This window comes from Spirulina sp. CCNP1310, assembly GCF_034932185.1.
Taxonomy (GTDB): domain Bacteria; phylum Cyanobacteriota; class Cyanobacteriia; order Cyanobacteriales; family Spirulinaceae; genus Spirulina.
Map to the genome: position 1 here is coordinate 114,885 of NZ_JAYGHW010000002.1, position 45,611 is coordinate 160,495.

A 45,611-nucleotide genomic window follows, 5' to 3' on the forward strand; every position below is an offset into this window, starting at 1 on the left:
TTTGACTTCTACCACCGGCTTGAGGGCTGCTCCATCGCGCACACAGGTAACGATCGCCCCCTGGACAGAAGGCCCTGTGCGGGCATGGAGGCAGCGGCCACTGGGGGTATCGACCATGGCCGCCTGGGCGGGGGCCATGGCGCTGATGGTGGTGACAATGACCCCAACGGCTAAGAGGTTTAACCAGAGGGCGCTGGGAGCCTTGGCCCATTCAAAAAAATCAACTTCGCTAAAATCGTACTCAATGCCCGTTGCTGCTTCATGGGCAGCATAGGAATGGGTGTAGGTGAGTGCGTCCACGGGGGTCTCCTTGCGTGATTGGCTTGGTCTTGTCTTGCAGTAATATCACTGTTTTAAGCCAAGATGCGCCAATTGAGGTACTGGATTTACAATATTTAGGAGTCTTGGCGGTTAAATTGCTCAGAACGGAGACGGCGATCGCCCTCATACACCTCAAGGCGATCGCCATAGACGCGATAGGTAAAACTGCCGTTACTCGCCTGATAACCATCCCGTTGATAAAAGGCCGGCAACCAAATCGAGCGGGTGGGATCATTTTTAGCCTGGCCAAAATACCAAATCTGCGCCCCCACCTGACAGATTTGCACCCGAAAATGGCGGGTCTGGGCGGCGATTAAGATCTCACCGGGACATTGCTCACCGGGGGGAACAGCGGGGGGAATTCGACCATTGACCAAGGGCGGGAGGTTAGTGAGGGGATCGCGGCTGTTGCCATCGGGGCCATAGTATTCAAAATGGAGATGGGGGCCGGTGGAGTTGCCGGTGCTGCCCATTTCGGCGATCGCCTGTCCCTGCATCACCCTTTCTCCCTCGTTGACATAGAGCAATTGGTTATGGCCGTAAACGGTGCGGCTACCGTCGTTGTGGAGAATTTCCACCGCGTAGCCCAAACCCCAATCATCCCAACCCGCAAGGATCACCTCCCCCGCCTGGGCCGCTAAAATCGGCGTGCCTACCGGCCCAGCAATATCGAGGCCCTCATGGTAACGGTGGAAACCTTGGGAAATATTGCCCGTTGTGGGCCAGATGAAATGCTGGTTTTGGGCCAAAGCCGTTGCATCGCTAGGAATCAGCGTTGCCGGGTCGCGAAACACCCCCTGCATCGGCACAGAGAGGGCCACGGTTCCCACCGCCGCCACACCTAAAAAACTGAACAGGAGCGATCGCGCCATGCCCCCCCAAGAAATGATCACACATCCCATTTTGACAAAATTTAAAGCAACCCTCTCGTTTTTCGGGGTCATCCCTCCCCATCGGGAGAATCTACCCCTTCCCCTCTGTCAAGAATATTCCCGATTCGCAAAAAAACCCTGGCACAACCCTGTAGGATGATCAGTAAGGCCCCTTAAGGTTTTCACCCCTCACCCGCCATGTTCGGTCACTACCAACAAACTTGTTTGCGGATTGAACTACACCCCCCGGTATCTTCAGCACCCCTCACCGCGAAGATTGCCGCGAGTCTCCAGGAACCTGACCAGTTTCGCCGCTGGCTCTTTCCACAGCAATTTGAGGTTAAGATTGCTTCCCCCCTGATTGCTGGGGCTACCTTTTCCGCTTGGATTGGCCCCGTCAAAATTGATCACTACGTTGAAGTTGCCACCCCCCAAAGTCTCCGCCTGATCCTCAGTGGAGGCATTGATGGGTTTCATGAATGGTATTGGGGCGAAGATTGGGTACAATCGCGCATTGAAGGGATTTCGCTATTACCGTTGCATTTGGGCCAGACTTTTGTCTTGATGCGCCTCCGCCAATTTCTCAGGGAATCGGGAAATTAGCCCGGCCAAGCTTTCGCCTCAATCCTTACAATCGCAATAAAATATTAAGAAATTGCAATAGTAAAATCGACAATCCGGTCAGTCATGGTATGATGCAGGCAAAATGGACTAAATTGGGTGATTAATTCATTTAATTACATCCATTGATTAATTGAAGTGTCCGTCAGTATTTCGATCTCATCTAAAGTGACAGGATAGGATCGGGAGGTGAATTTTTCATCTTGCGGTTTCCCCTGGAGCAAGATTAAAAAATAATATTGAATTTTCATGGCATCTACCATCTGGGAACAGGATAATGTCCAAGGATATGCTGATTTAGAGGGAAATTCTTCATCAAGTTTCTTTTTATCTGAAACACAGCAAATTCTGTGGCAAATTGATCAATTTTCACCCCACAATACGGCTGATCATCGATGCAGTGCCGTTAAAATTTACGCTGCTTTAGACCTAGAGCAATGGCGAACGGTTTGGTGCGAAATTATCCAACGCCATCCCAGTTTACGGACAACCTACAGCCTCAATCGGGCCGGTGTTCCTGTGCAAAAGATCAATCGGGAGATTCTCCGTTGGAAAGACTTCGCCAACGCCCTGCCCCTAGAAATCATCAATGCTCAAAATTGGTCACAAGATCACCTCAATCAGGAACTTTTAAAACGGGCCGAGATGCCCTTCAATCTCGAACAAGGCCCTCTGATCCGCCTCTCTTTATTTCAATGTCGCCCCTCAGAATTTATTCAATTGTTGGTCATTCATCAAATTGCCGCAGATCCCAAAAGTCACGATCTGCTCTGGCAAGAATTTGATCAACGCTATGCCGGTCATGAATTGAAACCGCCCCTAGCCTATCAAGACTTTGTGGATTGGGAAGCGGCGTTTTTAAACTCATCCCCCGGCCAAGCCTCGCGACAATATTGGCATCAACAACTAGGGGATGATCTGCCAATTTTAAATTTGCCCATCGATCAATCCAGACCCCCTGTTTTGTCGTTTCGGGGTGAAGCCTATTCAGTGCCACTTGACCGGGATCTGGTTGTGGGATTACAAGCTAAAATTGCTCCCTCAGATCGATTGCAGTTGGGATTAGCGGCGTTTTATAGCTTGCTCTATCGTTATTCGGGTCAGTGTGATCTATCAATCACCGTTCCCCTCGAAAATCGCCAAGGGCGGCCTGAATTTTTGCAGGGGATTGGTTGTTTTCAAAATGTGGGAATTTTTCGGGTTGAACTAGACCCGCAAGCCTCTTTTCAAGAGCTTCAGCAGACCGTCGCCGCCATCACCACCAGCGGTCATCAACATCAAGCCGTTAACGCCTTAACCCCAGCATGGCAACAACATTTTGAATTACAGCGGGGTTTGAGTCAAATGCCCCTCTCTTCAGTCCGGTTTAACTGGCAACTATGGGAAGGATCAACAAGCACAGATGCGCCGCCCTTGTTAACTGTTGAACCCTACCTTTTGGCTGAAAAATATGGTGCAGCTTACGATATAACCCTCACCTGGATGGAAGTGGGGGAGGCTATTCATCTAAATATTAATTACAATCCAGATCTCTGGACTGAAGCAACCATTCAGCGATTAGCGACCCATTATCAACAGATTTTGCAAGGGGCGATCGCCCATCCTGAAACCCCCATTGCCCGCCTACCTTTGCTCACAGACCCAGAGCGTCAGCAACTCCTAATCGAGTGGAATCAGACCGCTGCGGACTATCCTCAAAATTGCGGCATTCACCACTGTTTTGAGGCACAAGTGGCCCGAACGCCAGGGGCTACGGCGGTTGTTTTTGAGGGGCGATCGCTCACCTATCAAGACCTCAACCATCGCGCCAATCAACTCGCCCATTACCTCCAAACCTGCGGCGTTCAACGGGGAGATTTAGTCGGGATATATCTAGATCGTTCCCTAGAAATGCTCATCGGTTTACTGGGTATTCTCAAGGCCGGTGCTGCCTATGTGCCTCTCGATCCCAGCTATCCCCAAGAACGCATTGGATATATTTTATCCACCGCCGATGCTCCCTTTTTAGTTACATCTAGCGCAATGCAAGCCGCATTGCCTAGTCATCAAGCCCAGGTCATTTGTGTAGATATCGATGCCCCGCGCATTGCCCAAGCCGCCGCCGATAATCCCCAGCGTGATATAGATGAGCAAAATGCGCAAAATTTGTGTTATGTGATCTTCACATCAGGGTCCACGGGTCAGCCCAAGGGGGTCAAGATTAGCCATCAATCCTTGGTGAATTTCATGACAGCGATGGCATCAACACCTGGACTCACCGCAGAAGATTGTTTAGTAGCAGTCACAACCATTAGTTTTGATATTCACACCCTCGAACTTTATTTGCCGTTAACCGTGGGCGCGAAACTGGTGCTTGCCAGTCACGAAGTTGCCACCGATGGAGGCAGATTAGCCGAATTAATCACCACCCACCAAGCCACAGTTATGCAAGCCACCCCGGCAACTTGGCGGATGTTGTTAACGGCCCATTGGGACGGATCTGCGGATTTTAAAGCGATTTGTGGGGGGGAAGCCTTGCCGCGTTCCTTGGCGGATCAGTTATTAACAAAAGTGGGGACGCTGTGGAATCTTTACGGGCCGACGGAAACGACCGTGTGGTCTACCCGTTGCGAAATTAAGCGCGATCGCAGGGGCGATCGCCCCGACAATCCTGAACCGATTGGCCGTCCCATTGCGAACACCCAAACCTATATTTTAGACTCCACCCTTCAACCCGTTCCCATCGGTGTACCCGGCGAATTTTATATTGGTGGGGATGGCGTTGCCCAAGGCTATCTCCATCGGCCGGATTTAACCGCCGAACGCTTTCTTGCCAATCCCTTTCTCGCCCATGCCCGCCTCTATAAAACCGGAGATTTAGCCCGATATCGTCAAGATGGGACGATTGAATATTTAGGCCGGGTTGACAATCAGGTGAAAATTCGCGGGTTTCGCATTGAACTCGGAGAAATTGAAACCTTATTAACCCAACATCCCCATGTCGCCCAATGTGTCACCCTGGCCCGCCCCGATGACCAAGGTGATCCGCGATTAGTGGCCTATATTATTCCCGAACAAATTCCCCCCCATCAACCCACCGAGCCATCCCCCAGCCCCACAGCGACCCCTGCCTTTCCAGTAGCAGAAAACAACATTCTCCAAGAATGGCAATTAGCCTGGGATAATGCCTATGATCAAACCGAAAAAACCCAGGATTCAACCTTAAATATTTCCGGATGGGATAGTAGTTATACGGGTGAATTGATTCCAGCGGAAGAAATGCGGGAATGGGTGACGGGTATTGTTGATCGGATTAAAGAGCATCAGCCCCAACGGGTTTTAGAAATTGGATGTGGGACAGGCATGCTCTTGCTGCGGATCGCCCCCAGTTGTGCATTGTATTGGGGCGTTGATGCTGCCCAGCAGGGCTTGAATTATATTCACAAACAACTGCAAACATTGCCGGGAGATTGGTCACAGGTTCAACTTCGGCAACAACTTGCCCATGATTTTCAGGGGGTTGAGCCGCAATCCTTTGATGCGGTTGTGATTAACTCAGTGGTGCAATATTTTCCGAGTATTCGTTATTTAGTGACGGTGCTAGAGGGAGCAGTACAGGCCCTCGCGCCGGGTGGGTTTATTTTTGTGGGAGATGTGCGAAGTTTGCCATTATTATCGGCATTTCATAGTAGTGTGCAGCTTTATCAAGCGTCGGATGATTTGCCCTTGGCTCAACTGAAACAACTGGCCGATAAAGATCAGCAATTGGATCAAGAATTGGTGATTAGTCCGGAGTTTTTCACGGCATTGCAAGCATATTTACCGGCAATTACGCAGGTTAAAATTCAATTAAAACGGGGCATTGCTCATAATGAAATGACGAAGTTTCGCTATGATGTGGTGCTGTTTGTGGGTGGGGCGGGGCAGGAATTGCCGCAGATGGCATGGGATTGGCAGCAGGAGGGGTTGACGGTGGAGGCGGTGCTGGATAGGTTGCACCATGATCAACCGAAAACCCTTGTGGTGCGTCATGTTCCCAATGGGCGATTAAGGGCAGATCTCCAAGCGTTGGCCATGCTTGAAACAGATGATGAGCTTCAGACTGTTGGTGAATTACGGCATCGTCTCACCCAGGATCAATGGACGGGGATTGAGCCAGAAATTTGGTGGGGGTTGGAGATTCCCTATCGCGTGGAAATTAACTATAGTGTCGGCCGCTTGGATTGCTATGATCTATGGTTTGAGCAGCAGGGCGTTGGCGAAGCCTCTCCAACGGAGAATTGCCCTTTACCTGATGACACCCCAGCCATTCCATCGGTTTTGCCTCAGTCTCCACAGGATTGGCAAAGCTATGCGAATAATCCGGCCTTTGGACAGTTTGCGATGGGTTTGTCCCCCAAACTGCGGGATTATTTGCGGGATAAACTGCCGGATTATATGGTTCCGTCGGCGTTTGTGGCCCTGCCTCGGTTTCCCCTGACTCCGAATGGCAAAATTGACCGTCGGGCGTTGCCGAGTCCGGAGTTTTTCCCCATCGCTCAGGGGGCGGGTTTTGTTGCGCCTCGCAATGAGGTGGAGCAGCAGGTGGCGCAGATTTGGTCGGAGGTGTTGGGCATTTCACCGATGGGGGTGCATTACGATTTCATTCAGTTGGGGGGTCATTCGCTGCTGGCGATTCAGATTATGGTGCTGATCCAAACTCGCCTACAGGTGAAGTTACCCGTTCATCGGTTGTTTGACTGTCCGACGGTGGCGGCGTTGGCGGCGTTGGTGCGGGCGGAGGAGGGGGTGGATACGGGGGCAGATATTCAACCCACGGCACGCTCTGGATCGCTCCCCCTCTCTGTGGGTCAGGCGCAACTGTGGTTTTTACACCAACTCAACCCCGACGCTCCCACCTATAACGAAGATGTGACGATCATTTTTCAGGAAGCCCTCGATCTTCCGGCCCTAGAACAGAGTTTTACGGAACTGATCCGCCGTCACGAAATTCTCCGCACCACGTTCCCCTCGGTGGATGGCCAGCCGGTACAACGGATTCAGCCGCCGACGGCGTTTAAAATCGCCGTGGTGGATTTGCGATCGCACCCTGAAGCCGAACGCAGCGCCCAAGCGGAAGCGATATTGCTCCGCAAGGCTACCGCCATCGCCACCGCTCAACTCTGCATCCCCTTCAACCTCGCCCAAGGCCCTCTAATCCGCGCCACCGTCTGCCAACTGGGGGACACCCATTATCAACTCAATGTGGCCATGCACCACATCCTCTTCGATGGGGAATCGGGCAACGGCGTGCTATTCCCCGAACTGAAAACCCTGTACACCGCCTTCAGCCAAGGCCTGGCCTCCCCCCTGCCAGAACTGACACTTCAATATGCCGACTTCGCCGCCTGGCAACGGGACTGGCTCCAAGGCGACTACATCAGCCAGCAACTCGCCTATTGGCAAACCATGGCCGATGCCCCGCCCCTGCTGTTTCCCACCGATCGCCCCCGCACCCCCAAGACCACCGCCGCCGGTTCATGGCTCGCCGTTGAAATTGCCCCCGCCTTAACGGAAAAACTGAAAATTCTCAGCCGCAAAGCTGGGGTCACGCTCTATATGACCCTGGTGACGGCCCTGCAAATTTTGCTCCATCGCTATACTGAGCAAACCGATCTCATTTTAGGTACAGTCTCTTCTCAACATAACCGTTCCGAACTGCGGGGCATGATTGGCTACTTCTTGAATACCTTGGCACTCCGCAGTGATTTGTCAGGAAATCCGAGCTTTCAAGCATTGCTCAAACGGGTGCGTCAAACCATCCTTGAAGCCTATGCTAACCAAGATGTCCCCTTTCAAGATGTGGTGAATAGTTTCAGTTCAGATCGGCAGGTGAGTGAAAATCCGCTCTTTCAAATTGTCTTTGCTTTTCAGCCGCCTGTGGTGGAAGATCCCCAGAGTTGGACGATTCAACAATTTATGTTGGATAATGGCTGTTCTAAATTTGATATTTCGTTCCTATTGGAGGAGCGATCGCAGGGCATCACCAGTAAAATCGTCGGCAAAATTGAATACAAAACCGACCTGTTCGATCTCGCCACCATTGAACGCCTCCGGGGCCATTTCCTCACCCTGTTAGCGGGCATTGTCGCCGATCCAGAGCAAGCGTTGGCGAAGCCTCTCCAACGGAGAATCGCCCAACTGCCCCTGCTGACCGCCGCCGAACAGCAGCAAATCCTGATTGACTGGAACAACACCACCGTTCCCTATCCCCAGGATCAACGCCTCCATCAACGTTTTGAACAACGAGCGGCCCAAATCCCCGATCAGGTGGCTGTGGTTTGTGGCGATCGCCAACTCACCTATGGCGAACTCAACAGCCGCGCCAACCAACTCGCCCATTACCTGCAAAAACTAGGCGTAAAACCCAATACGCTTGTAGGAATTTCCGTCGAACGTTCCCTAGAAATGGTGATTGGTCTCTACGGCATTATCAAAGCCGGTGGGGCCTATTTACCCATTGATCCCACCTATCCCATCGAGCGGATCGACTATATGTTGAGCGATGCCAATGTGCCGATCCTGCTGACCCAGCAGCATTTACGGGGGAACTTTGATCATTTTGCGGGCCATGTGCTGAGTTTAGATGGCGATCGCGCCATTTTAGCCCTCGAACGTGAAGCAAACTTACCCACAATCGTCACCGGCAATGACCTGATCTACGTCATTTATACCTCCGGCTCCACAGGTAAACCCAAAGGCGCAGGCATTTATCATCGCAGTGTGAGTAATGTGGTGGATTGGTTTATTGACTACATTGGCATTACGGAGCGCGGTGGCGGTAGCCTTGCGGAGCAATATCGCCCCCTGATTGTCTCCTCCTTTAGCTTCGATATCACCCATAAAAACTTCTACGCTCCCCTGATTATGGGCGGCCAAATTCACCTCCTCCCCGGCGTTCGCTACGATCCTCAACTGGCCAGCCAACTGATCGAACAGCATCAAATTACCTGGGTAAACTGCACCCCCGGCGTTTTTTATCCCCTCACGGAACCCAAACAAGAACGCACCTATCAAAAACTCGCCTCCCTGCGCTTTGCCATCCTCGGCGGTGAACCCATTTCCATCTCCCAATTGTGGGATTGGTTAAGTTCCGACCATTGCCAAGCTACAATCCTCAACCACTACGGCCCCACGGAATGCACGGATTTATCTACGACCTATTGGGTCAAAGATCCCGCCCACTATCGAGAGCGATCGATGCCCTTGGGTCATCCCATTGCCAATGTGCAACATTTCATTTTGAATCGTCATCGGCAATTAGTGCCGGTAGGCGTGGCGGGCGAACTTTATATCGGTGGCATGGGCGTAGGTGCGGGGTATTTAAACCGCCCCGATTTGACCGCAGAGCGATTTATGGAGAACCCCTTTGATCCCGGTTCACGGATGTACAATACCGGCGATTTAGCGCGATACTTACCCGATGGCAATATTGAATATTTAGGCCGGATCGATCATCAGGTTAAAATTCGTGGGTTCCGGATTGAATTGGGGGAAGTGGAAACGGCGATCGAACAGCATCCGGAGGTGAATCGTACCGTTGTCATTCCACGGGAAGACACCCCAGGAGATCAGCGTTTAGTGGCCTATGTTGTGCCGCGTTTAGAATCCCAAGATCCAGATCCCGCAACGACAGGAGAATCCACAGGAACAACCCGGCCCCATGATGTCAATCGCGCCTTGACTGAATGGGAAAACGTCTTCAATAACATCTACGATCAAAGCGGCCAAGATTACGATTTAACCCTTGATTTAACCGGGTGGAATAGTAGTTATACGGGGGAACCAATCCCCGCTGCTGAGATGCGAGAATGGGTCAATGCCACGATCACCCGGATTCAAGCCCATCAACCCCAACGGGTGCTAGAAATTGGCTGTGGCACAGGCATGTTGTTGCTACAGTTAGCGCCCCACTGTTCCCATTACTGCGGCACAGAGTTATCCAAACGGGTGATTGATGACCTCCAAACCCGGATTAATCGGTTGCCGGGGGATTGGTCTCATGTGCAACTTAAACATCAACCGGCGCAAAATTTTGACGGTCTTGAGGATCAAGATTTTGACACGATCATTCTGAACTCAGTGGTGCAATATTTTCCCAGTATTGACTATCTCATCACGGTGTTAAAACAGGCGATCCAAACCCTTGGCCCGGCTGGGGGAACGGTGTTTGTGGGCGATGTCCGCAGTCTGCCATTATTAACGGCATTTCATGCCAGTATTCAACTCCATCAAGCTACCGATGAATTAAGTATTGAGCAATTCAAACGACGGGTAGAGCGTAAGGTGCAATTTGATAAAGAATTGGTGATTGATCCGGCGTTTTTTGCGGCATTGCCGACGCAGTTTCCCGAAATTACCCAGGTGAAGATCCAAACCAAGCGCGGCAATGCTCACCATGAAATGAATAAGTATCGCTATGATGTGGTGCTGCGGGTGGGCGATTCGCCACAACGCACTGATTCGTCCAATCCGCCACCGCCCATTACCCCTGAACAGCGGATCAACTGGCAGGCTGCAACCACCACCATCGGGGCGTTGGCGAAGTCTCTCCAAGGGAGAATCGCCACCCAATTGCAGACCCAACAGCCCCCCGTTTGCGTCGTTCAAAATGTACCCAATGCCCGCCTTGTTGCTGACTGCCATATTGTCGAATTACTCAAGCATCCCGATCCCGTAAAAACGGTGCAGGCGTTGCGGCAGCAGGTAAAAGCCGATGCGCCGCCAGGGATTGAGCCGGAAACTTGGTGGCATTTAGACCTGCCCTATGGGGTTGAGATTATGCCCTCAGCGGGGGCGATAGATTGTTATGACGTGGTTTTGACCCATCCCGATGCTGTGGGGGCTGTGGTGAACCGATCGCCGCAGGACTCACCCCCCAAACCCTGGGCCGACTACGCCAATAATCCCCTCTTTGCCCAAGCCGCGACCCGGTTAGCCCCCCAACTGCACGGCTACCTGGGGGAAAAATTGCCCGACTACATGATCCCGTCGGCCTTCGTCCTGATGGCAACCTTACCCCTCGCCCCCACCGGCAAAGTCGATCGCCGCGCCCTGCCCATTCCAGAACTGGGCCGCACCCAACTAAACACCGCCTACGTCCAACCTCAAAACGACATTGAAACGGCGATCGCCACCATTTGGCAACAACTTTTACGGGTAGACAAAGTAGGCATTTATGACAACTTTTTTGACCTCGGCGGCCATTCACTCTTAATTGTCAAAGCCAGTTACGAATTATCGGAGGCCCTAGGGCAGAAAATATCCGTCGTCGAACTGTTTCAATACCCAACGATCGCCACGTTGTCCCACTCCATCAAAGCACGCAGGAATCCCGATACCGTTGATGCTGTTGATCCCTTTGCCGAAACTCAAAAACTCGCCTCTAAACGTCGTCAGCGACAAGCCACCCGCGATCAACGCCGCAAAAAGCGCGGCCCGTCATAGCATCCCCATTGTCGAATTCATCCCCCTAGGGTTTTAGATTTGAGAATAATCACTCACTGCCCACTCCCCCACTAACCACACCCATGACACAGCCCAATCCCGAAGACGCGATGTTGCTCCGCAAGGCTAACGCCAACGCGCAACAGAATCTAGAGTCAATGGACGATAATCCGGATGCAGCCATGGGTTCCCGAATCGCAATTATCGGTATGGCCGGGCGATTTCCCGGCGCAAACAATATTGATGAACTGTGGCAAAATGTCAAAAATGGCGTAGAATCAATCACTTTTTTCTCAGATCAAGAACTCCTCGCCGCTGGCGTTTCGCCCCAGCTTCTCAATGATCCGAACTATGTCAAAGCTTCCCCGACCTTGCCGGATCTGGGAAAATTTGATGCGTTTTTCTTTGACTACAGTGCGAAAGAAGCCCTCTACATGGATCCTCAACAACGGGTTTTTCTTGAATGTGCCTGGGAAGCGTTAGAACAGGCGGGTTATGCGGCGGGGAGTTCGGACTATACGATTGGTATTTATGGCGGTTCATCGATTAGTTTATATTTACTAAATAATATTATTTACGACAATCATGTCTATGCTGGTCACATGACCAGTTCACGGGAATCGGCGGTTTTTGGCGGCAATGTGCCGGAGTCTTTAACCACCAGAGTGGCCTATAAACTCAATTTAACCGGCCCTGCGGTTCATCTTTCTACGGCCTGTTCGACGAGTTTGGTGGCGGTGCATAGTGCTTGTCAAAGTTTGCTCAATGGAGAATGTGAAATTGCTTTGGCGGGGGGGGTTTCCTATCTGGGTTCCCAAACCCAAGGCTATCTCTATGAAGAGGGTTTAGTGTTGTCTCCCGATGGCCATTGTCGGAGTTTTGATGCTCAGGGCAAGGGGACATTGTGGGCCAATGGGGTGGGGTTGGTGGTGCTGAAAATGTTGGATGAGGCGATCGCCGATGGAGATACGATCCATGGGGTGATTTGTGGATCGGCGGTGAATAATGACGGCAACGTCAAAGTCAGCCACAGTGCGCCCAGTGTGGAGGGTCAAGCGCGGGCCATTTATCAAGCCCAAGCAGTGGCGGAGATTGACCCGGAAACGATCACCTATATTGAGGCCCATGGCACAGCAACTGCTTTAGGTGATCCCATTGAAATTGCGGCCTTGACCCAAGCCTTTCGGGCGAAAACGGATCAAACGGGCTATTGTGCGGTGGGGTCTTTAAAAAGTAATCTTGGGCATCTCAGTGAAGCCTCTGGGGTGGCGGGATTAATCAAAACACTGTTGGCGTTGAAGCATCAACAAATTCCGCCGAGTTTGTATTTTGAAACCCCGAATCCGCAGATTGATTTTGAGAGTAGCCCGTTTTATGTGAATACTCGCTTGCGGCATTGGCAGAGCCAAGAGGGGAATCCGCGTCGGGCGGGGGTGAGTTCCTTTGGGATGGGGGGAACGAATGCCCATGTGGTGGTGGAGGAATGGAGGGGCGATTCTCCGTTGGAGAGGCTTCGCCAACAAAATCACACCCCTTCCCCTCAACTGCTGCTGTTATCGGCCAAAACCTCCACTGCCCTCGAAACGGCTACGAACAATCTGATTACCTACCTCGAAGCGCATCCCGATCTCCAGCTTGCTGATGTGGCCTATACCTTGGCGCGGGGTCGCAAGGCTTTTAAGCATCGCCGCATTGCTGTAGTGGATGGCCATACCCCGATCCGCGATCGGTTCGCCACCCAACGCACCCATCGTGGCGAACCGAAGCCCCGCAAGATTGTGTTTATGTGTTCCGGTCAGGGATCGCAATACGTCACGATGGCTCAGGAACTGTATGAGACAGAACCTCTGTTTCAGGACTGTGTGGATGATTGTTGCGAATATCTCAAGCCCTTGTTGGGTCTGGATTTGCGGGAGATTCTCTATCCGGCTCCGGAGCAGATCGCCCTCGCCACTGAGCAGTTGAAGCAAACGGCTTTGACGCAGCCCGCTTTATTTGTGATTGAATATGCGATCGCCCAACTCTGGATCTCCTGGGGCGTGCAACCGGCCGCCTTGATTGGCCATAGTGTGGGGGAATATGTGGCGGCTACGTTGGCGGGGGTGTTCAGTCGTGAGGATGCGTTAACCCTGGTGGCGAAACGGGGGGCCTTGATGCAGTCGATGCCACCGGGAGCGATGGTGGCTGTGCCTTTGCCGGAACATGAGGTTAAACCGCTATTGGTGGGTACGCCTTTGGAAATTGCGACGGTGAATAGTCCGGTGAATTGTGTGGTGTCGGGGCCTTGTGAGGCGATCGCCGCCTTTGCCGCTCAACTCACAGCCCAGGGGATTGAAGGACAAGTCTTGCAAACTTCCCACGCCTTCCACTCGGCTATGATGGAACCGATTTTGCAACCCTTCCGGGAGGCAGTGCGGGGGGTATCTCTGCATCGGCCCAAGATTCCCTTTGTGTCAAATCTAACGGGGACATGGATCACCCCAGAGGCGGCCATTGATCCGGATTATTATGTACAACAGTTGCGATCGCCCGTCCGGTTTGCCGCTGGGGTTCGCGCCTTTTTTGATGACCCGGATCAAATTTTGCTGGAAATTGGCCCCGGCCGCACCCTCAGCACCCTCGCCAAGCGCCACCCCGACAAACCTCGTGATCAATTAACCTGTACCTCCCTACGCCATCCCCAGGAAACCGAATCGGATCAGGCGTTTTTGCTCAAGTCCTTGGGGGAACTGTGGTTAGCGGGGGTTGAGATCGATTGGACGGCCTATTTTGGTGAAGAACCGCCGCGTCGCGTCCCCTTGCCCACCTATCCCTTTGAACGGCAGCGGTATTGGTTGGAGCCGAAACCGGCCCCGAAAACGGCAATCGCCTACGACGGGAAGAAATCCGATCCGGCCGAGTGGTTCTATCAACCCTCTTGGCAGCGGGTGAATTTACCCCAGCAGGGTCGCCAGCCGCTCCCTAGCCCGATTTTGGCCTTTGTGGCAGCGGACGATCTCCGTCAGCCGCTCCTAGAGAGTGATGCAATGGTGATCACCGTTGCCCTTGGGGACGCATTTCAGGCCCACGATCCCCACACCTACACCCTCAATCCTGCCGAACCCGACGACTACCGCCGCCTGCTCCAAACCCTCCAGGATCAAGACCTCACGCCCCAAGCGATTCTCCACCTTTGGAACGTCACCCCCCAAACGGCGCACCCCCTCAGCCTAGAGAGCGCCGAAACCGCCCAAACCCTGGGGTTTTATAGCCTCCTCTACCTGATTCAAGCCCTAGACGCTCACAACCTCACCCAAAACCTTGATCTTCTGGTTGGGGCGAGCCATCTCCACAGCGTCACGGGTAGCGAAGCCATTGCACCGGAGAAAGCGACGCTGATCGGCGCGGTGCGGGTGATCGGCCATGAGTATCCCAACATCCGCTGTCGTAGCGTCGATGTCGTGCCAGGATCGCGGGGAATTCAGCAGATCCTCCACGAACTCCAGCACCCTTGTACTGCGACCTTGATCGCCTATCGCGGCCCATCTCGCTGGGTGGAAACCTTTGAACCTACACCCCTCGCGCCGCCTAACTTTGACGCGCTGCCGTTCCGTCCCCATGGGGTTTATTTAATTACGGGGGGCATGGGCGGGATGGGTCTGGTGTTTGCGGAATATTTGGCGAAAACGGTACAAGCGAAATTGATTCTGGTGGGGCGATCGCCCCTCCCCGATCGCCCCACCTGGCCCGCTTGGCTGGCCACCCACACCGACACCGACCCCACCAGCCTTAAAATCCGCACAATCCAACGTCTCGAAACCTGGGGCGCAACGGTGTTGATCGTCAGCGCGGATGTGGCCAATCTTGACCAGATGCAAGGCGCGATCGCTCAGTCCCAATGCGGCGCGATCCATGGGGTCATCCATACCGCAGGGGTGGCCGGGGGCGGCGTGATTCCCCTCAAAACGAAGGCGATCGGCGATCGCGTCCTCGCGCCCAAAGTGGCCGGAACGATTATTCTTGACCAGTTGATCCCAGAAGAAGATTTAGATTTTCGGGTACTTTGTTCGTCGTTGGAATCCGTCCTCGGTACGGCGGGGCAACTGGACTACTGCGCCGCGAATAATTTCCTCGATGCCTACGCCCAGGCGAAAACGGCCCAAGGCGGCCCCCTCACCCTCAGCATTAATTGGGATGCTTGGCAGCAGGTGGGGATGGCGGTGAACACGGTGAAATACGGGTTTAATACGAAAATTCGCGAGATTAAAACTCTCAAGCACTATCTTTTTGAGCAGTGCATTGTAGAGGAGCATCGCGAAATTTATCAAGGCACACTTGATCCGGCTGTGCATTGGATGATTGGCGAACATGTGGTGTTAAATCTGCCCAGCTTGGTGGGGACAGCCTATTTAGAATTGGCGCGATCGGCCTATGAATGCCACAGCGGCGAGGCGACGGTAGAGTTACGCGATGTGTATTTCTTGCAGTTCCTGTTTGTCGAGGGCGATCGCAAAGAATTACGGGTGATTTTAAACGTGGGTGATGACCCCATTTCCTTCACCATTCAAACCCTCGATGATGATACAAATCTCTGGGTTGAACACGCCCAAGGAAAGATCATTACTACCCCCAACTCTGAACCCACCCGCTACGATCTTCCCGCCCTCGAAGCCCAGTGCAATCAAGAAATGATCGTACCGGATTTGCAGGCATTACCGGACTACACCCACTACGGCCCCCGGTGGCTCAATAACATTCAATGGCGCAAAGCCAGCGAAGATCATAACCTTGCCTTGATGCAACTGCCGACGGAATTTATTCACGATTTAGAGCAGTATAAATTTCACCCCTCCATGGTGGATACGGCGACCTATGTGGTGGCGGATGTATTGCCCAACGAACTCACCAGTAAACTCTCATTTTTCAAAGAAGACAGCACTTATTTACCCTACTTTTACGAGCGGGTTCAGATTAAAGGAGCCTTACCCCAAACCTTCTATTCCTACACATCGCGGGAACTGCGCGGCCGAGATTGGAGTATTAACCTCTCGTTTATGAATCCCGATGGGCTGGAATTGGTGGCGATTACCAACTACACATTGAAATATACCGATGCGGCCTACAGCATTAAGGAAAACCAAGATGCTCGCCAAGCGAAAAACCGAGCGACCCAAACAACAGAAATTCCCCTAGAGGTGGGGATTTTGCCAGCGGAAGGGGTGGAAAGTTTAACGCGCATTTTGCAGAGTCGGATGCCCCAAATCATCGTCTCAACAGTGGGGCTGAAATACCAACAAAGCCTGTTAAAACCATCCGATTCAGAGGACGACACCGCACCGGAAATGCTGTTTGAGCGGCCTCAGTTGAGCCAAGCTTACGCCGCCCCGACGACGGAAATAGAGAAGGCGATCGCCGCCATTTGGGAGCAGGTATTAGGCATCAAAGGCATCGGCATTTATGATAACTTCTTCGACCTCGGCGGCGACTCGTTAATCATCGTTCAGATCCTTCAAAAACTGCGCCAAACCCTCAGCAGCACCCTGACGATCAACGACTTGCTTAACGCTACTGCGATCGCCGAACTCGCCGCAATCATCGACCCCAACGCAAGCCAACCCTCGACGCAACAACCCCCCTGCCTCGTCAAATTCCGCGACGGTAGCCCCGACGTTGCCCCCCTGTTCATCGTCCACCCCATCGCCGGAACCACCCGCAACTACCTGAACCTGCCCACCTGTCTCCCCCCAGAGCAACCGATCTACGCGATCCAACACCCCAAATGGACAGCCGAAACCCGTCAATTTAGCAACATTCCCGAACTCGCCGCCTACTACCTCGCAGCGGTGCGCCAAGTCCAGCCCCACGGCCCCTATTTTCTTAGCGGCTACAGTGGCGGCGTTTACGCCACCTACGAAATGGCCCAACAGTTGAGGGCAGCGGGTGAAGCGGTCTCCTTCCTCGCCCTGATTGACAAACCCCACTGGGAAACCGCCGCCGATAAACCCAATTGGCAAAACCCCGACTTCGGCAGCGACCTGGAAACGATGGTCTATTACGCCGATCTTCGCACCCCCAAAGCCAACGGCGAAAGTCATCTCAAGGACTATCAAAAACTGAATGGTCTGGATGAACAATTGCCCTATTTTATTGCGCATTCGCCCTGGATTCAAGAGATGATGCCGCCTGATTCTACCCCGGATGAGTGGCGCATTTTTTGGGATGTGTTTGTGAATTTGCGGATCATGAATGTTAATTATGATTTGCAACCCTATGACGGCCCTGCACTCTATATTGCGGCGGAAATTCGGGATATTTATACGGAGCGATTCAATGAAAAACCGTGGTTTGAGTTAATTCCCAAACTTCAGTTTGTCGAAGTACCGGGCGATCATGTGACGATGTGGCATCAACCCCAAATTCAAGTCCTCGCCCAAACCATTGAAAAATACGCCCACACCCAAAACTATCAACCCCAAACGTCCCGCCCCGTCTCACTATCTCGCTCCGTTGAACTCAATGCTGCCCAACTGCTGGCAACAGCACAACAACGCGCTCAACTGGATAATTTTGGTGATGCTACTTTCCACACCGGACTAGAGAAGCTTGTCGAGGCGTTAAATACAGAGGCGGCATTGCATCCCATGGGACAAAATTTTATCCATGAATTGCTCGTACAGTTGTTGGTCAATCGTCTTGAAATTCAAGCAGAATTGCAACGCCATCCCGACATTCTTAACACCCCAATTCAACAACCACTGTTTATTTTTGGCCTCCCTCGGACGGGTTCCACCTATCTCCATAATTTGCTCTGCCAAGACCCGGAGGTGCGCTGGTTAAGGCTTTGGGAGGCCTATCGCCCCTATCCTGCCCCCGATCCTCAAACTTACGCCACTGATCCGCGCATTGCCCAAACCCAAGCCACGTTTAAAAACTACGAATTCTTCACCCCAGAATCCACGGCAATGCATAAGTATGATGCCACTGCACCGGAGGAGTGTGTGTGGTTGTTGCAGAATCATTTTGCCTGTACGAGTTTTAGTTTCTTGACGTGCATTCCATCCTATACGGCTTGGTTAAATGCTCAGGATATGCGGCCGGTGTATGGCTACTATCGTCAGCAGTTACAGCTTTTAGATTGGCGGTTTAACTCCAATCGCTGGGTGCTGAAAAATCCGTTCCATTTGGCAGATTTGGCGGCTCTGAATGCGACGTTCCCCGATGCCCATTTGATCCAAACCCATCGCGATCCGCAGCGGGTGGTTGCGTCTTACTGTCGCTTGATTAAAAATTTACGGCCGGTCTATGGCAATCCTGGTGATGTAGGGGCGATCGCCCAAGAAATTCTGGACATTTTAGCCCATCAAATTGAGGAGGGAATGGAGGCTCGTCATGGGATCGAGGCTGGACGTATTTGTGATGTCGGTTTTAATGATCTGGTGCGTGATCCAATGGGAACGGTGCGGCGAATTTATGATCACTTTGGCTATCGTTTCAGTCCAGAGATGAAAAAGAATCTTCAACGATATATCAAGGATAACCCTCGCTATAAGCATGGTCAGTACACATACTCGTTAGCAGAGTTTGATCTGGATACGGAGCGTGTGATCGAAAAGTTCAAGGGGTATCTTGATATATTTGCGAAGGACATTGCTGTTAAAAATTCATAAAAAATAGAGATTAATCATCATGCAAAAGTTTACAGCTTATATTCCGACTAAACTCCATTTTGGACACCATGCGGCTCAGGATCTCGGTGATCATGCGGCGGAGATTGGTGATCATGCGTTGCTGGTCTATGGCTGTGGTTCGGCGTTCCGCAATGGCAGTTATGCGGATACGGTGGAGCGGCTGCAACGGTGTGAGGTGAAGGTGACGGAGTATGGCGGGATTAAGCCGAATCCCTGTGTGGATGATGTGGATAAGGCGGCGCGGCTGGGTCGGGAGCAGGGGGTGGATATGATTGTTGCCGTCGGGGGTGGGAGTGTGTTGGATTCGGCGAAGGTGATGGCGATTTGTATTGCGGATGGTTGCGATCCTTGGGAGGTGATGGTGCGAAACCATTTGCCCCAGGGGGCGGTACCGATTTTGGCGGTGTTGACGTTGGCGGCGACGGGAACGGAGATGAATCCGGCGGCGGTGATTCAAAATCCGCGCACGAAGCAGAAGTTGGGGTTTCGCCATGAGTTGATGTATCCGGCCCATTCTTATCTAGATCCAAGCTATACGCTGTCAGTACCCAGGAACTATACAGCCTATGGGGTGGTGGATCTGGTGTGTCATTGTTTGGAGGCGTGGTTTGGGGCGGGGGAGGCGACACTTTCCGATCGCTTTACGACGGCAATTATTCAGGAGGCGATCGCCTATGGCCCGGCATTAATGGCAGATATGACGAATTTTGATCTCCGTTCCAAGATTATGTGGGCCGCAACCAATGCGTTAAATAATATGACCATTTATGGGCGCAGTTCCCCCGATTGGGGGGTGCATATTCTCGCCCATACGCTGTCGGTGTTGTATGACACGGCCCACGGTGCGACGCTTTCGATTATCTATCCCGCATGGTTAAAAGTGATGCGCGATCGCGCCCGCGATCGCATTGTAGAATTGGGCGAGGCATTGTTTCAAACCGCCGATGTTGATACAACTATTCGCTGTTTGGAGGACTTTTTCGCGCAGTTGGGGGGGCCGATTCGTTGCCAAGATGTGGGGATTGATCTGCCCTGTAAGCAGGATATTCTTGACCTCATGAATAAAAATCAAGCCCAAGGTTTCAACTACACCCTCTCCACGGCGGAACGTGAGGCGATTCTCGACCAAACCTTTGCAGAAAAGCGGAGTCTGGTGGCTCCAGTTTAACGAAGCTCAGAACGTGGGGGGTGATGGAGACGCGATGACAAATCGCCCTCCGCTCTTCATTTTGTATGCGTGATTCTGCAAAGAATCGTAATATAAAATCCGGTCGTATTCTGGATTTTATATATAGAATAAAAAGTGTTCTATCTTTATTTATACTTTCTGAGTACAACAATCATGAATACTGCTTCAAAATACAGTGAGATTTTTACCCAATATACCCAGATGATTCAATCTCACCTTCCTGATGCTCAAGTTTTTATTAATGATGTCACGGGCAAAGGAAATCACCTCAAAGCCTTAGTGATTTCTGCGGAATTTGTTGGGCAAAACAAGGTTAAGCAACATAAAATGGTTTATGGTGCATTGGAGGAGCATTTACTGTCAAAAGTCATTCACTCTCTAGCGTTAAACACCTATACACCGGAAGGATGGGAAAAAGACCCATTATCTAAAGCGATCGCCACTTCTGCTATTTTTACGAATTATGCTCAGAGTGATGAGTAAAAGTGCAGTGGGTAAATCAGTGGTGTGATTGTTCTAGATTGCAATGTTTGTGAGTTAATGTTCAAATGTTTAGACCTTGGAGCAGCGAAAAATTGCCACCCATGGGCTTGGACAGTGAGGGAATGTGAGATGCGGGTTGCGCTCAAGGTGAATTGCTGACAGGACAAATCCCTTGACAAAACTCGCTCTTCCCTAAATCCCGATGCGTGATACTAACTCAGATCCCAGATAGGCGCGATCGCCTAATTTTTGCAACAAAGGGCCATGAATCCCAAATTTAACCTGAGAGACTGATCCCGCTAAGATTTCAATGCGATCTCGATACCGTCCTAAATCAATCCCTAATAAACTACACAACATGATCTGAGTCGTCATTTGATGGGAAACCACAAGCACATTTCCCTCTGGATATTTTTCTCGAATTTCAGAGAGCACTAACATCGAACGGCTAGCCACTTCAACGGCTCTTTCTCCTTTTTTGGGAGCATACCAAGCGGGATCATTGATCCAGTTCAAATAATTCTTTAAATGATGTTCTTTAACCCATTCCTCACAGTGGTCTTCCCAAACACCAAAATTCATTTCTTGGAGTCCGCCCCGCAATTGCATTTGAACAGCGACGGCATCCGCGAAGGGTTTGGCTGTGGCAAGGGTACATTTCGTGGGACTCACATAGATGCTTTCCCAACGAATTGATTGATAGGCAAGCACAAACGCATTGGCTACTTCTTGACCTTCTGGGGTTAATTCTGGGTTAAGCGCACCACAATAGCGACCTTCTCGGCTATAAATGGTGTCACCATGACATAAAAAGTACAACGTTAAACTCATAACTTTAAAATGTGACATCCGTGATATTTTACCACATCCGTTGATCTGCGAGTTGCCGAATTGAACCTTTGCTCAATGGATCAGCGGGGATAACTTTTCTTCTGTGATTCATGAAATAAATGTTATTATTGATAAAGGCTTTTGCTCCTATTTTTGTTCAGTATTCACGTCGAAGTGCTATAGTAAAACATTAACGCAACCAATGGAAATTAACGCAATGGTTAGTGAGTCACCCGATCACCAGCAAGGACTGACATTAGATCAGCATTTCTCGCTGAATCTTGGCAATGTTTCTCTATTGCCTGCGGTGGGATTTATTAGTCCTCCCGCCTGGTTAGATCCAGCCCCCTATGAATTTACAACGGTGGTGGAAGAACCCGTACTCACTCAGCAGGCGATTCCTTTATTACCTGATTTTGACTTCTCCTTTAATAACCTAGCCTCGGAAATTTTAGCAGAGCAGCTTTGCCTCTGTGCGCGTAGTTTAAAAGCTGCTGGATGCTCTGTGGTGGTGCAAGTAGGTAATCCTTTTGCCTGGGCTAATGTGCAATCAGAAGCTGATGCATGGCGTAGAAATGACCGCATCGCCGCTGCAACTAATTTGCCAACGATTATGACAACTCTGGCGGTTGTTGATGCGTTGCGATCGCACCAGGCCGAGAAAATTGCAATTACGACCACGTTCTATAGTTCAGTTTGGAACAAATACTTTACTGAGTTTATGAAGTTATGTGGCTTTGATGTTGTCCATGGGTCTAACTTTTATCAGCAAGGCTTGGCTCAACCCATTAATGCAGCGGACAAAGAAGAGCACTTTCGCTATATGGATTTGGATAATTCAGTGGATGCAATGTCACATCTGATCAAAGCATCGGTGCAATTCGTTAAGGAGAATGCTCCCGATTGTGAGGCGATCGCCATTGTCGGTACAGGAGCGAGAACCTTAGAGATTTTGTGTGATCTAGAAGCGATCGCCCATTGCCCAGTTGTCCCTGCTGATACAGTTGTCTATTGGTGGGCGGCCCAGCATCTCAACTTAACATTGTTGCCCAATATGGGCCGATTTAGAGACTTAATCTATCAAAAATCTCATTAAGGATTTATTCACAATTTATTCATATTATTCACAAAATTTATTTTGATAATCCCGAAAAAAGGTTAGCAAAAATATATTAACTTTTGTGTCAATCTCGGAGTAAATTTAACCAAAGTTGTTACTATGTATTTGTTTTCAATTTATCTCAAAATCGCACATTTTGCAAGACCAAAAATTTGCCTGTGAAGCGGTTTATCACTCGCTTTTACCCAAGAGCTAAACTAATTCGCAACATTGCGTAACCTTGAAAAATCGAAACTCACCCCATTCAGGAGAATGAAAGTAATTTTATGGTTTCACAAACATCTCAATTAGCAGTATCCTCGATTCGTCCGTTAACTCCGGATGAACTCAGTTTTTATCACGAAAATGGCTACGTTATTGTGCGGAGTTTCTTTAGTGCAGAAGAGATGGAACAGGTGAAGTCAGTCTGTATGTCAGACCCCAACCTGGAAAATGCCCTGAAAAAAGTGATCGATAATGAGGGCAGGACGTGGGGGGCTTCGGTTTGGTCGGGATTGAACCATAGCCTGCTGAGTGTTGTCACTCAAACGACGCGCATGGTTGAGGCAGCGGAGGCTATCACAGGTGAACCCTGTTATTTCATGTATGCCAAAGTGGTCAAAAAGAAACCCTACGATCAAAGTATTGCCCATTGGCATCAGGCTTATCCGGCATGGCATGATGAGGGATGCCCATTCCCCGATCTGTTTGCCACTTGCTCTATTGCCGTGAATCGCAGCACTAAAGACAATGGGTGTTTTCAGGTAATTGCCAAGTCTCACCGATTAGGCCGCGTCGATCATGTCGCTGAAGGTAATGCGAATAAAGTGCGCTGTGAACCGAAACGGCTGGCAAAAATATTGGAGCGTTACAAAGTTATCGATTGTGAAATGGAGCCAGGCGACGCTGTTTTTATGCATGCCAACACCATTCATGGTTCCCAGGAAAATCACACAGGTGATACTCGCATTTTAATGCATTGTCATTATAATGCGATGGTTAATCGACCTGATCATGGGAATACTTATGTACATTCTAATGAGCCTGTCCAGAAACTGCCGGATTCTGCCATTCAGGATGGTCTTTATACCTCCGGCTTTGAAAATGACAGCCAGGGGTGGAACTGGTATAACGAAGAGCCTGAAGATTATGCTCAACAATAAGTTATAGGGAATCTCCTTAATTAGATTGTGTAAAGTGGTAGGTGATGTAGGGGCAAAAAAATTAAAAATTTTCGCCCCTATGCCGATTGGCGATCGCCGACCGATCAACGCAACAACCGGATTTCAGAGCAGAATAATACCCAAGCTGTTAGTATCGATGAATACAGTTTTGCAAGACCAATGACGAGGGATTGACAAAAGTTGTTGACCAAAGTTATTGTCAAAACCGTTAGGGACATATTACGGACTTCTGTAGGGATCAAAAAAACGAGTGCAGGAAAAAACTGGCAACAGCAATAGTGTTTCGTTTTTTCGGGAGGCGGCTCCCTATATTCAGGGTCATCGCGGCAAAACCTTTGTCATTGCCTTTGCTGGGGAAGTTTTGGCTAGCCCCCAATTTCCCCAAATCATGCGGGACTTGGCGATCATCTCCAGCCTAGGGGTGAAACTGGTGCTCGTCCACGGTACACGCCCCCAAATTGATGAACGCCTCCACCACACCAACACCCCTATCCAGATCCACAAAGGCATTCGTGTCACCGACCTTCCTACGCTTCTGGCGGCCCAAGAAGCAATCGGTTTCCTGCGGATTCGCATCGAAAATCAACTCACCCATATTCTCAATCAGCCCTTTGTGTCTAGTGATGGCCTGGGAATTATTTCTGGTAACTTTATTACTGCCCGACCGATGGGCATTCATGACGGTGTAGATTATCGATTTACTGGCATTATTCGCCGGATTAACCATGAGTTAATCCAGCGACAACTGGATGCCAATAATATTGTGCTGCTGTCTCCTATGGGCTATTCCCCCACCGGAGAAGCCTACAATCTTCGCTATGAACATGTGGCGATTGTTGCGGCTAAAGCCCTCACGGTGGATAAGTTAATTTTCCTGAGTCACCAAGCTGTTAATATTCCCCGCAAGCTGACCCTCGACGAAGCCCAAACCTATCAACATGAGTTCATTCTCCCCGCTATTGAGGCTCTAGATTCTGGTGTTGATCGCGTTCATCTGATTGATGCTCAGATTGATGGGGCGCTCCTGCTGGAAATCTACACCCGCGATGGTGTGGGGAGTATGATCTCGGCGGACAAGTTTGAACAGATGCGCAGGGCTACCGTTGAGGATATCAGTAGCATTTTGAGCTTGATTCATCCCTTGGAACAGAAAGGAACGTTGGTGAAGCGATCGCGGGAACATTTGGAAATGGAGATCCATAATTTCCATGTGGTTACTCGCGATGATCAAGTGATTGCCTGTGCTGCTCTGTACAACACCGATGATGATCAGATTAGTGAATTAGCCTGTTTTGTCGTGCATCCGGATTATCGCGGTTATCAACGGGGTGATAAATTGCTCGAATATATCACCCAACTCGCCCAACAACAGGGCAAAACAAAATTATTAGCCCTGACAACACAGACGACGGATTGGTTTCGTGAACGTGGATTTATCAAGGGTAGTATTGATCAATTACCTCCGAATAAAAAAACGCTATACAACTATCAGCGTAATTCGCAAGTGTTGTTCAAAAAAATCACCCTATAATTTTCTGAATTTCTATGAATTTTTGCCGGGGTTGGGTTCGCTTCAAGGAGTGGCATGATGTTTAGGTTTGAAGTGGTCACGGTTGATGGGCTGGGCCGGCCTTGTCGTTGTACCGAAGGTTGGGCAGAATCTCGTTACGATCGCCTAACGCCGGATGTAGTCTTGGAAATGGTGCGCATTCCGGGGGGGAGGTTTACAATGGGTTCTCCGGAAACTGAGGCGGGTCGCACCTGGTATCAAGTTTGGGATCAATCCCTTGCGGGTCTGAATATTGAGGGGCCAGAGCATGAGGTGCAGGTGTCGGAGTTTTGGCTGGGCAAGTATCCGGTAACGCAGGCGCAGTGGCGGGTGGTGGCGGGGTTGCCGATGGTGAATGGCCCCCTCAATCCGGAACCCTCCCATTTCCGGGGGGACGATCGCCCCGTTGAACAGGTATCTTGGTACGAAGCGATGGAGTTTTGCGATCGCCTCTCTCAGTACAGCCAACAACAATATCGTTTACCCACAGAAGCAGAATGGGAATATGCCTGTCGAGCGGGGACAACCACGCCTTTCCATTACGGGCCAACGATCACCCCTGATCTGGCCAACTATGCCCCCATCGCCGGGGAGCATCAGGGCTACCACTGGTCAGGGGCCTATGGGGATGGCCCCCAAGGCTGCTATCGCCAGGCCACAACGGCGGTCGGCTCCTTCCCCCCCAATGGCTTTGGCCTCTACGATCTCCACGGCAATGTCTGGGAATGGTGTTTCGATGATTGGCATCCGGGTTATGAGGGTGCGCCGAGGGATGGTAGCGCTTGGCGATCGCCCGATGGCGAAAAACGCATTTTACGGGGCGGTTCTTGGTACTTTTTCCCCGACCTATGCCGATCGGCGTTTCGCAACCGACGGACTCCGGAGACCCGGTTAAATCGGACGGGGTTTCGCCTTGCGGGAAATGGGGCCGCTGATGCGGCTACGGCATTTTTTAACGAGCAAGCGGGCTAAATTTCAACCCGCTCTAGGGCAGCACCTTGCATAAAAATCGCGCCCTTCCCCTAGATATCTATATCAGATCCAGGGAGGGAAAGACGATGTTAATCGCTTTTTTCGGTGGGCTATTGAATCGGGGCGGTGGGCGGAAGCCTTGCCCCCGTGATTTTTTGTGCTGTTGGGAGGGGGAGGCGATCGCCCAAACCGATCTTTACCCTCACCGATCAGGGCGGGTGAAGTTTGGCGGGACGGAGTGGTTTGCCCGTTGCCAAGGTCAGGGGATGGTGGCAGCGGGAACGGTGGTGCGGGTGGTGGGTCGGGTGAAGGTGACGCTCCTTGTCGAATTGTTACCGGAGGAGCCAGAGTCTGCATAAAAACGGGGGCGGCTTCCTATAGAAGGAGTGAGGAAAAAGCAGTGAGGAGTGGGAGATGGGGATAGCTTGCGGCGAACTTTACAAAGGGGGTGAAGCAGGCAGAGAACTTTATGGGAACTTCATGAAAGGAGATCAGTCAACTGTGGGCATTGGGGCGAGCTTCATGGAAACTTTACAAAACTGGAAAATTTGGCTGATTTTCTTTACCAAATCTTGTTGGAGTTACCGGAATTAAACTGATATAGTAATTTGCATCTTCAGGGAATTCATTTAAACCTTGTAAGTAACAGGGAGATCCTCCCTAGCCCTTCTTCAGTAAGAGGGGATGGATCAACGTTAGTCTTTTTTTTCAGGCATCTACCATGGCTAAATCACGGCGTTCTTCCCAATTCAAAGCGTTTATCCTTGAGCCAATTTTGACCCCCAGTAGCTTTATTGATACAGGGGTTGACGAAGTAGATGAAGGCTTAGGAGATTATCCTGTGCCTTCAACAGAGGTGGATGAAGTTGAAGTGCCGGAGCCGGTTGAGCCTCAAGAATCCACTGAGGCTGTGGAGGTTGTGCCTGAGGAAATAGCAGGTTCCGGGCTAGGAGATGAGATTGAAATCATTGACTATATTGATCCGCTATTTTTGACGGAATCCGTCGATCCCAATGTTGGGGTTTTTACGGTGGATGATTCGGGTTATGTGAGCATTGATTATTTGTTTGATGGTGGGAAGTATAGCCAAGGGGAATTGGCAATTTTCAGCCTGGAAGGGATGACGGAGGAGCCGGGAAGCCAAGCTTTTATCCAGGAGGCAGCACGGCGGGCGTTGTCGAATTCTGAACTAGGTTATGTGGTGATTTCCGATGCGACGGATGGGGCAAGGTTTAGCAATACCGCTGGGACAGATTTTAACGGCGGGATCTATCGTGGGGTGCGGACGTTCCAAATGAATGGGGGCGATCGCTTCGGTTTCATGTTGGCCCCCAACCACTCCATCCAGCAGGTTTATGATGGAGAAGCATGGCGGCCGATTTTCTCAATGGCGACAGCCAACCCCGATGATCATTTCCAGTTTGGGCAAATTGCAGATGTGACTGGGGATGGCAGTGTTTATACGATGGAGGATATCAATCTCAGCAATAGCAAATCTGACCGAGATTACAATGATCTGATCTTCCAAGTGCGGGGAGCGACGGCGAAAGCCCCCTTAATGGATGAGGTGATGGCCAGTGGAGCAAAAGATTGGCGCAGTAGTGCAATGGGTCAAGCTCTGTTGGAATATGCCCAAGGTTATACAGATCAAGTTGATTACTCTGTAGATCCTTTAAATCCAACACAAAAGTTTCAGCCCTTCGTGGGGATCATTGATGTAGGTTTTGCTGCTAATAGCCCTGATCTTGACTACAGCAACATCATTCTAGGCCGGGATTGGATTGATGGCGATGATAATCCCTTGCTTGATGCAGGAGAAAGCAACGAACAAGGCACACAAATTTTAGAGATTATCGCAGCCAAAAGAGATGATAACATTGGCATTAATGGTATAAATCCAGATGCACAGATCTGGTTAGGCCGTGCGATAAATTCAGAGGAATGGGCAAATTCTTTAGTGGAATTTGTTGATGCAGCTTTTGAATCGGGGCAACCCCATGGTGTCGTGAATTTGAGTTTGGACTTCACTGAGATTGATACCGATGGGAATGTGATCACTCGCTATGAATTAACACCCATCGAGCGGGCAGCGATCAAGTATGCCCAACAGCATCATGTATTACTGGTTGTTGCAGCCGGTGATGATGGCGGCGCGATCTCAGCTTTAGGTCAAGCTTCTCAAGAATTTGACAATATTCTTACTGTTGGTGCAGCAGAGCAATTTGATCCGAATACGTCGGTTTGGAAAGGTGCAGGCCGGGCAGGTTATTCCAACTATGGCCCTGGTCTGGATTTGATGGCCTATGGCAGAACTGAAGAAAATCCTGATGCGATCGCTGGAACTTCGGTAGCGGCTGCAAAGGTGACAGGGGCAGTGTCCCAGGTGTGGGCAGCGAATCCAGAGTTAAGTTACCGTCAGGTGATTGAGCTTTTGAAGCAAACTGCCACAGATTTAGGCGAAACGGGTTTTGATTTAGAAACAGCGGCAGGTTTGCTGAATACCATGGCAGCGGTGCAGTTGGCAAAAGCAGGGAAAACAAACTTTAATATTGTCAATCGTAATATTGAAAACGATGTCAAGGAAGATGAAGAGCGCAAAATTGCCTTAGGATTACCCGACTTAGTTTGGTCTGCGCTTCAACGAGCCGAAGATCTAAACAATTATGATTCATTAGATTTGGCATCAACCCAAGAATGGGTTATTAAGTTAAGCTCTGCTGAATATATTCAAGAACTAAGTGAGATTTTCGATATAAAATTACTAGGTGTTACTGGATACATTCCCAATACCTATGTCTTTCAATTTCCTGGTGATCTATCGCCTCAAGAGATACAAGATAAATTACGATTATTGGAAAATGTTCAATTTGCCTATCCACTTGTTGCTTCTCAAAAAGAGTCTCGATTTACTCCTAATGATTCGTTCTTTTCTGAACAGTGGCATTTGAAAAACAATAGCCAAACAGGTGGTACTGCTGGACAAGATATAAATGTTAGTGCTGTATGGGAAGCCGGGTTAACAGGGCAGAATGTGGTCATTGGAATTGTTGATGATGGTCTCCAGCATGCCCATCCAGATTTACAACCGAATTATCGTCCTGATTTAAGTCGAGACTTTAGTGAAAAACTAGAAGAGTTTGGTGCGTATGATCATGATCCTGCACCTACGACTCCTGGGCAATATCATGGTACTGCTGTTGCCGGCGTAGCTGCGGCCAAAGGAAATAATGAAATTGGGATTACCGGTGTAGCTCCCAACGCATTTTTAGCGGGACTACGATTAACTGCAAAGCCTACTGATGATTTGATGGAAGCCGATGCACTTTCTTACTTGAAAAATAGTATTCATATCTACAATAATAGTTGGGGGCCTCCGGACACTGGAAACATCAAAAAAGCACCTGGCCTTTTGGCAGCCGAGGCTCTAAAACTTGGAGTCACACAAGGAAGACAAGGACTGGGAAATATTTATGTCTGGGCTGGAGGAAATGGACAGCAACAAAAAGACAATGTAAATTATGATGGTTATGCCAGTTCTCGGTATACTATTGCTGTTGCTGCCATTGATCACAATGGAAAACAGACTCTTTATAGTGAACCTGGAGCTTCGCTATTAGTTTCTGGTTATTCGAGCGGTACTACCTCAGGGATAAATACCACAGATTTATTGGGTGCTGAAGGTGGGAGTACGGGTGACTACAATAATAGTTTTGGCGGTACTTCTGCCGCTGCTTCGCTCGTTTCTGGTGTGATTGCTTTGATGCTAGAAGCTAACCCAAGTCTAACTTGGCGAGATGTTCAAAAAATCTTGATTGATACAGCAAAGCGTAATGATCCTAGTGATCTAGATTGGAAATTAAATGGTGGTGGATATTGGGTTAATCATAAGTATGGATTTGGGGCTGTTGATGCAAATGCAGCAGTTACATTAGCCAAAAATTGGCAACCTTTAGGAACAGAAGTTGCGATTAGTTCTGAATTAAAAGATGTTAAAAAACTTATTCCTGATAATAACGGGAAGAGTGTGTTTTCATCAATTAACATTGTTGAAGATATAACAATTGAAACGGTGGAGGTTATTTTTGATGCTGACCATGCTAATCGCGGAGATTTAGAGGTTCGCTTAATATCTCCTGATGGCACTGTATCCACTTTAGCAGAACATCATCCTGATACAGGAGATAATTATACCAACTGGATGTTTACATCTACCCGTCATTGGGGAGAATCTTCGCAAGGAGAATGGAGGCTACAAGTACGCGATCGCAAAACTTTGAAAACAGGATACTGGGATTCCTGGAAGCTTAATTTTTATGGTACTGAACCCACCGTTAATCTTGAAGCAACTGTTCCTAATATTTCTGAAGGAGAAACCGGGGAATTTACTGTAACTCGAACGGGAAATACGAAAAATCCTTTAACAATTAATTATCAATTTGGTCAGTCTATTCATTGGTCAGAACCTTTAGCCACGAATAACAAAGACTTTGCATTTTTACCGGGTACAGTTACCATTCCCGCAGGGAGTTCATCTGTAAAAATACCCATCCCTACTATTGATGATCAAGAGGTTGAATGGACTGAAGCAGTAACGCTAAATTTAACCAAGGGTGATGGCTATGAGCTTGGCTCACAGGGTGGAGCTACGGTCAGGATTTTTGATAATGAAAAACCACGGGTTCAGTTATATGCAGAGTGGAGAGCTGCACAACCGGATGAAAATTATGACAGTAACTATGTTTCTGAATCGGGTAATGAAGGAGATTTCGTATTTCGTCGGCTAGGAGACATTCGTGAAGCATTAACTGTCACTTACTCGATGACTGGTACAGCAATCAATGGAGTTGATTATGAGTATCTTCCAGGCTCTATTACATTTTTGCCAGGAATGAAAAATGCTTTACCTAATGTTGTGGCTGGTAATTCTTTCGTTGTTGCTAATGATGCAAAAGTATTACGATTCATTCCCAGTGATGATGATGAGGTTGAAGGTGAAGAGACAGCAATTTTGACGATTAATCCTAGTTCTGACTATGATATTCTTGCCGGATGGGGTAGCCGAACAACGACCATTTGGGATAATGATGATAAACCAACAGTCGAAATGTTTGCCTCTAAACCCTATGCCTCGGAATATGGTAATCCTGGTCAAATGACGATTAGCCGTACTGGTGATACTAGCCAACCTCTAACCGTACATTATTGGGAACGTGACTGGTGGGCTAAAGCAACTGCTGGTCAAGATTATCAAATAATTTCAGGAACAACTATAATCCCCGCAACAGGAGACCCTAAAGCAGTTAGTTATACTGATGGAACAATCATTATTCCGGCAGGAAAATCATCTGTAAATATTGATATTATTCCTATCGATGACAATATTGTAGAAACCAATGAAACTGTTCGATTTTTTCTCAGATCCAGTCCAGACTATGCCATTGGAAAGCGCGAAATAGGGGTTGTCAATATTGCTGATAACGATACACCTAAAATTGAATGGCAGCGCCAAATTGGAACATCCGGCTATGACTATTCCGATTCTGTGACTTTGGACAAACTTGGTAATGTTTATATTGCAGGTCGTACATCTGGCAATTTAGCAGGATCTAATCTTGGTTCCTATGATGCCTGGTTAGCCAAGTATGATGCCGCTGGAACGGAACTGTGGAAACAACAGCTTGGTACTTCCGGATACGATGCTGCCAAGAAAGTCATTACTGACAGTGATGGCAATACTTATATTTCTGGATTGACTGACGGTTCGTTTGATGGCAATGTGGCTAGTCGTGATGCCTGGCTTGCTAAATATGGTGCTAATGGTGATCTAATTTGGCGTAAGAAATTACCAGCGGATTATGATATTTCTAATGGTTCATTAACTTGGGGAAAAGATGGTAGTCTTTACCTTGCTGGTTTAACTCATGGTAATTTAGCGGGAACAACTCAAGGTAATGGAGATGCTTGGGTGGCTAAATATGATACCAATGGGAACCAGCAATGGGTGCGACAACTCGGCACATCTCAAGAAGATGAAGCCAAAGGAGTTGCCATTGATTCTCAAGGTTCTGTTTACATCACTGGACAAACCAAGGGAGCTTTAGGAGAAGTGAATCAAGGGAATGCTGATGCTTGGATTGCTAAGTATAGCGATGAAGGACTTTTGCTCTGGAAGCAACAGATGGGAACTCAATCTGAAGATATTTCTAACGGCATTTCCATCGACAGTAATGATAATATCTACATTGCTGGAAATACCCGTAATAAGCTAGGCGATCCTTTCACAGGTGATCCCAATGAGTTGGGAGACGCTGACCTCCGATGGAAGGCTATCCATGGTGATAAGTCTGGATTAGGTGGAACTTATTATGGCAATGCTGATGCTTGGGTAGCGCAATACGATAGCAACGGAAATTTAAATTGGAAACGACAGCTAGGTACTGCACAGTATGACTCTGCTTCTGCTGTCTCTTCTGACCAATTAGGTAATGTTTACATCACTGGAAAAACTCAAAGCAAATTGGGTAAACAATATGCAGGAGGTGATGATATTTGGGTCGCTAAATATAATCAAAATGGTGCTCTGCAATGGATTCAGCAGTTAGGAACAGTAGGCAATGATGTTTCTAATGGTATTGTAGCGGGTAGCACCGGCCTTTACCTTACTGGCTCTACGGCTGGTAGTTTATCTGGTACAAGTAAAGGAGGAGATGACGCATGGTTGATCAAGCTATCTTAATCCGGTGCAAGAGCGAAAAACTTTTCGCCCCTACAATGCACTATCTGAATTAAGCAGATTTTATGTGGTCATGAAATCTTCCCAATCTATACTTCAGATTCACTTGTCTTAATTCTCTGTTTTTAATACTTACCATGGCTAAATCACGGCGTTCTTCCCAATTTAAAGTGTTCATCCTTGAACCCATCTTGACCCCCAGTAGTTTTATTGATACAGGGGTTGATGAGGTACATGATGGGGTAGATGCAGGTTTAGAAGTCTATGATTTGCCCACTGATACAGTTGAAATACTGGAGCCGGTTGAGCCTCAAGAATCTACTGAGGCTGTGGAGGTTGTGCCTGAGGAAATGACAGTTTCTGGGCTAGAGCGTGAAATTGAAATTATTGACTATATTGATCCATTATTTTTGACTGAATCCGTCGATCCCAATGTTGGGGTTTTTACGGTGGATGATTCGAGTTATGTGAGTATTGATTATTTGTTTGATGGCGGGAAGTATAGCCAAGGGGAATTGGCGATTTTTAGCCTGGAGGGGATGACGGAGGAGCCAGGAAGCCAGGCTTTTATCCAGGAGGCAGCCCGGCGGGTGTTATCCAATTCTTCTCTCGGTCATGTGGTGATTTCTGATGCGACGGATGGGGCGTTATTCTCGACAACCACTAGCGTTGATGTTAATACCGGGGAATATCAGGGTATTCAGCATTTTAAGATGAATGCGGGCGATCGCTTTGCTTTCATATTTTCCCCTAACCATTCAATCCAGCAGGTTTACGATGGCGAAGCGTGGCGGCCGCTCTTTTCCATGGCAATAGCTAATCGCGATCAAGTGTTCCAGGTTGGCGAGATTAATGATATTGCCAGCGAGGGGATGGTGTTGGCGTTTGAGGATATCAGTGTTGCCGGGGGTCGTTCGGATCGGGATTATAATGATTTGATCTTGCACGTTCGGGGGGCAACGGGTGACGGGCCGGCGGTGGAGGATGTGATTGCTGAGGGTCGGAATATTGAGCGGGGTTTGCCTTGGGCTGAAATTGTCGATTATTTGGGTGATCCCCCGGTTTTGGAGTTGCCGGTGCTGGGGGCCAATGTCATCTATAGCGATCGCTTTTTCAACCCCACGGAATCCTTTAGCTTGATCGGTATGGTGGATCGGGTGGATGCAGTAGATCGGGTTGAGGTGTGGGTGAAGGGGTTTGGTGAGAAATGGCGGCCTTTAGGGAATGTGGAGGATTTTAGTGCCGAGGGTCATTATCGGTTTGAGCATCGTGATCCCCTGGATGCAGGTCATTATGAGGTGAAGGCGATCGCCTTTTATCCAGGCGGTGAAGCAGAAGCAATAACTCCCATTACAGTATTGTCTTTAGATAAGGGGGTAGAGTTAAGTGATCAGGTGAAAGCAGCTTTATTGTCCTCTGTAGATTTAAGCAGTTATGATCCGTCTGTATTAGCACAGACAACGGATTGGGTGGTAAGCGTGCGATCGGATACAGATTTAGAAGCGTTAGCAACACAGTTAGGTATAGCAGGATTTGAACCGACAGGAATTTTAGCAAATACTTACCGAGTGGATTTTGGTTCTAATTTATCTGCAACAGAAGTCCAAGCGTTACTTCATGGAATTGATGGTATTGAGTATGGTTTGCCATTAATTGAACATCAAGTTAATTATTACTCTCCTACTAATGATCCATTAGTGAATAATCAATGGTATCTCAATCAAGGAGGTATTGCTCATACTTGGACAAACCATGGTGTTTCTGGCCAAGGAATTACAATGGGAATTGTTGATAGTGGATTTTTAACAAATCATCCTGATTTGGCGGGTAATTATCGTACTGATCTCAGTTGGAACTATGATGAAAATAACAATAATCCTTCTTCAGCTTATAAGGAAACTCTAGCAATATACAAAGATCATCCTTATATGAATTTTACAATCGTTGATTCACAGCCCCAAACCATACACGCCAATAGTGATAATTTTTATCAATTGTCCTCTGGTAAAGTATCTGGCAAGGTTCAAAATGCAGTCCTGAATTTTACTTTGCAGCACCAGGCACAGAACTCAATTGAGTTGTTCTTATATCAATACAATACAAATGGTAGCCTTTCGGAACATTATGCTACTGTTTCATTACCATCAGGTGGAAATATTAATACAGGCAGCTATAGTATTGATTTAACAGAGAAAGTCAAAGGTTGGTCAGCCGAAAAACCATGGGGCGTTTATATCAAAGACTTAAATCCTAATGATACGAAAAGTGGCATTTTGGATGACCTATCGCTTGATATTATCACGTTCAATGATCATGGTACAGCAGTTGCGGGAATTGCCACTGCTGTAGGCAATAATAGTATTGGAATTACAGGTGTAGCTCCTAATGCACAATGGGCAGGAATTCGAGTAGGTACAAATATCACAGATTTAACGCTTAAAAATGCTTTAACTCATCAATTAGATAATATTGATCTTTACAGTAGTAGCTGGGGATTAGGATTATTTACACATTCTTTTTTAGCTCTGCAAGCATTAGAACAGGCAGCACGTACCCATGGAACCCCTTACATTTTTTCCGGAGGCAATAAACGGGATCAAGGCTACAACGTTAACTATGGAGCGTTTGCCAATTCTTCCTATACGATTGCAGTAGGGGCAGTAGACCATACTGGAAAAGTAGCAGACTATAGCGCACCGGGATCATCTTTGTTCATTTCCGCTTATTCATCAGGATCTGGTAAGGGAATGACAACAACCGATGTGGATGGGACTTATCGCAACAATTTTGGAGGAACGTCAGCAGCGGCTCCAGTAGTTTCAGGGGTAGTAGCATTGTTGATGGAGGCAAATCCTGATTTAAATTGGCGAGATATTCAGCATATTTTGGCGCGATCAGCGGATCGAACGGCGATTAATGATCCCAATGCTCAATGGTCGGGTTCGGAGGGGGACGCAATCCGCCATAGTCATGATTATGGGTTTGGTTTAGTTAATCCAGTCAAAGCATTAAGCTTGGCAAAAAGTTGGGAGCCTTTACCTCCTGTAGTGACAATTAGTGGGGGGCTAGTTATTGAAAATAAAAAAATTGAGTATGATACTCTAGTTTCTTCAAAAATCATGATTGATCAACAAATAAAAGTAGAGTCTGTAGAAGTTTTACTGAATTTTGATCATGAATATTTGGGCGATTTGGAAATTGTGCTGATTTCCCCTAGTGGAGAGCGTTCTATTTTAACAGAGCAACATGGTGGAGCAGATGCAAGTAAACGTTATGCACAAGGACAAAAATATTTTTGGCCGTTTTCTTCATTCCACCATTGGGGAGAGTTATCCAAAGGAGAATGGAAGTTAGAAATTTTGGATAAGGATTATGATTCAGATGGTTTTTTGCGAACTTCAGAGATTCGCATTAAAGGTATAGAACTCACTCCGCGTACTGTTGGTGAAAATTTTCAAGTAGCTAGGCATGAAAACATCATTAATCAAAACATTACACCCTTAAGTAATGGTAATTTTCTAGTGTCTTGGCTTGGAGATTATTACGATTATGCACAAGATGATTATAAAAATGTAGTTGGTCGGCAAATTTATAACAATAAGGGTCAGCCTATTGGACAAGAACTATACACTTCGTTTTTCCCTTGGGATGAAGATCATCTCCTAGATGCTGTACCCCTTGAAGATGGTGGCTTTTTAGTTGTTAAACAAAAAGGATTGGATTTAGAATCGTCTATTTTTGTCCAAAGGTATGATCAACATGGAGAAAAAGTTGATAATGAACTCAAAATAAATTCATTGGATGGGGCATCGTATCCATCAATTGTCATATCTGATAGTGGTGAGTTTTTAATTATCTGGGATCAAAATCTCGGCAAACGTGGAAGAAAGTATGATTCTCAGGGTAATCCTATTGGTGAAGAATTGATAATTCAAGGATCTGAGCCAATTGCATTTTTAGAAAATAATAGGCTTATTTCTACTTGGGTTGAAGGTGGTGTGAATAGTGACTCAAGCAATATTTATGGTCAAATATATGATCATAACTTGAATCCCGTCAACTCAGAATTTACGATTAACACAAGCTTATTAAGTGATCGAGTTAAAAGCTCACTACTGCAATCAACAAGCTATGATTTTACAATTTCTTGGTTTTCTGAGAATCAAGATCATTTCAATCTTTATTTACAAAAATATGATTATGAAGGTAATCCTATCGGTGAAGAATTATTTGTTGATACATATATGTCTGTGAGTCAAAATGAAGAATATTATCCCCAAATCACTTCTTTAGATAATGGTGATTTTATTGTGACATCAATTTCTACACATGATAATAAATATAAGCTTTATGGACAAAGATATAGCAAGCAAGGTGAAAAGCTCGGTAAAAAATTCTTAATTAATACAAGAGAATCACAATCCGAAGTATATGATTATGGTAATTTTTCGGAAAAAAATATCAATAAATTTGTGACAGCTTCAAAAAATGGTAAAATTCTTAGTACGTGGGGAACATCAATTACGTTTACTGCCGATCCTGAATACTATGGGGTAAATCGAGACCTTGATTCCGGCGATATTAATCCCTTGGATAATCGTCTTTATGCTCAAATTTTTTCAATTCCTTAAGGTGATTTTAAGCCTGTACATTATCAAAAAAGGAGACAATAACCATCATGGTATTTTGGACGATTCAAAAACAATCTTATAAGCAAACAGAAGGACTCTTTTTGAATCCTATTAGTAGTGGATTTTTAGAGATTCCTAACTCTAATCCCTCCCAAAAAGTTTCTTACTTATGGTGGAGACATGATAAAAATAGTCCCACAATTACTGGACATTCATGGTGGGAAAATACTCCGTTGCCTGAAACCAGAACTGATGAACTTTTAGGATTAAGAGATCTAGTTTTTTTGAAATTCTTGTCTGGTGAAACTAATTACAACTACTACCTCATTTTTGCCAACACAGAACCCAATATTTTTAAATCTGAATATCAAACACCAAGTACAACGTACTCCTATCTAGAAAATGCCTATAATCCGAGCCGCCTTGAATACTTCAGAGAATTCGTCAAACCCCAATACCAAAACCTAACCCCAGAACGCACCCAAAAGTTTCGCGAAAGCCAAGAAACCCAAATCCGCGAACTCCTCTACATCACTAACTATCAATGCTGTGAATGTGAAACTCCCGCCGCCTCCTGCCCACCCAAAAAAGTCCCCGAATCTACTCCCACCGCTAGCCTCCTACTCTTGGGCATCTTCGGCATCATCATCCTGCTCAAACGCAACCTCAAACCCACCAAAACAAAACTTTCCTAACTTCACCCTCCCCCATTGCCAAGCTCAATTTGACAAACCCTTACCCAATCCCGAAACTGCTTCATCACCCGATTCCGCCCCAAAACCTTACTTTCTGCCAAATATAAAGGAATGGCAGCTTTCAACGCCAATCCTGGAAAAAGAGGACTTTTCTCGACTTCCTGATATCCATCCCCCACCAAAACATTGATCTGTAAAACTCCCCCCTCAAACCGCCATAACTCCGGCACGCCCAATGCTGCATAAAGTGCCGGAGCAGTGCGCGAAGTAATGTCAATTTCAATCACCAGATCCGGCGGCGGATCAACCGTTAAATCAAGGCGCGATTTGCCGCGAATGTCCGGCTCATGGTCAATATAAAAACATTGATCCGGCTCCACCCCTTGAGCCATCGGCTTCTTAAACGTCGTTGACCCCAAACTGCGAAACTCTAGATCAAACGCTTCCAGTAAAATCTTCACCAAATTCCCGATAATTTCCTTATTATCCTCATGTTCCGGCAACGGAGTCATAATCTCTAACTGTCCCTGATCATAGGTTAAGCGGGAACTGCGATGTTCCCCTAAATCCGCTAAAATTGCCTCAAATTCCCCCCAACTGACATCTTCTAAAATCACCCGCGCCCCCGGTGGCACCTGAATTTTACGGAGTTCGACAAACATAATTATTTTTACAATAAAACTGCTTCAATTATAGAAAGTTTGGTCGCCCTTGCCCCCATGCCCAAAATCCCCGCCCTGCTGCTCACCCTGACTGCCGCCCTCCTCCCCCTCCCCGTCGCTGCCCAAGTCATCGGAACCTTCGGCACAGTCGTCAACGGAACCTACGATATTAGCGGCGGCCAACCGGCAGGCAGTAACCTATTTCATAGCTTTTTAGACTTTTCCCCCCAAAATAATCCCGTCACCTTCCTCAATGATCCCAGTTTGACCAATATCTTTGTACGAGTTTTGGGGACAAATCCTTCCGTGATTAATGGAGCGATCGCCACCTCCAACCCCGCTAACCTCTTCCTCCTCAACCCCAACGGCATCACCTTTGGCAACAACGCCCGCCTCAACCTCAATGGCTCCTTTATCGCCAGCACCGCCCACAGCCTGATCTTCCCCGATGGCCGGGAATTTTCCACCCTCAACACCACCGCCACCGACCTACTCTCCGTTCAAGTCCCCATCGGCCTCCGCTTTGCCCAAACCGCCGCCGGAATCATGTTAACGGGCAATGGTGCAGTCATCCCCAATGGCCCCAATGAATCCCGTATCTCTCTCACGGGTTGCCATGCATTGTGCCAATCATCCCTCACCGCCGCCGCCAACCAAGCCATTACCCTCCTCGGTGGCCCCGTCACCCTTGATGGGGGCAACCTCCTCGCTCCCAATGGCCGCCTTGCCGTCGGCAGCGTTGGGGCGGGGCAAATCGTGGGATTGAACCCCGATTTCAGCCTTAATTATGGCGGCGTGACCGCGTTTCAAGATATTCGCCTCTTTAATCGCGCCTCCATTGATAGCAGTGGTGTGCGGGGGGGCGCGATCCAAGTGCAAGGGCGAAATTTGGATCTGAGTGGGGGAGGGGCGATCGCCTCCATCACCACTGGAGCCAACACCACCGGCCAAACCCTACAGATCAACGCCACCGGCACAATCCGCCTCGATAGCAGCAGCAGTCCGATTAGCCGCATTTTCACCGAAGCTAACGCCACGGGGGGCATCGGTGGCAATATCGCCATCAATACCGGCCAACTCTTGGCCACGGGCGGGGGAGAAGTGAGCGCCAGGGTGGCGAATTTGGGGGGGCGATCGGGAGATCTCACCATCACCGGCCAACAAATGACGATCCAAGGGGTCAGTCCCGGCGGAGTCCGCAGCACCGTCGCCATTGCCCATGGTGCATCGACGGGCCAAGGCGGCACAGCGACCATCAATGTGGCCAACATCAACCTGGATGATCAAGGCCAAATCCTCGCCCGCACCACCTCCAACGGCAATGCGGGCAATATCGTTATTAACAGCAACAGCCTCACCATGGCGCGGGAAAGCACGATTCGCAGCAGTGCCGAACGCTTCAGCGGCAATGGGGGCAACATCACCATCAACAGCCAAACCCTTAACCTCAACTCCGGCGCACAGATCACCACCTCCACCCTCGCCGCTGGCAATGCCGGTACATTGCGCATCAAAGCAGCGGATATTTTCCTCACAGGCGGCAGCACCAACCCCACCAGCCTCACCGCCAACGTCGCCAGCCCCACCGCCACCGGCTCCGGCGGCCGCCTCACCCTCGAAACCCAACGCCTCACCCTCAACAACGGAGCGCAAATCTCCACAGGAACCTTTGGGGTCGGGAATGGTAGTGATACGAGCATTACGGCCAGTGAATCGATCGCCATTAATGGTCTAGGCAAAAACCCAGCCGGAAAAACATTTTTCAGCGGCATTTTTACCCAAACCGATGCCACTGGCCAGGGTAATAGTGGCAATTTAAGCCTGGAAACCGGGCGATTAACGATTACCGATGGCGGCGTGATTTCCGTGGGAACCATTGGCACAGGTCAAGGCGGAAATTTAACAATCAATGCCCGTGAACAAGTCACCGTCACAGGTTTTGGTGAACAGTTGCCCAGTGGTATTTCCTCACGAACCCGGACGGGGGCGCAGGCGGGGACAGTGACAATGAATACGGATATTTTGAGGGTGAGCGATCGCGCCACTGTTACCGTTGAAAGTTTAGGCATTGCCAACGCCGGTAACTTAGATATTAATGCCCGCTTGATTCAATTAGAAAATCAAGGCACAATCACCGCCGCCACCACATCAGGACAGGGGGGAAATATTAACCTCAATGCCCTCCATATTATTCTCCTCTTTGATAGTGAAATTTCCACCACCGCCGGGACAGCCAATCAACCAGGAGATGGCGGGAATATCACCATCAATGCGGCAACGGTAACGGGGCTATTTAATAGCGATATTATCTCTAACTCATTCCGAGGTCGAGGCGGTCGCATTGTGATCACCGCTGAAGGGATTTTTGGGCTAAAGTTTCGCCTCCAACGCACCCCAGAAAACGACATTACCGCCTTTTCTTTATTCAGCCCTGAACTCAATGGTGAGGTCATCTTAAACACCCCCGGCATTGACCCCACCCAAGCCCTCATTGATGTGCCGGTGGTGGACTCTCCGGAAGTGGTGCAACAGGTTTGTGGCTTGCGGGCGGGAACAGCCGCAGATAGTGGCCTACGGTTTCAAGGGCGAGGGATTCCCCGTGAAGGGTTTGGGGGAGTTGCCGTGTTGCCGGTGGTGATGCCAGAAGGAGGCGATGCTCCGATGCTCTCCTCTTCCAACCCCATCAACCCTAACCCCCGCCCCCTCATTGCCCAAGGCTGGGGCCGCAATGCTCAGGGGCAACTTGTCCTCACCGCCCAAGCCCCCACCGCTCCGACGCTCCTCCTGAGTGCTGTGGGCTGTCCCGCTGCCTAATTTCGCCACCGCAGCAAAAATTTTTTTCGATCCGCTGCATAAAAATTCCTTCCCCTCCCTAGAAAAGATGTAGAGCCACTCAACAGGCTCCTGAACGTTCCTTTTTTATTGCACCTACCATGGCTAAACCAAAAGCGCGTCATCATGCCAAGAAAGCGTTTATCCTTGAACCGATCCTGACCCCTAGTAGTGTCGTCGATACCAGTATGGATGATGCTTCTCAAGTCTTTGACCAAGAATGGCTGGCGATGATTGATTCTAAGCTTGATCCCTTGAATCGTCATTTTGAATTTCCTGATGATCCGGAAAGTGTTAACGAAATTGTAGACTTTACAACTCAGTCCGATGCTGTTGATCCTGAAATTGCCATGGATGGGGAACTGAGTTCTGATCCGATTGAGCAGGATCGCTGGCATGAATTTGATGAATATGATTACTTTGAAGAACCAGATTTTCCGCCGCCGGATGTTCCCTTAATTCCCGAAGATATTCAGTTCACTTCTGGGGTTTTCACGGTGGGGGAATCTGGAGAGGTCGGTATTGATTACCTGTTTGATGGGGGGAAATATGACCGGGGCGAGTTAGCAATTTTCAGCCTTGAGGGCATGGAATCAGAACCCGGAACCCGCGAGTTTATTCAGGAAGCGGCGAGCCGCGCCCTCTCTAATTCGGAATGGGGCTATGTGGTGATCTCCGATGCCACCGATGCGGCTCGGTTCAGCAATACCGGCGGGGTGGATTTCAACGCTGGGGAATATCAGCAGGTGCAAACGTTTCAAATGAGGGCGGGCGATCGCTTCGGCTTCATGCTCGTCCCTAACCAATCCATTGAAGAAGCTGCCGCTGGTCGCGCCTGGGGGACAGTGTTCTCCATGGCCACCGACAACCCCGATGATTATTTCCAATTCGGGCAAATCGCTGACGTAACCGGGGATGGCAACACGTTCACGCTGGAAGACATCAGCCTCGCGGGAGGCAAATCCGACCGGGATTACAACGACATCATCTTCCAAGTCCGGGGCGCAACCGCTGACGTTCCCCTCATGGATGATGTTTTAGGTGTGGATCGAGATTGGCGCACCAGCCCCATGGGTCAAGCGTTGGTGAACTATGCCCAAGCCTATACGGAGCAGGTGGATTATTCCCCTGAGGCCTTTAATGTCGCCCGTGAGTTTCAACCTTTGGTGGGGGTGATTGACACCGGATTTGCGGCGGATAACCCCACCCTTGATAACAACACCATCATCACCGGCACCGATTTCATTGATTGGGATGATAATCCTTTCCTCACAGAAGGCGAGGGCGATCGCCACGGAACCCAGGTGGTCAATGTCATTGATGGCATGAATGATGAGGCTCCCCTGTGGTTGGGTCGTGCTGTTGGTTCTGGGCGTTGGGCGGATTCTTTGGTGGAATTTGTCGATGCGGCGGTGGAGTCGGGTCAACCCAATGCGGTGGTCAATTTGAGTTTGGATCTCACCCAAATTGATGCCGATGGCAATGTGACGACGCGCTATGAATTCACGCCGATGGAAATGGCGGCGTTGGAATATGCGCGGCAAAATAATGTTTTGGTTGCGGCGGCTTCTGGGAACCAAGCGGGGCTGATGTCGGCTTTGGGTCAAGCTTCGATGCAGTTCGACAATATTATTACCGTGGGGGCTGCGGAGCAATTTGATCCCGCTGCGTCGAATTGGCAAGGCTATGACCGTGCTGATTATTCCAGTTATGGTGCTGGTTTGGATATTGTTGCTAATGGGGGAACGCCAGAAAATCCCATTGGGGGCAGCTACGGGTCTTCGATGGCAACGGCGCAGGTAACAGGGGCAATCTCGCAAATTTGGGCAGCAAATCCGGATCTGAGTTATCAGCAGGTGATTCAAATTCTGAAGCAAACGGCAACAGATTTGGGTCAGACGGGTTTCGATTTGGCAACGGGTACAGGTTTGTTAAATGTGGCGGCGGCGGTGCATTTGGCAAAGGCAACGAAGGCGGAAGACTATGAAACAGGTCTGAAGTCTCTGCCGTTAACTTGGAGTGGCCAGGATGAGTTTACACCGCTAGAACGGGCGGCCAATCCTGACACGGGTAGTACGGGACTGTTATCAACCTTGGGAACTTCTTTAAGTGCGTTCTTGGGTGTTTTTCAGCCCATCAGTACAAGGTTTACCAATTTCTTGGCAGATGTTCATGCCCAGTACCAAGGTGATCCCAGTTCTTGGTTTTTCCAAACCCACCGAGGTATGGACAATCGGATTTACACCCGCTTTTATAATCCAGCAACCGGAAAATGGTCAAGTTGGGAAAAAGGCACTCAAAGCAATGAAGCGACGTATCATCAACCATCCGTTGCAACATTGAATGGCATTGTCTATCAAACCCATGTGGGCAAAGACAACAAGATTTACAATCGTTCTTCCACAGATGGAGTGAACTGGACAGCATGGACTCACGCTAACTTTCCTGGTGAATGGACAGATCATGCGGTTGCCATGACAACGTTTAATGGCAAGCTGTATCAAACCCATGTCGGTGGTGGTAATTTCCGAATTTACACCCGCTCATCTACGGATGGTGTGAATTGGACAGGTTGGAGTTATCCCCAAGGTGCTGCGGAAAAAACCAATCATCCTGTGGCAATGACGACTTTAAATGGGAAGCTCTATCAATCTTATGTGGGGCTTGACCAGAAAGTTTACATGCGCTCTTCTACGGATGGTTTGAACTGGACAGCATGGGAGCGTCCTAACCTTCTGAATGAAAAAGCGAACAGTGCTGTGGCAATGGTGGCGTTCAATGGTCAGTTGTATCAATCGCATATTGGTCTTGACAAGAAGGTTTATACCCGTTCATCTACGGATGGAAAAAATTGGACAACCTGGAAGCAGGAAAATGTTCGCAATGAGGCTGCTTTTAATGATCCGGTGTTGGCGGTATTTGATGGCAAGCTTTATCAATACCATGTGGGGGGTGAGCAGCGTCCATTGCCGGGTGGTGTGATGCATTCTCGGTACTTGCAGAGTGATGGTACTTGGTCAGGTTGGGAAAAAATGGACGGCGCTCGCACACCGATTAAGACAATTCAGAAACCTGTTACAGTAAGCACAAAATGGCAGAACCCACTACCGGGCTATCGGATCACGAGTGGATATGGTTTGCGACGAGATCCTTTTACAGGGGTACTAAAGTTCCATTATGGAATTGATATTGGCACATCTGGAACAAAGCCACCAGTTAAAGCTGCTCAATCAGGTAAAGTTGTTTCTGCAGGATGGAATAACTCAGGATACGGCAACTTAGTGATTATTGAACATCCTGGTGGCATTCGGACTTATTATGCTCATCTATCGAGTATAGCTGTGAAAACAGGTCAGCAAGTGACGAGTGGAGCTAAAATCGGTAATGTCGGTAGTACAGGCAATTCAACAGGAAATCACTTGCACATTGAAGTTCGTGTTAGTCCCTATCGTCATAAGACAGATAACCGTAATCCCAAGAATTATATTCCTTTCTAATGTTTAAGGTTCTGTCTATAACTCCATAAACCCCAACGCACCACCGCCCCAAATCCCGGCGGTGGTGCGTTTTTCCTTAGGTTTTGGGCGCAAGCGTTGCGCCCCTACGGCGCGAATGGGGGCGATCACGAAGGATCACCCTTCCCAACAGGGCAGCCGAGAGGATTTGCTACAATAAACCCAGAGCGATCGCCACTGAACAGTATCAATTTCACAGTATAGGCGATCTTATTATTGTGAGGCTATTGGTTGGGAAGAGGGAAATTCATCTCTAACCCGGCAAAAGCGATCGCCCCCCACATTGCCTA

Annotated in this window: 19 protein-coding genes (1 of these 19 only partly in view); 15 read left to right on the forward strand and 4 right to left on the reverse strand. The window is 48.8% G+C overall.

Features of this window, described 5'->3' with window-relative positions:
- On the reverse strand, positions 1–300 hold the beginning of the coding sequence (locus tag VB712_RS01175; protein ID WP_323251277.1) for a peptidoglycan-binding protein. 516 nt of this gene lie to the left of the window's left edge; the window shows 300 of its 816 coding nt (coding positions 1–300); the start codon lies at positions 298–300; the stop codon falls past the left edge of the window.
- Positions 301–395: 95 nt separating this feature from the next.
- A complete protein-coding gene (locus VB712_RS01180; protein WP_323251279.1) occupies positions 396–1,214 on the reverse strand; it encodes a M23 family metallopeptidase in 819 nt (272 codons plus the stop codon).
- Positions 1,215–1,391: 177 nt separating this feature from the next.
- On the opposite strand from VB712_RS01180, the gene VB712_RS01185 reads away from it, so the two are divergent.
- From VB712_RS01185 to VB712_RS01205, 5 genes are all read left to right on the forward strand, one after another.
- Positions 1,392–1,796: a hypothetical protein gene (locus VB712_RS01185; RefSeq protein WP_323251281.1), complete on the forward strand. Its 405-nt coding sequence runs from the start codon at positions 1,392–1,394 to the stop codon at positions 1,794–1,796.
- Between the two features lie 267 nt (positions 1,797–2,063).
- Entirely contained in the window at positions 2,064–11,279 is a 9,216-nt protein-coding gene (locus VB712_RS01190; RefSeq protein ID WP_323251284.1) for a non-ribosomal peptide synthetase, read from the forward strand.
- Between the two features lie 83 nt (positions 11,280–11,362).
- Entirely contained in the window at positions 11,363–18,925 is a 7,563-nt protein-coding gene (locus VB712_RS01195) for a polyketide synthase (protein WP_323251286.1), read from the forward strand.
- 19 nt (positions 18,926–18,944) lie between these two features.
- A complete protein-coding gene (locus tag VB712_RS01200) occupies positions 18,945–20,114 on the forward strand; it encodes an iron-containing alcohol dehydrogenase (RefSeq protein WP_323251288.1) in 1,170 nt (389 codons plus the stop codon).
- 174 nt (positions 20,115–20,288) lie between these two features.
- Positions 20,289–20,618 (forward strand): BolA family protein, encoded by a 330-nt coding sequence (locus VB712_RS01205; protein ID WP_323251290.1) that lies wholly within the window; start codon positions 20,289–20,291, stop codon positions 20,616–20,618.
- Positions 20,619–20,810: 192 nt separating this feature from the next.
- Here the strand turns inward: VB712_RS01205 and VB712_RS01210 are convergent, their stop codons facing one another.
- Positions 20,811–21,449 (reverse strand): histidine phosphatase family protein, encoded by a 639-nt coding sequence (locus VB712_RS01210; protein WP_323251292.1) that lies wholly within the window; start codon positions 21,447–21,449, stop codon positions 20,811–20,813.
- A 202-nt stretch (positions 21,450–21,651) separates the two neighbouring features.
- On the opposite strand from VB712_RS01210, the gene VB712_RS01215 reads away from it, so the two are divergent.
- The 8 genes from VB712_RS01215 (at position 21,652) to VB712_RS01250 (ending at position 38,312) form a co-directional block, all read left to right on the forward strand.
- On the forward strand, positions 21,652–22,545 hold the full coding sequence (locus tag VB712_RS01215) for a hypothetical protein (protein WP_323251294.1): 894 nt from the start codon (positions 21,652–21,654) through the stop codon (positions 22,543–22,545).
- A 290-nt stretch (positions 22,546–22,835) separates the two neighbouring features.
- The gene (locus VB712_RS01220; protein WP_323251296.1) at positions 22,836–23,711 is read left to right on the forward strand and encodes a phytanoyl-CoA dioxygenase family protein; all 876 of its coding nucleotides are present in this window, start codon (positions 22,836–22,838) and stop codon (positions 23,709–23,711) included.
- A gap of 271 nt (positions 23,712–23,982) precedes the next feature.
- The gene (gene argA / locus VB712_RS01225) at positions 23,983–25,263 is read left to right on the forward strand and encodes an amino-acid N-acetyltransferase (protein WP_323251298.1); all 1,281 of its coding nucleotides are present in this window, start codon (positions 23,983–23,985) and stop codon (positions 25,261–25,263) included.
- Positions 25,264–25,320: 57 nt separating this feature from the next.
- Complete coding sequence (locus VB712_RS01230; protein WP_323251300.1) at positions 25,321–26,253, forward strand: formylglycine-generating enzyme family protein; 933 nt, start codon at positions 25,321–25,323, stop codon at positions 26,251–26,253.
- Positions 26,254–26,339: 86 nt separating this feature from the next.
- Entirely contained in the window at positions 26,340–26,612 is a 273-nt protein-coding gene (locus VB712_RS01235) for an NfeD family protein (RefSeq protein WP_323251302.1), read from the forward strand.
- A 362-nt stretch (positions 26,613–26,974) separates the two neighbouring features.
- Positions 26,975–32,989, forward strand: a complete 6,015-nt coding sequence (locus tag VB712_RS01240) for a S8 family serine peptidase (protein WP_323251304.1) — start codon at positions 26,975–26,977, stop codon at positions 32,987–32,989.
- Between the two features lie 134 nt (positions 32,990–33,123).
- Positions 33,124–37,617: a S8 family serine peptidase gene (locus VB712_RS01245; protein ID WP_323251306.1), complete on the forward strand. Its 4,494-nt coding sequence runs from the start codon at positions 33,124–33,126 to the stop codon at positions 37,615–37,617.
- A 293-nt stretch (positions 37,618–37,910) separates the two neighbouring features.
- On the forward strand, positions 37,911–38,312 hold the full coding sequence (locus VB712_RS01250) for a hypothetical protein (protein WP_323251308.1): 402 nt from the start codon (positions 37,911–37,913) through the stop codon (positions 38,310–38,312).
- A gap of 2 nt (positions 38,313–38,314) precedes the next feature.
- Here VB712_RS01250 and VB712_RS01255 read toward each other — a convergent pair whose 3' ends face one another.
- Complete coding sequence (locus VB712_RS01255; RefSeq protein ID WP_323251310.1) at positions 38,315–38,974, reverse strand: Uma2 family endonuclease; 660 nt, start codon at positions 38,972–38,974, stop codon at positions 38,315–38,317.
- 57 nt (positions 38,975–39,031) lie between these two features.
- Here VB712_RS01255 and VB712_RS01260 point away from each other — a divergent pair, with 57 nt between their 5' ends.
- Together VB712_RS01260 and VB712_RS01265 are read left to right on the forward strand one after the other, a co-directional pair.
- Positions 39,032–41,788, forward strand: a complete 2,757-nt coding sequence (locus VB712_RS01260) for an S-layer family protein (RefSeq protein WP_323251312.1) — start codon at positions 39,032–39,034, stop codon at positions 41,786–41,788.
- A 119-nt stretch (positions 41,789–41,907) separates the two neighbouring features.
- Positions 41,908–45,303: a peptidoglycan DD-metalloendopeptidase family protein gene (locus tag VB712_RS01265; RefSeq protein WP_323251314.1), complete on the forward strand. Its 3,396-nt coding sequence runs from the start codon at positions 41,908–41,910 to the stop codon at positions 45,301–45,303.
- Positions 45,304–45,611 lie beyond the last annotated feature (308 nt).

Coding starts and splice junctions, on each gene's coding strand:
- VB712_RS01200 (WP_323251288.1), top strand. CDS start 18,945: ATGCAAAAGTTTACAGCTTATATTCCGACTAAACTCCATTTTGGACAC.
- VB712_RS01185 (WP_323251281.1), top strand. CDS start 1,392: ATGTTCGGTCACTACCAACAAACTTGTTTGCGGATTGAACTACACCCC.
- VB712_RS01265 (WP_323251314.1), top strand. CDS start 41,908: ATGGCTAAACCAAAAGCGCGTCATCATGCCAAGAAAGCGTTTATCCTT.
- VB712_RS01190 (WP_323251284.1), top strand. CDS start 2,064: ATGGCATCTACCATCTGGGAACAGGATAATGTCCAAGGATATGCTGAT.
- VB712_RS01205 (WP_323251290.1), top strand. CDS start 20,289: ATGAATACTGCTTCAAAATACAGTGAGATTTTTACCCAATATACCCAG.
- VB712_RS01245 (WP_323251306.1), top strand. CDS start 33,124: ATGGCTAAATCACGGCGTTCTTCCCAATTTAAAGTGTTCATCCTTGAA.
- VB712_RS01260 (WP_323251312.1), top strand. CDS start 39,032: ATGCCCAAAATCCCCGCCCTGCTGCTCACCCTGACTGCCGCCCTCCTC.
- VB712_RS01210 (WP_323251292.1), bottom strand. CDS start 21,449: ATGAGTTTAACGTTGTACTTTTTATGTCATGGTGACACCATTTATAGC.
- VB712_RS01230 (WP_323251300.1), top strand. CDS start 25,321: ATGTTTAGGTTTGAAGTGGTCACGGTTGATGGGCTGGGCCGGCCTTGT.
- VB712_RS01235 (WP_323251302.1), top strand. CDS start 26,340: ATGTTAATCGCTTTTTTCGGTGGGCTATTGAATCGGGGCGGTGGGCGG.
- VB712_RS01255 (WP_323251310.1), bottom strand. CDS start 38,974: ATGTTTGTCGAACTCCGTAAAATTCAGGTGCCACCGGGGGCGCGGGTG.
- VB712_RS01220 (WP_323251296.1), top strand. CDS start 22,836: ATGGTTTCACAAACATCTCAATTAGCAGTATCCTCGATTCGTCCGTTA.
- VB712_RS01240 (WP_323251304.1), top strand. CDS start 26,975: ATGGCTAAATCACGGCGTTCTTCCCAATTCAAAGCGTTTATCCTTGAG.
- VB712_RS01215 (WP_323251294.1), top strand. CDS start 21,652: ATGGAAATTAACGCAATGGTTAGTGAGTCACCCGATCACCAGCAAGGA.
- VB712_RS01195 (WP_323251286.1), top strand. CDS start 11,363: ATGACACAGCCCAATCCCGAAGACGCGATGTTGCTCCGCAAGGCTAAC.